Raw genomic sequence first — 55,436 nt, forward strand, 5'->3', positions numbered from 1 at the left:
CGTGACGGGGGGCACATGGCGGCGAATCCGGGCATTGCCCGCAGGTGTCTGAAACATGGGCAAATCTACATGAAGGCTCCACGGTCGCGCCACGTCGCGGCGGTAATGGGGCACGATGTCTCTTAACAACGCCAGCTCCAACGCCCGCATCCACGTCCTCGCCATCGGCGGGGCGCATCAGTTCGGCCATTTCCTGCCGGTGGCCTGCGAGCTGGAGCGGCGCCATCCGGGGCAGGTGCGCCTGTTCGTCTCGACCGAGGCGGAGGCCGCCGCCGCGGTCGACTTCGCCAGGGGCGGTCACTTGCCGCAAGTGGAAGTGATGCGCCTGCCCGCCGCTGCCGTGCTGCTGCCCGCAACGCTGCACAAGGCGGCGCGGCTGACGATCTGGGCGCAGCGCCTGCGCGATGCGGCGGTGATCCTGTGTGCAGAGCGCACGTCCACCATGCTCAAGCGCCTGCCCGGCGATTGCCCGCCGATCCTCCACATCCCTCACGGCGCGGGCGACCGCGCCGTGGGTTTCGAACCGCGCTTCCGCCTGTTCGACCACGTCATGCTGGCAGGCCGCAAGGACCGCGATCGCCTTGTCGAAGCGGGCTTCGTGACGGCGCAGGATTGCACCGTCACCGGCCCGGTCAAGCTGGCGACGGTGCTTGCCGGTGCGCTGGCAAAGCCTCCGCTGTTCGACAACGGGCGGCCGACGATCCTTTACAACCCGCACTTTTCCAAGAAGCTTTCCTCGATAGAGGCGTTCGGGCGGCGACTTGTGGCGGCGGTGGTGGCGGACGGGCGCTACAACCTTGTCGTTGCGCCGCACGTGCGGCTGGCGAAGCGCTGGAGCGCGGCAAAGCGGCGCGAATGGGAAGCGCTGGCAGTTGCGGGGCAGGTGATCGTCGACCTCGGTTCGCCGCGCTGCAACGACATGACCTATACGCTGGGCGCAGACCTTTATGTCGGTGACGTCAGCAGCCAGGTCTACGAATTCCTTGCCCGCCCGCGCCCTTGCCTGTTCGTCGATGCCAAGGGCGTCGCGTGGCAGGACAGCGAGGATTATGCGATGTGGCACTTTGGCGAAGTGATCGGCGCCGATGCCGACCCGGTGGCCGCGATCGAACGGGCCTTCGCCACGCACGGCGCCTATGTCCAGTGGCAGCGCGAACGCATGGCCTATACCATCGACGGCATCGCCTGGCTGGCGGACGGCACTCCCAGCTTCGGGGCACATTGCCCGGTGCGCGAAGCCGCCGACAAGGTGGAAGAGTTCGCGGGCCTGAAGCCAAGGGCGCTCGCGGCGGTAGCCTGATTTTTCCCCTGGGTTCGGGAAGTGTGAAAGGGTGGTGTGGACCTGCGTCCGGAATGTGAACATAATAAGAACATAGTTTCCGATTCGCAGGCTCGTCCCATGTCCCCCCCTCAGGCCCCCGCCTGTACGCAAGATCCGCCCCCAGACCGGCTTCCACGCCTTGCCCGCGCGCAGCTGCATGAAGTTCATGCGGGGGGGGAGGACTGGGCCTCGGCGCTGGCTTTCGCCTTCGGCACGGTAGAGGCGGAGCAGACGCGCCCCATCCTTCTGCTGCGCCCCCGCCGTAAAGGTGCAGCGCTGCTGCCGTGCGGGGAAGGGCTGCGCGTGCTTGGCGTGGACCCGGCGCGGCTGGTGATCGTCGATGCCCGCAACGATGCCGCCCTGCTGCGCGCGGGGCTGGACGCGGCGCGCAGCAGCGGCCCGGCGGCGGTGCTGATCGAAAGCTGGGGGACAATGCGCGAATACGACCTCGTCGCCAGCCGCCGCCTGATCCTTGCGGCGGAAGGATCGCGCATCCCGGTGGTGATCCTGCGCGGCGATGCCGAGCCGCGGCCCAGCGCCGCGCATACCCGCTGGACGGTTTCCAGCGCCCCCTCGACCCCGCTGGAGATGGGCGCGCCCGGAGCGACGACGCTGCTCGTCGAACTCGTCCGCAGGCGCGGCGGCCCGGCAGGGCAGCGCTGGCGGCTGGAATGGAATGAAGAACATGGCGGTTTCCGCGAACTCCCCCTCGATACCCGGTCCGTCAATGAAGAATGGGACGTCGAAGAGCGCGGGCCGCCGCTACCTGGCACTGTGGTTCCCCTTCCTGCCGTGCGAACGCGCGCGCCGCTCCGGCGTACTGCCTGAAGGAGAGGCCCCGCAGGCCCTTGTCGCGCGTGATGGACAGGCGCTGCGCCTTGCCGCCGTGGACGTGACCGCGATGCGGCAGGGCCTGTCCTGCGGCATGACCCTTGCCGACGCGCGCGCCCGCTGTCCGGACCTTGCCACCGCGCCTCACGATCCCGTCGCCGACGCCCGCGTTCTGGAGCAGCTGGCAGGCGCAATGATCGCCTTCACCCCGCTCGTCGCGCTGGATGCGCCCGATGGGCTGCTGCTTGACGTGACCGGCTGCGCGCACCTGTTTGGCGGAGAGGAAGCGCTGGTGCGCCGCGTGGTGAAGGACGTCGGCCCGACCACTCGCCATGCCCTTGCCCCCCATGCCGCCGCCGCCCGCGCGCTTGCAAGATTTGGCGCCCGGCTCGGCGGAAAGGGCGACGTGCGCGCCCTGCCGATCGCGGCGCTGGAACTGGACGAGGGTGCTCTATCGGGCCTGCGCCGCGCCGGGCTGGAGACGCTGGGCGACCTTGCCGCGCGGCCGATGGCGGGGCTGGCGGCGCGCTTCGGTGAACTGGCGGTCAGCCGCCTGCGCGCCATTCTGGGGGAGACCGGCAGCCCGGTCATCCCCGTCCGCCTGACCGATCCGATCCGGCTGGAGACGCGCTTTCCCGAACCGCTGGGCCGCACCGACGATGCGCTGGAAGTGGTGGAGGACATGCTGGCGCAGGCGGCCCGCACGATGGAGCAGCGCCAGCTGGGCGGGCGGCGTTGGGCGGTCACGCTTCACCGCAGCGACAACCAGCGGCGGCGGCTGGTGGTGGAGACGGGCCTTGCGGTGCGCGATCCCGCCGCCGTGATGCGCCTGCTGCGGGAACGGATCGATACCCTGTCCGACCCGCTCGACCCCGGTTTCGGCTTCGATGCGATCACGCTGGCGGTGCTCCACGCCGATCACCTGCCCTCGCGCCAGATCCTGCTGGAGAGCGGGAAGGAAGAGAACGCCGACGACGTTTCCGCCCTTGTCGACCAGCTCAGCGTGCGATTGGGCGAGGACAGCGTGCGCCGCCTGATCCCGCGCGACCGCCACTTGCCCGAAAAGGCACAGGCCCTCGTCCCCGCACTGCGCCTGCGCGGTGCGCCGTGGCCGAAGCCGCAGGGCATCCCGCCTCGCCCGCTGCTGCTGTTCGATCCGCCCCAGCCGGTCGAGGCGATCGCCGGTGTCCCCGACAGCCCGCCGCAACGCTTCCGCTGGAAGGGCCGCCTCCACGACGTCACGCTGGCCGAGGGGCCGGAGCGGATCGGCGCGGAATGGTGGCTGAAACGCGGCGGCCACATGCCCGGCGGTGCGGGAGAAACGCGCGACTATTACCGGATCGAGGACGCCGATGGCCGCCGCTACTGGATCTTCCGCCACGGCCTGTTCAGCGAAAAGCCCGACCCGCGCTGGTATCTGCACGGCCTGTTCCCATGACCACATTAGCGCCCTTCGCCGAACTGGTTACAGCCACCAATTTCAGCTTCCTGCGCGGGGCCTCGCCGGGGGAGGAGATGGTTGCGCGTGCGCTGGGGATGGGGATGACCGGCATCGGCATCGCCGATCGCAACACCGTGGCGGGCGTCGTCCGTGCGCACAGCGCATGGAAGGAGATGGGGCGGGCGAAAAGCGGGCTGCGCCTGATCGTCGGCGCGCGGCTGGTCTTTGCGGACGGCACGCCCGACGTGGTCGCCTATCCGATGACCCGCCACGGCTGGGGCCGCCTGACGCGCCTGCTCACCGTGGGCAACCGGCGTGCGCACAAGGGCGAATGCGAACTGCACCTTCCCGACCTTGTCGAGCACGCGCAGGATCTGGCGCTGATCGCCATGGATGGCGACGAAGCGCTGCTCGCCACCCTGCGCCCCTTGACGCCGAAACTCTGGCTTGCCGCCACGATGCCGCGCACGGGCCGTGATGCGCGGGTGCTGGCGCAGCGCATGGCGCTGGCCGCGCGCGCGGGCGTGCCGCTGATCGCCACCAACGACGTGCTCTATGCCACGCCGGAGGACCGCCCGATGCAGGACGTTCTCACCTGCATCCGCGAGGGGCTGACCGTCCAGACCGCCGGTCGCCGCCTTGCCGCCAATGCCGAACGCCACCTCAAGCCCCCGGCCGAAATGGCCCGCCTGTTCCGCGCCTGCCCCGATGCGCTGGCGGCGACGCAGGACGTGCTGGACTGCGTGCAATTCACCCTCGACGATCTCAAATACGAATACCCGCATGAGCCCGTGCCCGAAGGGTGGGAGCCGCAGGCCTGGCTGGAACACCTGGTCCTGGAGGGAGCGAAGGAGAAGTTCCCGGATGGCTTGACACCTGAGTATCAAACGGTGCTGGATCAAGAGTTCAGCCTGATCCGGTTGAAAGGCTATGCCTATTACTTCCTGACTGTCCACGACATCGTCCGGCACGCACGCAGCCTTGAACCACCGATCCTGTGTCAGGGTCGCGGCAGCGCGGCAAACTCGCTGGTCTGCTACTTTCTTGGTGTCACGCCCATCGACCCGGTCGACCAGAAGTTGCTGTTCTCGCGCTTCCTGTCTCCGGGACGTGACGAACCGCCGGACATCGACGTCGATTTCGAGCACGAGCGGCGCGAAGAGGTCATGCAGTACATCTACAACCGCTATGGTCGGGAGCGGGCGGGAATTGCTGCCACGGTCATCAGCTATCGCCAGCGCAGTGCCATCCGGGAAGTGGGCAAGGTGCTGGGCCTTAGCGAAGACGTCACCGCGCGCCTGTCCGGAACCGTATGGGGCAGTTGGGGTGGCGACGAATTGCCGGAGAACCGCCTGACCGAAGCGGGCTTCGATCCTGCCAATCCCGAAGTCGAGCGCATGCGCGACATGGTCGGGCAACTGCTCGGCTATCCCCGGCATTTGTCGCAGCATGTCGGCGGCTTCGTGCTCAGTGAGGGACGGCTCGACGAACTGGTGCCCATTCACAATGCAGCGATGCCCGATCGCACTTTCATAGAGTGGGACAAGAACGATCTCGAAACGCTGGAACTGATGAAAGTCGATGTTCTGGCGCTCGGCATGCTGACGGCGATCCGCAAGAGTTTCGACCTGCTGCGCCATCATCGACTGGAAAACCTGACGCTGGATACCGTTCCTAAGGAGGATGGGAACACTTATGCAATGCTGCGCCGGGGCGACAGCATCGGTACGTTTCAGGTGGAAAGCCGAGCCCAGATCGCGATGCTTCCGCGCATGAAACCCAAAAAATTGTACGATCTGGTCATTCAGGTTGCGATTGTGCGACCGGGGCCGATCCAGGGCGGAATGGTGCACCCCTATCTGCGCCGCCGCAACAGGGAGGAAGAGGTCGAGTATCCGGGGCCTGATGGAGAAATAAAGGACGTTCTTGAGAAGACCCTGGGGGTTCCGCTGTTTCAGGAGCAGGCGATGCGGCTGGCAATCGTCGCTGCCGGTTTCACGGACGAGCAGGCCGATCGGTTGCGTCGCTCGATGGGGACATTCAAGGCGACCGGCACCGTGGGTGATCACCAGCATGGACTGGTGGAAGGCATGGTCAAGCGCGGCTATCCGCGAGAATTCGCGGAGCGCTGCTTCGAACAGATCAAAGGGTTCGGCGAATACGGCTTCCCCGAGAGCCATGCGCAGGCGTTCGCGTGGCTCGCTTACGTTTCGTCATGGCTGAAATGCCATTATCCTGCGGCGTTTACCTGCGCGTTGCTGAATAGCCAGCCGATGGGATTCTATGCCCCCGCACAGCTTGTGGGTGATGCCAGGGATCATGGCGTCGAGTTACGGCCCATCGATATCGCGGCGAGCCAGTGGGACAACACGCTGGAAGGCGAACGCGTGCTGCGCCTTGGCCTCAGGCAGATCGGCGGGTTCAAGGAGGAATGGGCGAAGGCGCTGGAGGCGGCGCGCAAGGTCGCCCCCATCGTCAGTCTGGAGGATGCCGCGCGCCGGGCGGGCCTGCCTTCGCGCGCCTTGCGGTTGCTGGCGGACGCCGATGCGCTTGGCTCGCTGGGGCAGAACCGGCGGCAGGCGGGGTGGGAGGCGCGGCGGGTTCCGGCGGTGCAGCTGCCGCTGTTCGCCGCGCTCGACGCGCCCGAACTGGCGGCCGAGCCCGACGCCGCGCTTCCGGCGATGGCGCCGTCAGAGGAAGTCGTTGCCGATTACCAGACGCAGCGCCTGTCGCTGAAGGGGCATCCCATGCAGTTCCTGCGCGATCACTTCGAAGGGCAGGGCGCGCGGACCTGCGCGGGGGTGAATGCGGCGAAAGACGGGCAGAAAGTGCGGGTCGCAGGCGTGGTGCTGATCCGCCAGCGCCCCGGCAAGGGCAACGCGATCTTCATCACCATCGAGGATGAGACCGGCGTGGTCAACGCGCTGCTGTGGGCGCGCGATTTCGAAAAGCAGCGCCGCGCGGTGATGGCCGCGCGGCTGATGGTGATCGACGGTGAAGTGCAGCACAGCAAGGAAGGCGTCGTTCACCTGATGGTCGATCGCGTGACCGACGCCAGCGAGGAATTGTCCCGCCTTTCCGCGCCTCCTGCGCTAAGACCCGAACCGATGCCGGGCGACGCGGTGAGGCATCCGGTCTACGATCCCAACCGCCCCACCTCAGGCCACTCGACCCGCGGCCACCCCCGCAACGTGCGCATCCTGCCCCGCTCCCGCGATTTCCACTGACGGATTTCTCTCGTTGGTGGTGGGAGGCAGCTTGCGCCCCGTTGCAGCCACTTCGTCGCCATGGCAGTCACATCGCATGAAAATGGCAGCAGTCCTCCTCTTGTTATACTCTGCATTAGCGAACGCGCCCAGCGACAACGGAAGCCGGGCGACCGAGTTGTTGAGGGCGATTGCCGAAAAATGTGAAGTACCTAAGGAAAAGCTAGTTTGGGCGAACAAGAAAGCCCGTTGGGTTGATCCTCAAACGCTAACGCAGCGGCAAACCATGTGCTTGTTACACGAACTCAAACTTAGTGGGTTACCTGTCGATTTGGGCTTCGTTGGAAATGCTCGCTAAGTCCGCTAACCACCCACTCACGCCGAAATCCTTCCGGATCGCAAGCACCCCATTGAGGACATTGTAGTTCAGACTAGAACACAGCAAAATTGTAACGACGGAGTGGAGGACTCAGAGTGACACAGGGCCGATTCAAGATGGTGCTACTGCTTGTGGCTACCTTCAGCGTTGGCCTGTACGTAGGCTGGCGGCTGCACGGCCAAGCCGCAATCGACAAATGCCTAGACCTAGGCGGTCGATGGCGCCCTTACGGTATCTGTGACGGCATAAAAAAAAGCACCGTTTAGCTAGTGGGTAACCCTGGAAGCGGCCCAAGCGCTATCGCCCCGTTGCGGACGAGCCCGTTCGTGACCACGATAGCCGCAAGGGTCTGTGTCAGGCCGTCATAGTCGATTGGCTTTCCGACCAAGAATGATTGAGGCGAGGAAGTAGCCGCCAACAAGGACTCCTAGTGTGGCAAGGATGCGCCATGAGAGCCCGTGGCGAAAGAATTCAAGAGCCAAAATAAATGTGGACCCGGCGAGAGGGATGCCCATCTTCAAAATTTTCGAGTTCTCGATGGCCATACGACTTAGCCCCAGCGAAAGAATGAGGAACGCTAGCAATCCTGCGGTCCGCTTCCCACCCAAATCAGACATCTGAACCCCGCTCAGCATGAGCGGCGAGGGGGGAGGCAAAGGCGCTTACCCCCCCCCCCCGTCGCTGTGGCTTCAGTAGATGTCCCGCAGATAGTGGCCGCTTTCGGCCATCTGCTCCAGCAGCGCGTCGCCCAGCACCGCGCGCAGTGCTGCATCGACGGCGGGTGCCATGCCCAGCAGGCTGCCGCAGACAAGGATCGTCGCGCCGTCCCCTACGGCCGCGCGCAGGAACGAGGCGGATTGCGGGATCAGGTCCTGCACATAGCGCCCGCAATCGGGATCGCGCGACCAGGTGCGGTCCAGCTGTGCCAGCGTGCCGTCGGCCAGCCAGCCCTGCAGTTCTTCGTCAAGGAAGGCATCGGATGCGCGGCTGCGCTCGCCCAGCATCAGCCAGTGGCCGCCGACGCCGGCTGCCGCCGCCTGCCGCAGATGTCCGCGCAGCCCCGCAAGGCCGGTGCCGTTGCCGATCAGGATCAGCTTGCCGTGATCATCGGGAACGCGGAAGCCGGGGTTGCCATGAAGGCGCAGCGCGATCTCGGTTCCCAGCGGCGCATGTGCGGTCAGCCAGCCCGATCCGAGGCCCAGCGTGCCGTCATCGCGGCGGACCTGACGCACGATCAGTTCGATGCGCCCGTCGCCGGGGATCGATGCGATCGAGTATTCGCGGTGGGGCAGGGGACGCAGTGTGGCGACGATCTCTTCCGCCGATCCGCCGAGCGTTTCGGGCAGCACGGATTCGCCAAGGTGTGCGGCCAGAGTGCGGCTGTGTACCTCCTGAGTGCCGTTGAGTGCCGTTGAGTGCAGCAGCGCCGAAACCGCCGCGGGATCGTTGCAAGGGCGGATTTCCGCGATATCTCCGGCCTTCCAGTCGTGCGGCGCATCCTCCAGCGGCTCAAGCGCGATCAGGAACGCAGGGCCGCCCAGACTGCCCGGATTGAGCAGGCTGCGCGCCGCCAGCCGCCAGCGGGCGTAGCGCGCCGGGGCAAAGTCCGCGGCCATCGGATCGGCGCCCAGCGCGGTCAGCTGCTGCTGCCACTGGCGCTCGGCGTCGACATCCTCGCCATCGACCTCGATGGTATCGAACAGCCGCCGCCCACCGCCTGCATGAAGCCAGCGGTCGACTTCGTGGCCGAAGGCGCAGAACTGCGGATATTCGCGATCTCCCAGCGCCAGGACGGCGTAATCCAGATCTTCCACCGCCAGCGGGGAGGCCATTGTTTCCCTGGCGAAACGGCGGGCGCGATCGGGCGGTTCACCCTCTCCATACGTGCTCACGACGAAGAGCGCGCGGCGGGTTTCCGCCAGTACAGAGCCGTCGACCGAGGACAGCGGCAGCACTTTCGCGCCGCCCATGACCGCCGCCGTCTGCCGCGCCAGCCGCTCCGCCCCGCCGGTCTGGCTGGCATAGGCGACCAGCATGTCCCCGTTGCCCGTGTCCCCGCTTCCGGCCAGCCCCTCGACCTGTGCCAGCGCCCGCTTGCGGCGGCGGCGCGCGATGTAGAGCAGCAGTCCGGTGACGGTGAACAGTGGCATCGCCAGACTGGTCACGAAGATGACAAGGCGGCCGGGAAGGCCGAATATCGCGCCGCGATGAACCTCGAACATGCTCGTCGCGACGACCTTGCCCAGCGCGCGGTCGGCGTAGCGATCGGCTTTGCCCACCCGGCCATCGGCAAGGTCGATGTCGATGTTGTCGGTCATGCGATCATGCCGCGCCCCGGCCAAAAGCACGCGGAAGGTCGCTTTCGTGCCGGTTTCGGGCAAGCTTACCGACACCGAATCGAAGCGCCCCCCAGTCTCGCGCAGCAGCGTCTGCCAAGCGGCGGCAAGCGGCAGGGCGGGCTGCGGCGCGGCATCGTCCGGCTTCCCGCCATGATCACCCTCGCGCTCGGCAGAGCCGGTGAGCACCACCAGCGCGCCTTCGCGATACCATTCGTAGGACCACCATAGCCCGGTGAAGGCGCTCAGCAGGTAGGCGATCACCACCCAGCTGCCGATGATCACGTGCAGTTCGCGGTAGAGGTTGCGCCCGCTCTTGCGCCAGTCGAGCACCAGCCACGCCCGCCAGTCCAGCGCGCGGCGGGGCCAGCGCAAGTAGAGGCCGGAAAGAGCGAAGAAGATCAGCGCAATCGTGGAAAATCCGGTGATCTGCCGGCCCCAGCCTTTCGATCCGCCCGGCAGAGCCAGCCAGCGATGGATATCCTCCATCGTGCGGAAGAACCCGGCGCCCACCGGCTGGCCGAGCAGGCGGCCGCTACGCGGATCGACATAGCTGCGCTCTCCGCGTCGCTGGCCCGGTTCCGCCGTGAACTGCACCTGCCATGCGCGCGCGGGATCGGCTTCCACGGTCAGCCGTTCGACCCGCAGGCCGCCGCGTCCTGCCGAAGCGCGCGCGATCACGGCATCGGGGGAGAGCGCAGGGGCGGAACCGGGGGCAAGCGTGACGATGCCGGGGCTCAGCACGCGCATGATCTCGTGCTCGAAGCTCAACGATGCGCCGGTAAGGCCCATTGCGGCCAGCACGAGCCCGGCGGTGATGCCCAGAAACCAATGAATTTGAAACAGAATCGTCCGCGTCACTTCGGCCTTGCCCCCTATGCGGGGCCGCCTTTCGAAGCGCCCCCCGGAGAAAGCACGAGCCGATTGGCCTTGCGGGCTTTCACTTCCCTCTCACGGGGATTTCGGCTAATGCGACCAAATCGCAATAGCAAGTGTTTTCATGGAAGCGCGGGATTATCGTGCCTTCCACCGATCCCATGACGCGGGTCGTGCGGGCCGGGTGACAGCGGGCGTAGCCGCTGGTATCACAAGCCCTCATGGCTGGAACTGCTGATCATGACGAATGAAGACCCCGGCGATGGGGGCGGCCTCCACAAGAGGGGTGAAGCTGCGTCCGATACGCGTTCTGCGCCGATGCGGATCGGGGCAAGGCCGATTGTCTGGACTTGGTGGCTGTTGGCGGGGCTGTTCAGCCTGGCGCTTTGGGCCGGCATAGTATCGCTGGCGACATGAATGCTGCGCCTCCTAAGTGCTTGAATTGCACCTTTGTAATTTGAGATTAGGTGAAAATACGCAGATATACCTGCCCGCAGGGTATCGCTGCCGCCATGGGCCAGGCCCCGGCGCGCCGCGAGCCGCATGTCGGACCCTCAAACGGGTTCTTCGGGTAGCAAAAACAAAAGAAAAGTCGGATTGCACAAGCTCGGGACGATGTTCCCGAGCTTGTAAGCTAATCGCAGGCGGCCTGACGGTGCTGCTTTTTCAAGCCCTGCTTTTTCGAGCCCTGCCTTTCCGGACCTTGCCGAAGGCCGCAACGTCCGCGGTCAGTCCGGCTTCCAGCCAATCTCGGCGGCGGCTGCGGACTTGGGGATGTCGGTCAGTGCTTCGTTGACGGTGATCGTTTCGCCGGGGGCCAGGCGGTTCTTTGCGGGTACCACTTCCTTGGCGTAGACGATCGTTTCGCGCCGATCCCTGAGCACCACCAGCAATGACGGCACCTTGCGCGTTTCAGCCCCGATATTGGTGATGGTGCCGCTGACGCTGAAGAATTCGGTCCCGTCGGGCAGGGGTTTGCGATCCTGGCGGCCGCGCGGGAAATCCAGCTTGAGGTCCGGCTGGGCCTGGCTGAATGTTGCGCGCGGGATCGGCAGCCAGTCCGGCAGGCCGCCCACCGCGACCGCCACGGCAAGGCCAAGCGTGGCCACGGCGAAGACGATCGCGGCGAACGTGCCGATCCGCGACCAGTTGCGGCGCGGGCGGAACGGCGGCGAGAAATCGAAGCTCGACGGCCCTTCGTCGGCATAGGTCTTGTTGGCGGTATCGTCGTAATAGACCGGCCCGGAACGCCGGGACGGCGCGGGAGCCGGCATCGGATCGGCGCGGCGGGGTTCTGCTGCGGGTTCGGGCGCAGCTTCTGCCGCGCGCGGCACGACGACCGCAGGGCGCGGGGCCGGGCGCGGGGCAGGAGCCTGAGGAGCGGGGGCCTGAGGAGCAGGAGCTTGCGGGACAGCCGCCTGAGGAACAGGGGCCGCAGGCGCTTCGACCTGAGGCGGCGGCGCGGCCACATCTGCTTGAGCAGGGGCGGCGATCGCCCCTTCGGTCTCCAGTTCCGGTCCTTCCTGGAACCAGCTGTGGCGGCACTTCGCGCAGCGCACGGTCCGGCCTTCCACGCCGATGGCGCTGTCGGGAACAGCGTAGCGCGTGGAGCAGGCAGGACAGGCGATGATCATGATCGCATCCATAAGCACGCCTTGCTCGCGCGCGACAAGCACCCCGCCTGTGGGTTCACGCCATGACGCTCTTTTTTCCACATGCATGGATGGCTATAGGCATGAAAGTCGCCTGTTCGATCCCAGTTCGGCCCGGCTCCCGACAAGTTACCTTATGCAACACGATCCTTGGCGAGCATGACCAGCGACGGGGAAATCATTCACTTCGACAATGTCGGCCTGCGCTACGGCACCGATCGTGAGGTGCTGAGCGACCTGACGTTCACGCTCTATGCCGGCAGGTTCTATTTCCTGACGGGGGCAAGCGGCGCGGGGAAGACTTCGCTGCTCAAGCTGCTGTACCTTGCGCAGCGCCCATCACGCGGGGCCATCCGCATGTTCGGGACGGACGCGATCACCCTGCCGCGTGCGCGCCTGCCGGTGATGCGGCGACGGATCGGGGTGGTGTTCCAGGACTTCCGGCTGGTCGAGCATCTTTCCGCTTTCGACAACGTGGCTCTGCCGCTGCGGGTGGCGGGCCATGCGGAGAAGGATATCGCCGGGCCGGTGCGCGATATCCTTGAATGGGTGGGCCTTACCGACCGTATCGATGCCAGCCCCGCCACGCTTTCGGGCGGAGAGCAGCAGCGCGTGGCCATCGCCCGCGCCGTCATCGCCCGCCCCGCCATGCTGGTGGCGGACGAGCCGACCGGCAACGTCGACCCGGACATGGCGGCCAAGCTGATCCGCCTGTTCGAGATGCTCAACCGGCAGGGCACCACGGTTGTCGTCGCCACGCATGACCTCGACCTGCTGCGCAAGGTGCCCGAAAGCCTGATCATGCGGCTGGACAAGGGGCGGCTTTCCGATCCCACCGGCGCGCTGCGCTATCCGCCAAGGAAGCTGACGTGAGGGGCCCTTCCGTTTCTGCGTCTGTCATAGGCCGGTGGTTCAACGCCGGAAGCCGGGTCGAACTGATCCCGCAGGGGCGCATGTCGGGGCCGATGCCGTGGGTCATCGCGATCATGGTGGCGATGACCGCCATCGCGCTGGCGGCAGGACTGGCGCTGGGCAATGCCGTTTCGGCGGCGAAGGCGGAGATCGACGGCGGCGTCACCGTCCAGATCATCGAGCCGCGCGCCGACATGCGCGCGCAGCAGGCCACCCGTGCGGTGGAGGCGATCAAGACGATGCCGGGCGTCGCGGGTCTGCGGCAGGTTCCGCAGGCGGAACTGGATGCGCTGATCGAACCCTGGCTGGGAACCGGCATCGCCGCCGCCACGGGTTCGGCGATCCCGGTGCCCGCGCTGATCGACGTTCGGCTGAACGGGCCTGCCAGTGCGGCGCAGCTGGCCGCGATCGCAAGGCGGGTTACGCCGGTGGCGCCATCCGCACGCATCGATGCGCAGTCCAACTGGCTGAAGCCGGTGTTCGATGCGATGGTATCGCTGCAAGTGCTGGCGATGGTGATCGTGGCCCTGCTGGCCGGAGCGCTGGCAGCGGCGGTGCTGCTGGCGGCGCGCTCGGCGCTGGGGGCCAATCGCGACACCATCGAGATCGTGCACCTGCTGGGCGGCACCGATGCACAAGTGGCGCGCGTGTTCCAGCGTTCCATCGGCTATGACGCCGCAGGCGGCGGCGCGGTGGGGCTGCTGCTGGCGCTGGTGGTGATCCTTTCGCTGGGGCGGCGGTTCGATGGCCTGGGGGCCGGATTGGTGGACAACGGCGCGCTGGTGTGGAGCGATTGGCTGATCCTGGCGCTGGTGCCGGTGCTGGCGACACTGCTCGCCATGCTCACAGCCCGGCTCACCGTGCTGCACGCGCTGCGAAAGATGCTGTAACCGCAGCGAACTCCTAATATAGCTATCAACGTATGTTTCGCCGCTTCACCGCATCTGTCGTGCTGCTCTGGGCTTTCGGGTTCCTGTGGTTTGCCGTGGCGCTCCCCGGACCGCTGCCGGCGAGCGTGAAGACCGATGCGATCATCGTGCTGACCGGCAGCCAGGGCCGGATCGAACATGCGGTCAAGGTGCTGGAAGCCGGGAAGGCCCCGGACCTGCTCGTTTCCGGTGTCGATCGCGAAGTGCGCCCGCGCGAATTCGCGGTGCAGTTCCGCGTGCCGGCACGCCTGATGCGCTGCTGCGTGACGCTGGGCTACCGCGCCTACGATACGCGCTCCAACGCGGTGGAGGCGGCGCAGTGGGTGGCGGAGCATAACGCCAAGTCGGTGCGGCTGGTCACTGCGGACTGGCACATGCGCCGCGCCGCGCTGGAGATCGCGCGGGAATTTCCCGACGAAGTGCGCCTTGAACTGGACGGCGTGCCTTCGCACCCCAGCCTGAGCACGCTTTTCCTCGAATATCACAAGCTGCTGGCGCGTGCCGCGCTCAACCTCTGGGAAGCCCTGCGATGAAGTCCGAAAAGGTGAGCCCGCTGGACGTGGTGCGCTCGCTGCTGTTCTACCTGGTGTTCTATCCGGGCACCGTGGTCATGGTCATCGCCTGCTTCGTTGCATCGATGTTCGGCGACGAGGCGATGCGACGGACGGTGCGTGGATGGGCGCTGTTCCATCGCTGGTGCGCGCGCTGGCTGCTGGGCATCCGCCTTGTCATCGAAGGTGAACTGCCGGACGAGGGCGTGCTGGTGGCGATCAAGCATGAAAGCTTCTACGAGGCGATCGACCTGCCCGCGCAGATGCGGCGTCCCGCGCCGTTTCCCAAGGCGGAACTGGCCGAGATCCCCGGTTGGGGCTGGGCGGCGCGGCGCTATGGCACGGTCGTCGTCGAACGGGGAGAGGGCGCCAAGGCCCTGCGCGCCATGGTGTCGAGCGCGCGCGGGTTTGCGGCGCAGGGGCGTCCGCTGGCGATCTTCCCCGAAGGTACGCGCGTGCCGACCGGCGAACGACCGCCGCTGCAGTCGGGCTTCGCGGGGCTCTACAAGCTGCTGGCGCTGCCGGTCGTGCCGGTGGCGGTGAACAGCGGGCGGCTGTACCACCGCCGCTGGAAGAAGCCGGGCACGATCACCCTGCGCGTGGGCGAACGCATCGCCCCCGGCCTCCCGCGTGATGAGGTGGAGGCGCGCGTCCACGCCGCGATCAACGCGCTGAACGTCTAGGCCGCGCTCACTTCGACCGTCTGCGAAACCATCTCCACGTCGCCATAGCTGGTGAGGAACGAGACGTCCGCCGCGTCCCGACCGACGCCGATCTTGGCGACCCGGTCCGGCGTGGTCATCCCGGTTGCATCGACAAGGTGCCAGGCGCCGTCGAGGAACACTTCGGCGATGGCATGGAAGTCCTGCGGCTCCACGCCGATGCCATAGGCGCTGGCGAAGCGCGCCGGGATGGCGCTGGCGCGGACAAGCGCGATCATCAGGTGCGCATAGTCGCGGCAGACGCCCTTGCGGCTGTTGAACGTGTCGGCGGCGGTCGTGAAGGCGTCGCTTGAGCCGGGCTCGTATGTCAGCGTGCCCGCGATCCAGTCGCGGATGGCGCCGACCCGCGCGCCGCCCTGCAGCCCGGCGAATTCGCTCTCCACGAATTCGTGAAACGTGTCCGAGGTGCAGTAGCGCGAAGGCATCAGGTAATCGATCGTCTCGCCGGGCAGCAGGTGCGGCGGGACAGCGGCAAGCATATCTACCGGTGCCAGGAAGCGGTCGACCTCCACCCGTGCCTCATAGCGCACGGTCAGCGGCGCGGCGGTGCGCAGCCAGATACGCTCTCCGATGCAGGCCTGCGCGGGGACGCGGGCGAAATGGTCGAGCGGCGGCAGTTCGATGTGGGCATGCGCGACGTGCTGTTCCGGGATGATCGCCGCCTCGATCTGGAGCAGCACATCGACGGGGCCGGGCACGGCATATTCAAGCGTGGTCTGGATGGAAAGCTGCATGGCATCGGGCCTTCGAGCAGGAGTTTCGCCCGCTCAAAGCGCGAGACGGCAGGAAGCTCCAAAGCCGATGAGATTCCTCCCCGAATGTGTCTCGGGGAGGAATTTCTACCGCCCTTCGTGATCCCCGCGCCCGAAGTCCGGCCGGGCGTCGTCCTGCCCTTCCTCGATGATCGAGCGGCGGATGGCGCGGGTGCGGGCGAAGTGGTCGAACAACTGATCGCCGTCGCCGACGCGGATCGCGCGCTGAAGGGCGGTCAGGTCTTCGGTGAAGCGCTGAAGCATCGTCAGCACCGCGTCCTTGTTGGACAGGAACACGTCGCGCCACATCGTCGGATCGGAGGCGGCGATGCGGGTGAAGTCGCGGAAACCGCCCGCCGAATACTTGATGACTTCGCTTTGCGTCACGTCCTCAAGGTCGGACGCGGTGCCCACGATGGTGTAGGCGATCAGGTGCGGCAGGTGGCTGGTGACGGCAAGCACAAGGTCGTGATGCTCGGGCGTCATGATCTCGACGTTGGCGCCCAGCGCTTCCCAGAAGCCGACAAGCTGCGACAGCTTCACCATGTTCACCGTGGCGGGCGGGGTGACGATGCACCAGCGGTTGCGGAACAGGTGGGCGAAGCCCGCGTCGGGGCCGGAATTCTCGGTGCCCGCAACCGGGTGCGCGGGGATCACGACATGATCGGGCAGCGCGTCGCCCAACGCTTTGGCGATGGCCTGCTTGGAAGAGCCCACGTCGCTGACCAGCGCGCTGACGGGCAGGGCATCGCGGACCTGCTCTGCGGCGATGCCCATCGCGCCGGGCGGAACGCAGAAGATGACCAGATCGGCGTGGCGCACGGCTTCGCTGGCGGTGGCGCAGACCTGGTCGACAAGCCCGCGCTCTGCGGCGCGTGCGCGGTGTTCGGGTGAAAGGTCAAAGCCGGTGGTGCGCGCTTGCGGCAGCAATTCGCGCACGGCAAGGCCGATGGAGCCGCCCTGCAGGCCAAGCCCGATGATGGCAATGTTGGCAAAGCTCATTTCGCGGCTTCCGCCATCTCGCGCAGCGCTGCGGCGATCGCGTCCATGTCGGCGCTCTTGCCGATGGTGATGCGCAGGGCCTGCGGCAGTCCCTGACCGGGCAGCCAGCGCACGATATAGCCGCGATCCGCCAGGCCCTCGAACGCGGCTTCGGCGCTGAGGGCGCCTTCGAACAGGGTCAGCACGAAGTTCGCCTGGCTTGGCAGCGGGCGCAGGCCATGGTTGCCCAGAGCCTCCAGCTTGGCGACGAAGCGGTCGCGCTCATCGCGGTTGTGGACGCGGCTGGCCTCCACGAAGTCGGCATCGGCCAGCGCCGCCTCGGCCATCGCCTGTCCGGTGGAAGAGACGTTGAACGGGCCGCGAATGCGGTTGAGCGTGGCGACGATGCCCGGCGCGCCGGTGCCCCAGCCGATGCGCTCCCCGGCAAGGCCGAAGATCTTGGAGAAGGTGCGCGTCACCAGCACGTTGTCGTGCGCGGCAGCCAGCGCCAGCGCGCCGTCGTCATCCTCGGGCGCAACGTATTCGCCGTAGGCCTGATCGAGCACCAGCAGCACGTCCGAAGGCAGGGCCGCGTGCAGGCGCGCGATATCGCCCTTGGGCAGGTACGATCCGGTTGGGTTGTTGGGGTTGGCGACGAAGACTACGCGGGTCCTGTCGGTCACCAGCGCCAGCAGGGCATCGACGTCGGTGCCGTAATCGGCATCGGGCGCGACTACCGGGGTGGCGCCGCAGCGGCGCGCGGCGATATCGTAGACCGAAAAGCCGTAGCGCACATAGATCACCTCGTCGCCGAGGCCCGCGTAGCCCTGAGCGGCAAGGTTGAGCAGTTCGTCCGAGCCCGTGCCCATGACCACGCGCGCCGGATCGATGCCGTGGCGCGCGCCGATGGCGGTGCGCAAGGCGGTGCTGTCCGGGTCGGGGTAGAGCGCGGGCGCGGCGGCTTTCGCGGCCAGCGCGGCCTCGCTGGTGCCAAGCGGGTTCTCGTTGGCGGAAAGCTTGATGAGCGGGCGGCCGTCCTTGCCTTTCGACTTGCCCGGTACATAGGCGTGGATCGCCTCGATCCAGGGCTTGGGCGTCGGGGCGGCTTTGCTGCGGGTTTCGGTTTCGCTCATGACGGCCGGCCCCATAACGCACCATGGCGGCTAATGACAGAGTCCGATTGAGCCTCTATTGGGGCTCGGATCATGGCAACCGTGCTCAATCCCCCTATCGAGAACCGCCACCTCGACCTCGACATGCCGCTGCTGCTTGACGGCGGGCAGATGCTGCCCTGCGCACGCATAGCCTACGAGACGTGCGGCACGCTGAACGCGGCCAAGGACAACGCGATCCTGATCTGCCACGCGCTGACGGGCGATCAGCATGTCGTGTCGAACCACCCCAAGACCGGCAAGCCCGGCTGGTGGGTGCGCATGGTCGGCCCCGGCAAGCCTATCGACACCGACCGTTTCTTCGTGATCTGCGCCAATGTGATCGGATCGTGCATGGGCTCGACCGGCCCGGCCAGCAACGATCCCGAGGGGCAACCGTGGGGGATGCGCTTCCCGGTCATCACCATCCGCGACATGGTGCGGGGGCACATCGCGGTGCTGGATTCGCTGGGGATCGACAGTCTCCATGCGCTCGTCGGCGGATCGATGGGCGGGATGCAGGCGCTGAGCCTTGCCGCCAACTTCCCCGAACGCACCCGCGCGGTGCTGGTGCTGGCCTCGACCGCGCGGCATTCGGCGCAGAACATCGCGTTCCATGAAGTGGGCCGTCAGGCGATCATGGCCGACCCGGAATGGCGCGATGGCAATTACTATGAAGCCAAGGCATCCGGCGGCAAGGGGCCGGAAAAGGGCCTTTCCGTCGCCCGCATGGCCGCGCACATCACGTATCTTTCGGAAGCCGGCCTGACCGAGAAGTTCGGCCGCCGCCTGCAGAACCGCGAGGAGAAGACCTTCGGCTTCGACGCGGATTTCCAGATCGAATCGTACCTGCGCTATCAGGGGCTGTCGTTCACGGACCGCTTCGATGCGAACTCGTACCTCTACATCACCCGCGCGATGGACTATTTCGACCTTGCCGAAGAGCATGGCGGCATGCTGGCCAATGCCTTTGCAAAGTCGAAGGCGCGCTACTGCCTTGTCAGTTTCGATACCGACTGGCTCTATCCCACGGCGGAATCGCGCAACGTGGTCCACGCGCTCAACGCGGTGGGCCTGCCGGTGAGCTTCGTGGAACTGTCGGCACCCTTCGGGCACGATTCGTTCCTGCTCGACGTGCCCGCGCTTGATCGCGTGGTGCAGGGGTTCATCGGATGATCGAGCTTTGCGATGAAAAGAGCCGGCTGGACGTGGCCCGCGTGCATGGCTGGCTGGCCTCCAGCTACTGGACGCCGGGCATCGCGCGCGAACAGATCGAGCGGCAGATCGCCGGTTCGCACTGTATCGGGGCCTATCACCCCGAGCACGGGCAGGTCGGCTTTGCGCGGATGATCACGGATTACGCCAGCTTCGCCTGGCTTGCCGACGTATGGGTGGACGAACCGGCGCGCGGGGGCGGCCTTGGCCGCCGCATGGTGCAGTGGTTCCTCGACCACCCGGATTTCGCGACGGTGCGCCGCTTTGCGCTGACCACCGCGGATGCGCATGGGGTTTACGCCGCGCTCGGCTTCACCCCGCTGATGCGGCCCGAACGGCTGATGGAGCGGCTTTCGCCCCAGTTCGCCGCGCAGTTGCAGGTGGCATCATGAACGCGGCAATGAAAAGCGGCCTGCGCCCGGACCTTGCGATCATCGCCGAAAACGTCGCGGCGGGCTCCAGCGTGCTCGACGTGGGCTGCGGGGACGGCACCTTGATGCAGGCCCTGCGCGATGGTTCGGGCTGCGCCACGCGCGGGATGGAGATCGATGCGCTGAACGTGGGCGCCTGCGTGGCCAAGGGCCTCTCGGTGATCCAGGGCGATGCGGACACCGACCTTTCATTCTATCCCGACAACTCGGTGGACTACGCGATCCTGTCGCAGACGCTGCAGACGACGATGCGCCCGGATCAGGTGCTGGAAGAACTGCTGCGCATCGGCCGCAAGGCTTTCGTCAGCTTCCCGAACTTCGCGCACTGGCGGGTGCGCACTTCGCTGTTGTGGAACGGCCGGATGCCGGTGACGCGCCTGCTGCCGATCGCCTGGTATGAAACGCCCAACATCCACCACCTGACGGTGAACGACTTCCGCGCATTGCTGCAGGAACGCGGGATCACGGTGGAGGGGCGCTGGTTCCTTTCGGGCGATACCCAGTGCAGCGCGGCCGCGGCGAACTTCCGCGCCGAGCATGCGGTGTTCCTGCTTTCGCGCGCAGGCTGAGGGTTCACGACCTAGTTGGGGCGGGCCTTCAGCAGTGCCAGCCCGAAGCCGATGAAGAACACGCCGGTCACCCGGTTGAACGCCTGCTTGATGGCGGGGCGGCTCAGGTAGCGGGCCAGTCCCCGGCCGCCGAGCGCATAGGCGCAGTACCATGCCGTCTCGATGACGGTGAAGGTGCCGAACAGGATGGCGAACTGCGGGGCCTTGGGCAGCGCAGGATCGATGAACTGCGGGAAGAAGGCGGCTGCGAACAGGATCGCCTTGGGGTTGCTGATGGCGATCGCGAAGCCGCCCCGGAACACCGCTGCAGTGGAAGGGGCGGGCGGCAGTTCGTTCACGGTCGGGTCGAGCGGCGCCACGGGCGAGCGCCACGACTTGATCCCCAGGTACACCAGATAGGCAACGCCCGCATAACGCAGAACCTCGAACGAGCCGGGCAGGGCCAGCAGCAGCGTCGTCAGCCCGGCGGCGGAGGAGCCCATCAGCACGAAGATGGCGCAAAGGCACCCCGCCATCGCGATCGTGCTGCGCCGCGCGCCCATCTCGACGCTGCGCGACAGCACGTGGAGCATGTTGGGGCCGGGCGTGCCGGAAACCACGAAGACGGCGGCGACGAACAGCCACCAGGTATGAAGCGTCACGGTGCGCGGATCCTTGCACGGGCTTGAGTCGGGCGCGGCTTATGCCCGAGGTGCGATCAAGGCAACACCGGTGGCGCAGGCTGCAAGAAAATCGGCGCGCTTTCGCTTGACCGGCGCGCGCGGGGCTGCGAGGTGCGATTGCCTCTGCCGGGCGCCTCGCCGTGCCTGCAGCTGACAGACCGGCCACGGGCGCGCAGTCGCCCCCTTTGATGTCGAGCCGGTCGTCCATCCCGTGGAGACGATTCCCGAGCAGGCCGACGGCCGCGCATCCCGTTCGCATTCGGGCGCGCGTCCGGCGACCGTGACCCGAATCGACGAGTATGACATGACCCTGACGACCACCCCCGCCGCCCATGCGGTGCAGCTTATCGACGCCGTCTTCCCCGGCGATACCAACCACCACGGCACCCTGTTCGGTGGTGTCGCGCTGGCGCACATGGACAAGATCGCCTTCCTTGTCGCCGCCCGCCACGCCCGCGCGCCGTTCGTGACCGCCCGTTCGGAGCGCATCGACTTCGAGAACCCCGGCCACATCGGCGATCTGATCGAGGCGACCGGCCGGATCACCCGCGTCGGCACGCGTTCAGTCGATGTCGAGGTGGAACTGGTGGCCGAAAACCCGCTGACCGGCGAACGGCGCCTCTGCACGCGCGGGCTTTTCGTCCTTGTCGCGCCCAAGGGGCCGGAAACCCGGCTGCCGTTCCCGCCCATGCCCGAACCCGCACCCGCGCTGGAAACCGGGCGCCTGCACATGGTCGATATGGTGTTCCCGGCGCAGACCAACCACTACGGTTCGCTGTTCGGCGGCGATGCGCTCAAGATGATGGGCCGTGCGGCGTTCATCGCATCGAGCCGACACATGCGCCGCCCGATGATCATGGGCACGTCGGACCGCATCGATTTCAAGTCCCCGATCCGCGAGGGCGAGATGATCGAGCTGATTTCCGAAGTCGTCATGGCTGGCACCGATTCGGTGCTCATCCGCGTCGAACTCTGGGCCGAAGACCTGATGAACGGCGAGCGCCGCCATTCGGCGACCTCCACCTTCACGATGGTCGTGGTGGACCGGGCGGCCTGAACCGCCTGATCGGGCCTCAGCCCATGGTGAGCCCGGAATAGATGCCCAGCTTGTTGCCGTCGGGGTCGCGAAGGTAGGCCCCGAAAGCCCCGCGCGCCTGAGGCTTGGCTTCGGGCGCGCCTTCGTCGGTGCCGCCGCTGGCAAGGCCCGCTTCGTGCCATGCCCTGACCGTGGCCTCGTCCGGCGCGTCGAACAGGATCGTGCCGCCGTTGCCGTGCGTGCAGCTTTCCCCGTCGCGGGCGGGGCCGAGCAGGAAGCGCACGCCCCCCAGATCCCACATCACGATGGGGTACTGTTCGGGGGTGGAGCAGGGCGCAAGGCCCAGCGCGCCGAACGTCGCGTCATAGAAGGCGCGGGTCTTCGCAAGATCGTTCGATCCCAGACGGATGGACTTGAGCAGCACGGTTTCCTCTCCCTTTCCGGTTCGGTGCAAGACTGTCGGCGCGGGCGGCAGGGGTCAACGACAGGCAGGCACAGGCGCGCGACATATCGCGCAACGGATGGAGCGCGGACTTATCCACCTGATTCCCGCGTTCGTGAAATGGACGGGGGCGCGCCGTTTCGGCATTCCGAATCGCCATGTGGCACATCTATCAGTTCCCCCTCTGCCCCTTCAGTCGCAAGGTTCGGCTGCTCATGGCAGAGAAGGGCATCGCGTATGAACTTCAGACCGCGCGACCGTGGGAGGGCGAGGATCGCCTTTTCGCGATGAACCCCGCCGGGCGCACGCCGGTGATCCGTGAAACCGACAAGGGCCTTGTCCTGTCGGACAGCCGCGCGATCTGCGAATACTTCGAAGAAACGGTGGACCGGAACCCGCTGATCAGCGGCACCGCCCAGCAGCGCGCGGAAATCCGCCGCCTGATCGCGATGTTCGACGAGAACTTCTATAACGACGTATCCGGCCCGCTGCTGCTGGAACGGATGAAGAAGCGCCTGGTCTTCCGCCAGTCTCCCGATGCCAAGGCGCTGCGCGAATCGATGAAGCTGGCGCACGATTATCTCGACTACATCGATTACCTGATCGACAACCGCCCCTGGCTGTCGGGCGCAACGATGACGCTGGCGGACCTTGCGGCGGCGGCGCAGCTGTCGGTCGCGGACTATCTTGGCGGTCTCGACTGGTCGAGCCACGAACAGGCGCGCGGCTGGTATCTGGTGATGAAGTCGCGCCCATCGTTCCGGCCGCTGCTGTCTGAGCGCATGGAAGTGATCCAGCCGCCCAGCCACTACGCCGAAGTGGACGCCTGATAAACTCCGGTCCCCGCGAAGGTCGCAGGGACCGGGTTCACATTACTTGTCGAGCCGAACGGCGCGCTCTTCCTTGGGAACCTGACGCACGGGCACGGCGGCGAGCCACTGCTGGAACGCCTCGTTGTCGATCATGCCGCGCGTGATATCGGTGCCCTGCTTGAAGGTGGCGAAGCCGTCGCCGCCTTCGGCCAGGAAGTTGACCACGGTGACGCGGTACTTCGCGGCGGGGGCCAGCGGCTTGCCGTTCAGCGTCAGGGCCACCACGCGGCTGCCCGATGGGCGGCGCATGTCGTAGGAGAACATGAGGCCGGCCGAAGCCGCCAGCGCCTGCTTGTCTCCCGCGTCGTCAAGGCCGTCCTCGATCACGGCGCGGACTTGCGCGCCGGTCAGCGTCATCGTCACCAGTTCGTTGTTGAACGGCTGCGTGGCGTAGACCTGCCCGAAAGTGACGGTGCCGTCGGGCGCCGGGTCGATCGGGGCGCGGATGCCGAAGGGGTTGGTGAAGGCGATCTGCGCGCCCGCCGCCTTGCTGCCCGCCAGCTGCGAATCGGCGATCAGGTTGCCGAGGTCGCCGCCGGTAGCGCTTTCGCTGCTGCCCTTGGCGGCAGGGCCGGACATCTTGCCGACCGGACGCTGGATCAGCCCTGCGGCATCCTTCACATAGCCCGCGACATAGTCCGCCACGTCCGCGCGCGGCTGGAACTGCGGATAGGCGGTGGTGTTGGGCACGTCGCCCCGGCCGCTGGTATAGCCCGCCGACTGGACGATGACGTTGTGCGCCTTCTTGGCGATGACCTTGTGAGTGGCGGGATCGATGGTGAGCGTGATGTCGGTCACCAGCTTGCCGTAGACCCCCGCGCTGGTCAGCAGGATCGGGGAGCCATCGCCCGACTGGCCGTACTGGCACACGTACTGCCAGTGCGTGTGGCCCGAGACGACAAGGTCGACGCCGGGGTTCAGCCGGTCGAGGATGGGCTGGATGTCGCCTGCGAAACCGTCGCACGAATTGGGGTCTTTCGCGGTGGTCTTGCCGCCCTGATGGATCAGCACCACGACGGCGTCGGCGCCCTCTGCCTTGAGCACGGGGATCGCCTTGTTGATCGCATCGGCCTCGTCACCGAAGGTCAGGCCCTTGACCATGTCGGGCTGGACGAGCGTTGGGATCGACTTGAGCGAAAGGCCGACGAAGCCGATCGTCACCTTGCGGGCGCCTTCGCCGAAGGTCTTGAGGCCGGTGGCGGGGAACAGCGTCGTACCATCGTCCTTGTAGGTCGCGGCCGAGAGGTACTTGTAGCTGGCGCCCTTGAACTGTTCCAGCTGGCAGGGCTGGAGGCGCGTGTTCTTATCGCAGCCGCCGTTCTGCAGGCGCTGCAGCTCCTTCCAGCCGCGATCGAATTCGTGGTTGCCCACCGCGTTGAATTCAAGCCCGATGCGGTTCATCACGCCGACGGCCGGTTCATCAAGGTGGAGCGAGGACGCCAGCTGCGATGCGCTGGTCAGGTCGCCCGCCGCGACCACGACATTGTTGGGATGCGCGGCCTTCAGCGAATCGACCGCCGAGGCCAGCCATGCGCCGCCGCCTGCTGGCACGGGGATGGTCTTGCCGTCAGGTCCGGGCGCTTCGACCGCAGCCTTGGGCGGTTCCAGCGCGCCGTGGAAATCGTTGATGGCGATGATGCCCACTTCCACCGGGCTGACCGCCGCAACCGGCGCTCCCGGACGGGTGGCCTGCGGTGCGGCGCAGGCGGCAGTGAAGGCGACAAGTGCAATGGGGGCGAGTCGCGGCAGCGCGCGTAGACGGGGGGAAGTCATGGCGCGGCTCTATCGCAATGAAACGTTGCAGACCAAGGACCAATTTCGCCGACGGCCCGTGCTGCTTTTCAGCGCACCTGTTCTTCCAGCGCGTGCATGTCATCGTCCGAAAGGCCGAAATGGTGGCCGACCTCGTGGATCACCACATGCGTGACAAGGTCTTCAAGGTCCACGCCGGTCTCGCACCATTCGGCCAGCAGCGGCTGGCGATAAAGCATGATGCGCGGCGGCAGGTCGCCCGAAAGCCAGATCGATTCGCTGTCCATCGGGCGGCCATGGTAAAGACCCGTCAGTTCCCACGCGTCCTCGATGCCCATGTCGTGAAGCACCTCGGCATCCGCGAATTCCTCGATATGGACGGTGATGCCTTCAAGGTGCCGGGCGAAGGGCTGGGGGATGCGCGCGAAGGCAGCATGGGCCAGCGCCTCGAATTCGGCGGCGGACGGGGGAGGGCCGAATCTGCGGGTCATGCGCGGGTTGTGGCAGGTATTGGCGCGCGGCGTAAGTCATGGTGGCGGGAATGGCCCGCCGCATAGCGCCATCCACACCTTCGCCCCCCGCCTTCCTTGCGAAAGCGGCGCCATTCTGCGACCAAAACGCCCATGGTTCCGGCAATCTTCGGCCTCTCCGGCCTGACGCTCAGCGACGATGAACGCGCCTTCTTCCGCGATGCGGACCCGGCGGGCTACATCCTGTTCGGCCGCAACGTCGAAAGCCGCGCGCAAGTTCGTTCGCTGACTGACGAACTGCGCAGCATTCACGGGCGCGATCGCCTGTTCGTCTGCATCGATCAGGAAGGCGGCCGCGTCGCCCGGATGAAGCCCCCGACATGGAGCGCCTATCCGCCGGGCGAGGCGTTCGACCGGCTCTATCGCCTTGCCCCCGCCAGCGCGATCGAGGCGGCGCGGCTCAACGCGCAGGCGCTGGGGCTGGACCTTGCCGAAGCCGGGATCAGCGTGGACCTGCATCCCCCGCTCGACTTGCGCCACCCCGGCGCGCACGACATCACCGGCGACCGCGCACTTGGCGCGGACCCGATGCAGGTTGCGGCGCTGGGCCGCGCCATTCTTGACGGGCTGGGCCGTTCGGGCGTTGCGGGGTGCATCAAGCACATCCCCGGCCACGGCCGCGCCCTGGCCGACAGCCACAAGGAACTGCCCACCGTCACTGCTTCGGCCGAAGAGCTGGAACTTGATCTGGCGCCGTTCCGGGCGCTGTCCGCCACCCCCATCGGCATGACCGCGCACGTCCGCTACACCGCATGGGATGGGGAGAACGCGGGCACCCTTTCGCCCTTCGTCATCGAAGAAGTGATCCGCAAGGCCATCGGCTTCACGGGACTTCTGCTGACCGACGACCTCGACATGCAGGCGTTGTCGGGCAGCGTGCCGGAACTGGCGGCGCAGGCGATCGCGGCGGGCTGCAACATCGCGCTCAATTGCTGGGCCAAGATGGACGACATGACCGGCATCGCCACGGCCCTGCCGGTGATGAGCGGGGAAACCGCCGCCCGGCTTGAGCGCGCGCTGGCGGCGGCCGGGCCTCAGATCGTTTCGGCGGCCGAGGCCGGTCACGCGGACCTGCTCGCCCGGCGCGACGCCCTGCTGGCGCTGCGGGCGGCCTGACATGGCCAGCAATCCCGGCCTGTTCGACGACTGGGACGGCGAGGAGCACCAGAGCGGCGCTGGTGCCACCGGGGCGGACAAGCTGTACCTTGAGATCGAGGGCTGGGAAGGGCCGCTCGACCTGCTGCTCGACCTTGCGCGGCGGCAGAAGGTGGACTTGCTGCGGATATCGATCCTTGAACTGGTCGACGCCTACCTGACGTACATCGAGGAAGCCGAGGCGGTCAGGCTGGAACTGGCGGCCGATTACCTCGTGATGGCGGCCTGGCTGGCTTACCTCAAGTCCGCGCTGCTGCTGCCGCGGGACGAGCAGGAGGATCCCAGCCCCGAGGAAATGGCCCTGCGCCTGCAGATGCGCCTGCAGCGCCTTGGCGCCATGCGCGAGGCTGCGGCGCGGCTGATGGGGCGGGACCGGCTGGGGCGCGACGTGTTCCTGCGCGGCGCACCGGAGGGGCTGCGGGTCGATCGCAAGTCGCGCTGGCAGGTCGAATGGTTCGACCTTGTAAGAGCGTATGGCGATGTTAAGATCCGCTCCCAGCCGGTGGTCCACATGGTACGTGAGCGGATGGTGATGACGCTGGACACCGCGATCAGCCGCGTCGCCTCGATGCTGGGCGTGGCGATCGACTGGATGGAGCTGCGGGATTTCCTTCCCCCCGCGCACGGCAGCTGGGAAAGCCCGCAATTGCGCCGGTCCGCGCTGGCTTCCAGCTTCGTCGCGGCGCTGGAACTGGCCCGCACCGGCAAGGCCGAACTGGCGCAGGAAGAAACCTATGGCCCGCTGCGGCTAAGGGCACTCAAGGGCATCGCAAAGTGACACAGGACATCCCTGGCGCCCCCGACGACATGCTGCGCGCCGTCGAGGCGACGTTGTTCGCCTCCATCGAACCGCTGACGGCGGATCAGGTGGCGCTGCACCTCGGTTTCGGGGAGAAGGGCGGCGAAGTGCGCCCCGCGCTGGCCGATCTGCAGCGCCATTATCAGGGGCGCGGCATCCACCTTGTCGAGCGCGGCGGGCGCTGGCATTTCGAAACCGCGCCCGATCTTGCCCACCTGCTGCGCCGCGAGAAGGAAGACGTGCGCCGCCTGTCGCGCGCCGCCACCGAAGTGCTGGCGATCGTCGCTTACCACGAACCCGTAAGCCGCGCCGAGATCGAGGCCATTCGCGGCGTGCAGACCGCCAAGGGCACGCTCGACGTGCTGATGGAGGCGGGCTGGGTGCGCGTTGCCGGCCGCCGCGAAGTGCCGGGGCGGCCGGTGATCTATGCGACGACGCCTGCCTTCCTCGATCACTTCGGGCTGACGTCGCTGAAGGAACTTCCCGGCATCGACGAACTGCGCGCGGCGGGGCTGCTCGATCCGGTCGACGACGACATGATCGAAACCGCGCTGGGTGGCGGAAATGCTCGCGCTTCGGAGAAGTCGGATTCCGAAGATGACTGAGGTGCTACGGTCGAAGGACAGAACCATGACGGGCTGGCAACTTCGCGTCAAAGCGCCTACATGCGCCCCAGTACGGTAGGAATCGTGAGCGGTCGAAATCGACCGCCCGTTTTGGAGTTGAGGTTATGGGTAGCTTCTCGATCTGGCACTGGCTGATCGTTCTCGTGATCGTGCTCGTGCTGTTCGGACGCGGCCGCGTTTCGGAAATCATGGGTGACTTCGGCAAGGGCATCAAGAGCTTCAAGGACGGCATGAACGAGGAAGAGGCCAAGAAGGCCAAGGAAGCCTCGACCCCCGCCGCCCAGATTCCGTCGCAGAAGGCCGATCCCGCGCCGACCACGACGGACGTGAAGAACGAACAGCTCTGAGCGTTCGGAGCTGATCGGGGATGTTCGACGTCGGTGCATCCGAACTGTTGATGATCGTCATCGTGGCGGTCGTCGTCATCGGCCCCAAGGACATGCCTATGGCGCTGCGCACGGCCGGTCGCTGGATCGGCAAGATGCGCAAGATGTCGAACCACTTCCGGTCCGGCATCGACGCCATGGTGCGCGAAGCCGAACTGGAGGAGATGGAGCGCAAGTGGCGCGAGCAGAACGAGGCGATCATGAAGGCCAGCCCGCAGCTGCCTTCGCTGAACCCGACCGCCGAGGACATGCAGGCGCCCGGCGCATCACCGGCTTCCGAAGTGGCCGAGCCCGCCACCGAGGATGCATCGGTGAATGATGCATCGGTGAATGGCGCATCGGTGAAGCAGGCCGAAGAACCCCGGCAGGCCGAAATGCACCTGCCGCCCCCGCCACCCTGATCCCGGCCCGAGCACCCGCACCATGCAGCCCTTTCGCATTTCCGACATCGACGATACCCAGGCGCCGCTGCTCGATCACCTGATCGAACTGCGCGGCCGCCTGCTGCGGGCCTTTCTGGCCTTTGCCGTGGCGTTCGCGGTGTGCTTCTATTTCGCGGGCGATATCTTCTCGTTCCTCGTCCGTCCGCTGACGGGTGCATTTCCGCCCGGACAGGGCAAGCTGATCTACACCAAGCTGTACGAAGCGTTCTTCGTCGAAGTGAAGATCGCGATGTTCGCGGCCTTCTTCATCAGCTTTCCGGTGATCGCCAACCAGATCTGGCAGTTCGTGGCTCCCGGCCTTTACGCCAAGGAAAAGAAGGCGTTCCTGCCGTTCCTGATCGCAACGCCGGTGCTGTTCACCATGGGCGCCGCGCTCGCCTATTACGTGGTCATGCCTACCGCGTTCCACTTCTTCCTGACGTTCGAGGGGGAAAAGGGCGGCCTCAAGCTGGAAGCGCTGCCCGGCACAGGCGATTACCTTGCGCTGGTGATGCAGTTCATTCTGGCCTTCGGCATCAGCTTCCTGCTGCCGGTGCTGCTGATGCTGCTCAACCGCGCGGGCATGGTCACGCGCGCGCAGTGCGTTTCGGCACGGCGCTATGCGATCGTCGGCGTCTTCATCATCGCTGCCGTGGCGACCCCGCCGGACGTCGTATCGCAGTTGCTGCTGGCCGTCCCTCTGCTGCTGCTGTGGGAAGGCACGCTGGTCCTGATGTGGTTCACCGAACGCCGCGACGCCAAGGAACGCGCGGCCGAGGAAAAGGCCATCGAGGAAGAAGCCAAGGCCGCCGGACACGCCGCCGCGGAGTGAGGGGAGGAGCGCACTTCGGTTGCGCCTGTCCACGATATTCCGCTATATTGGGGCGAAAGGTGCCCTTATGAACAAGCCCATGACCCTCAATGTCCGCATCGGCGGTGCGCTGAGCGATTTTGTCGCGGCGAATGTGGGCGCGCATGGCTCTTACGAGAACGTCAGCGAATATGTCCGCGATCTGATCCGGCGGGACAAGGAACGGCTCGAAGCAGAGCAGTTTCAGCGCCTTGAAGCCGAATTGCACCGAGCTTTCGCTGCGCCTGAATCAAGTTACACTCCGCTGGATGCGGAATCGGTGATCGCGCGCAATCGTCGCAGCTGACATGGCCGGTTTCAGGGTTTCCGCGATCGCCGGACAGCGGCTTGACGAGATTTACGTCTATACGCGTGACACATGGGGCGATGCACAGGCGCAAGCCTATATACGCGGCCTTTTCTCTCGCTTCGACAGCATAGCACGGCACGACCAGCCGTGGCGCGCGATCCCTGGCGATTTCGGCGTGGATGGCTTTTACTGCCGCCACGAGCACCACTACGTCTATTGGCGGCTGCTTGGTGACGATATGGTGGGTATCGTCACCATTCTGCACGAACGAATGCACCTGATGGACCGGTTTCGCGAGGACAGCGGGGCCTGATCGGGCAGGCCCCGCTGTCCTACCGCCGCACCCCAGCCTTGCCGCCGTCCTGCGCCGCCGACCACGCCAGTCGCCCGCCGATCCACGTTTCCAGAACATGGGTGCCGCGCAGGGCCTGCGGGGCGGCGGTCATCGGGTCTTCGTCCACGAACAGGAAGTCCGCGCGCAGGCCCGGCGCGATGCGGCCCAGCCGGTCCTCCGCGAACAGGGAATATGCCGCGCCCGTGGTGTAGGCGCCCAGCGCCGCTTCGCGCGTCAGGATTTCCTGCGGCTGCCAGCCGCCCATCGGCTGACCGTCGGCGCCGGTGCGGCTGATCGCCACCGCCAGCCCTTCGAAGGGGTGTGCGGGCTCCACCGGCGTGTCGGAGCCGAAGGCCAGCTTGGCGCCGGTCGCCGCGATCGACTTCCACGCATAGGCGCCCGCGAGCCGTTGCGGGCCAAGGCGCGCTTCGGCCATCGTGCGGTCCGACGCTTCGTGCTGCGGCTGCATCGATGCGATCACGCCGTTGCGGGCGAAGCGCGGGATATCGGCGGGGTCGACGATCTGCGCATGTTCGATACGCCAGCGGCGATCGCCCTTGTAGGTCTGCGACAGTTCCTCGATCGAATCGAGCACGGTGGCGTTGGCCTCGTCGCCGATGGCGTGGACGGCCACCTGGAACCCGTCCATCGCGGCGCGGCTCATCAGGTTGCCAAGCTGGGTGCTGCTCATCTGCGGCAGCCCCTTCGTGCCTGCATCGTCCGCGTAAGGTGCCTTGAGCCATGCGCCCCGCGATCCCAGCGCCCCGTCGAGGTAAAGCTTGATGCCGTTCATCTTCAACCGGTCGTCGTCGATCCACGGCGTCGGGCCGGGGCCGCCGATCAGCTGCATCGCCTCGATCCCGCCCGCATAGGCGACGATCCGCATGCGCAACTGGTGCTTGTCGGAGGCGCGGCGGAAGGTCTGCCAGTCCTCGATCGAAGTGCCCATGTCGGCCACGGTGGTGACGCCCGCGGCCAGGAACTGCAGCTGCGCCTCGCCAAAGGCGGTGTCGGCATCTTCGGGGCGCGGTTTGGGGCGCTTCTTCTCGACCAGCGCGGTGGCGGCGTCGATCAGCACGCCCGCCGGGGCCTTCGATCCCGCCACGCGCAGCACTTCGCCGCCTGCCGGGTCGGCCGTTGTGGCGGTGACGCCCGCAGCGGACAGCGCGGCGGAGTTGGCCCATCCCGCGTGCCCGTCGATCCGCATGAGCCAGGCGGGCTTGCCGCCGGTCACCTTGTCGAGTTCGGCGGCGGTGGGCATGCGATCCAGCCCCCAGCTCGCCTGATTCCAGCCACCGCCCAGGATCCACGGCGCTTCGGGATGCGCGGCGGTCCACGCGGCGATGCGGGACAGGGCTTCGTCAAGCGACTTGGCCATCGACAGGTCCAGCGTCATCTTCGCAAAGCCGGTGGCCATCACGTGGCCATGCGCGTCGATCATGCCGGGCACGACGATGCGGCCCTTGCCGTCGACCTTGTAGGCCACCTTCTTGGGCCGCTTGTCGCCCTTGTGGAAGATCTGCGCGATCTTGCCTTCGGGGTCGATCAGGAAGCCTTCGAAGCGCTCCACTCCGCCCCTGCCGTCAGGCGTGACGCCCTCGACGTTGTCGACAAGCACCCCGTCCAGTGCCGGAGCGGCCAGCGCCGGAGATGCCAGCGCCGTACCCGAAAGCAGCGTGACCGCTGCCGCAATCCATGAATTCACGATTTACCCTTCTGGGGGAGCCGCTTGATGATGGCGCTGGTATCCAGTCGCCCGCCGCCCTGTGCCTGAATGTCCGAGAAGAACTGATCCACCAGCGCCGCCACCGGCAACGAGACGCCAAGCCCGCGGCCTTCTTCCAGGCTGAGGCCCAGATCCTTGCGCATCCAGTCGATCGCAAGACCGAAGTCGAACTCTCCGGCGTCCATGGTCTTCCAGCGGTTGTCCATCTGCCACGACTGCGCGGCCCCGCCCGAGATCGCCTCGTAGACCTTGTCCATGTCGAGGTGGGACGCCTGCGCGAAGCGTACCGCCTCTGCCAGCGCGGCGACGTTGCCGGCGATGCAGATCTGGTTGGCCATCTTGGCGATCTGGCCAGACCCTGCCTTGCCGACGTGGACGATGCGGCTGGAGTAGCTTTCCATGATCGGCCGCGCGGCTTCCAGCGCGTCGTCGCGCCCGCCGCACATCAGCGTCAGCGTGCCCTTTTCCGCGCCGATCTGCGAGCCGGTCATCGGGGCGTCGACGCAGTGGATCTTGAGATCGCGCGCCTCGACCGAGATCTGGCGGGCGATGCGCGCCGACACCGTGGTGTGATCGATGAAGGTGCCCCCGCGCTTGAGCATGCGGAACACCCCGTTGGGGCCGAGCACTACATCGGCAAGGTCGTCGTCGTTGCCGACGCAGGTGATCACCACGTCTGCGTCCTGCGCTGCGTGAGCCGGGTTGGCGGCGATGCGATGGGCAAGGCCGGGGTTGGCATCGCGCCACTTGCGTGCGCGTTCGGGCGTGCGGTTGTAGATCGTCAGTTCGTGCCCTGCCTCGGCGATGTGCCGCGCGATCGCGCCGCCCATCGTGCCGAGGCCGATCATCGACACCTTGCGCGGCGGCACTGCCGGGCGGGGCGGGACTGCCGGGGCGGCGGCGGCTTCGGTGGCGCTCTCTTCGGTCATGCGCCGTTCTTAGCGTCTTTTGCCCAAAAGCAAACCGCCATAGCTGTCGTTCCACACCGGTTCGGGGCGACTTTGCTTTCCATTCGGCGCGGTTTCCGGTAGGCGCGCGGGTCTATGGACCAGACTTTGCTCAACATCGCTCCCGCGGACGCCGTGGCTTCCGCCACCGACGCCCCGCTGACCGCAGCCGACGTTCGCGCGGCGGCGATGCGAATTTCGGGCAAGGTCGTGCGCACGCCCACGCTCTACAGTTCCACGCTGAGCGCGATCACCGGCGCCGACATCTGGCTCAAGTTCGAAAACCTGCAGTTCACCGCCGCCTACAAGGAACGCGGCGCGCTTAACGCGCTGATGCTGCTGACCGAAGAGCAGAAGGCGCGCGGCGTCATCGCGGCGTCTGCGGGCAACCATGCGCAGGGCCTCAGCTACCACGGCACGCGCCTTGGCGTGCCCGTCACCATCGTCATGCCCAAGACCACGCCGACCGTGAAGGTCATGCAGACCGAAAGCGTGGGCGGCAAGGTGGTGCTGGAAGGCGAAAGCTTCGACGAAGCCTTTGCCCATGCGCGCAAGCTTGAGGCCGAACTGGGCCTTACTTTCGTCCACCCCTTCGACGATCCGAACGTGGCGGCCGGGCAGGGCACCGTGGCGCTGGAAATGCTGGAGGACGTGCCCGAACTGGATACGCTGGTGCTGCCGGTCGGCGGCGGCGGCCTGTCCACCGGCATGGGCACCATCGCGCGCGATATCCGGCCCGATATCCGGCTGGTCGCGGTGGAGGCGCAGCTTTACCCTTCGATGTACAATCTGCTCAAGGGCACCAGCCTGCCGATCGGCGGCGATACGCTGGCCGAAGGCATCGCGGTGATCGCGCCGGGCCTGATGACATCCAGGGTGCTGCGCACGCTGGTGGACGAATTCCTGCTGGTCAGCGAACCGCAGATCGAAAGCGCGCTGGCGCTGCTGCTGCAGATCGAAAAGACGCTGGTCGAAGGCGCGGGCGCATCGGGGCTTGCGGCCGTGCTCAACAACCGCGAACTGTTCGCGGGCCGCAAGATCGGCCTTGTGCTGACGGGCGGCAACATCGACACGCGCCTGCTGGCCAACGTGCTGCTGCGCGATCTTGCCCGTTCCGGCCGCCTTGCGCGCCTCAAGATCGGGTTGCAGGACCGCGCCGGCGCGCTGTTCAAGGTTGCCAAGATCTTCCACGAACACAACGTCAACATCATCGAAGTCTTCCACCAGCGCATCTTCACGCACTTGCCCGCCAAGGGCCTCGTCACCGAGATCGAGTGCGAGGCGCGCGATCAGGCCCAGTTGCAGGCGCTGATCGCCGGGCTGCGCCGCGAAGGCTACGAAGTGAAGCTGGTCGAAACCGACTGACCCTTGCGGCGTTGTTCCCCGCAAGCCGCGTGAAGTGGCGTTTGCGGGTAACGATTACATCGGCCCGCCGCCCCGTTTTGGCACGGGTGCGGGCCGATAGCGCCAGTCCGGCGTTAATTCGCTGCCGGATGGTCGGTTTTTGTGGTTAAAGGACTCGCAAGACGCTGCGGCGCTATGCATATTTGGGACAGCAGGCGGACATGAAGGTCGGCAGCAAACGCTAGAGGAAGATCCAGTTAGGTGACGGCCCCCGTTCGATTCCCGCGCTTTTTCGTGACGAGCCCGGCGCCGTGCCCGTATCTTCCGGGCCGTAGCGAACGCAAGGTGTTCACCGAACTCAAGGGCCCGCACGCCGATTCGCTGAACGATGCGCTGGGCCGCATCGGCTTTCGCCGCAGCCAGACGGTTGCCTATCGCCCGTCCTGCATCGATTGCAACGCCTGCGTCTCGGTGCGCGTGGTCGCCGGGGAATTCCGCGCCTCACGCACGCAGAAGCGCACGCTGGATGCGCATTCGGACCTTGTCGCCACCGTCTGCCGCCCCTGGTCCACCAGCGAACAGTTCGAACTGCTGCAGCGCTATCTTGCGGCCCGCCACCCCGAAGGCGGGATGACGACGATGGACGAAGTCGATTTCGCCGACATGGTGGAACACACCCCCGTCACCAGCTACGTCATCGAATACCGCGAACCTTCGGCTGACGGCGTCGTCCCCGGCCGCCTCGTCGGCGCCTGCCTGACCGACCGCCAGTGCGATGGGCTGTCGATGATCTATTCGTTCTACGATCCCGAAAGCGAACGGCAGGGGCTGGGCAACTACATCATCCTCGATCACATCCGCCGCGCCACGGACATGGGCCTTGGCTACGTCTACCTTGGCTACTGGGTCGAAGGGTCGGCGCGCATGCAGTACAAGGTGCGCTATCGCCCGATGGAAAAGCTGGGTCGCGCAGGCTGGGAACGCATAGAACCCGCCGAACACGACCGCCTGATCGCCGCCGCCGTAGCCAACCCCCACCGCGACGACGGCGCCACCGGCCCCAAGGACGGCATGCCCTCCGTCACCAAGGGCTGATCAGCGCCGCACCGCCACGCTATGTCAGAGCGGTGTTGGAAGGTCTGATTTGGGTGGTTTGCGGTCCTGCGGCTTTTGGGCAGCAAGTGCACAAAGGCAGAAGGTAGCTTTATGCGCATTCCGCCGGATCGGCCCTTGAATAAGCAATATATTGACCATCGTTCGCGAGCATCTGAAAACTGTGAAGGTCAGTTTCATCAAAGACACCATATGTCTCTTGATTTACGACCTTATAGAAGTTTAGAAATTTTCCTGAGCCTCGTTTATCTATAGAGTATTGGTATCCAGAAGCTGACACGTCAGCAGATATAGGGCGTTCGGCAGTAAGCGCGATCCCTGTCTTATGGCGCTCTAAGTGGAAACCGATGATCGGAAAATTTTTCTGCTCGATTATCATGCCATTAGCTTCGAGCCGTATAGGAGGTGCGCTTTTCGAGGCGAAGCAACCATATGCTAAATGGTTGAGTGGATCAGGTTTTGGCTTTGGTCCGACGAAAAGCGCCGCTCCAATGAACACGGCCATTCCGATCAGTCCGATAAACTTGAGATGCCCTTCCAGTTTTGTTCCGGCGTCGTAAGGCATCATTGAACCTGTACTATGAAGGCTACGCCGGGAAGAGTCCGGCTTTGCGACCGCTTTGGAATCTCAAGCACCTGCTCGTCAACGACTAGGATGGGGCGTTTGCCGACAGTCCACTTTCCTACACATGGCGCATTCCAGTACATTGCGATCCATGCAACGCCCCCAGCATCCCCGTCACAAGGTTACACCACAAGGTTACACCTCAACCGCGCAAGGTGACACATCGACGGCTAAATGTGTCACCTTGCGGCCCTAAGGTGACACTTTCCGGCCCCAAGGTGACACCTTTTCCCTCTGGACCGTGTAAAGCGTGTAAACCTGTCACCTTGCGCATCGCGCGTCGGGCCCTGTTCCCCTTTGCCCGCACTTGGGCTATCCGCGCGCGTCATGAGCAAGACCGAAACCCTTTACGCCGCCTTTGCAGGCCACCTTTCCGCCGCGCTCGATGCGCTGGAAGCAGCGGGCACGCTGCCGGGCGGCCTCAAGCGAGGCGCGATCACGGTCGAGCCGCCGCGCGATCCCTCGCACGGCGATCTTTCCACCAACGCCGCGATGGTGCTGGCCAAGCCCGCCGGGATGAAGCCCCGCGATCTGGCAGAGGCGCTGGTGGCGGAACTGTCGAAGCTCGATTCGGTGACTTCGGCCGAGATCGCCGGGCCGGGCTTCATCAACCTGCGCCTCTCGTCCGCCACCTGGCTCACCGAACTGCGCGCGATTGCCGGTCTGGGCGCGGATTACGGCCGTTCAAGCATGGGCGGCGGGTCGACGGTGAACATCGAATACGTCTCGGCCAACCCTACGGGTCCGATGCATATGGGCCACTGCCGCGGCGCGGTTGTCGGCGATGCGCTGGCGACGCTGCTGGAATTCGCGGGCCACAAGGTCATCAAGGAATACTACGTCAACGATGCCGGCGCGCAGGTGCAGGTGCTCGCCCGCTCGGCCCACGTGCGTTACCGCGAAGCGCTGGGGCAGGACGTCGGCGCGATCCCGGAAGGGCTCTATCCGGGTGAGTACCTGATCCCAGTCGGCCAGCAGCTGGCGGCCGAGTTCGGTGACAGGTACGCCGCCGCGCCCGAATCGGAGTGGCTGGTGCTGTTCCGCGAAAAGGCGGTCGCCGCGATGCTGGTGATGATCAAGGAAGACCTTGGCCTGCTGGGCATCCACCACGACCTGTTCTCGTCCGAGGCGGAACTTCAGGCCAGCGGCAAGCCTGACGAGGCGGAAAGCTGGCTGCGCGCCAAGGGCCTCGTCTACGACGGCGTGCTCGAAGCGCCCAAGGGCAAGACGCCTGATGACTGGGAGCCGGTGGAACTGCCGCTGTTCAAGTCGACCGCGTTCGGCGACGATCAGGATCGCCCGATCAAGAAGTCGGACGGCACCTGGACCTACTTCGGCGCCGATCTTGCCTACCACTTCCAGAAGGCCCAGAGCGCCGACGCGCTGGTGGACATCTGGGGTGCGGATCACGCCGGCACCGTCAAGCGCATCAAGGCCGCCGTCGCTGCCATGACGGGCGCTGACGGTGAACCCACGCCGTTCGAGATCAAGCTGGTCCAGATGGTCCAGCTGCTGCGCGACGGCGAGCCGGTGAAGATGTCCAAGCGTTCGGGCAACTTCGTGACGCTGGCCGAAGTCGTGACGGAAGTGGGCAAGGACGTGGTGCGCTTCACCATGCTGACCCGCAAGCCCGAAGCGCAGATGGACTTCGATTTCGCCAAGGTGGTGGAAGCGAGCAAGGACAACCCCGTCTTCTACGTCCAGTACGCCAATGCCCGCGTCCACTCGACGCTGCGCAAGGGGCTGGCCGAAGGCGGCTTCACCCCCTCGGGCGATCACCTTGAGCTGCTGGGCGAAGAGGAACTGGAGCTGGTCAAGCTGGCCGCGCAGTTCCCCCGCATCGTCGAGGCTGCCGCAGCCGCGCGCGAACCGCACCGCATCGCCTTCTACCTTGGTGACGTGGCTGCAGCGTTCCACGGTTACTGGAACCTTGGCAACGATCGGGTGGAAAAGCGGTTTGTTAACGCGCAGGATGCAAACCTGACGGGCGCCCGTCTTTTCCTGGCGGCGCAGATCGGGCAACTTGTCCGCAACGGCCTGGCTCTGCTTGGGGTCGAGGCGGTGGAGGAAATGTGATCCATGGCAGGCGCTGACGACGGCTATTTCCCGAAACCGGAAAAGAAGAACCCGGTCTTCGGTAACGGCAGGCAGGGCACCCCCTACTTCGAGGAGGACGGCGCCGCGCGGTCAGCCTCGGCCGCGTTCGGCGGCCTGTCGCAACAGTCGCAGCAGCCGCACCAGCTCCAGCTGGAGGAGGACGTGCGCCTCCCCTGGCTTGAGGGCGATGACGACGGTTACGAGGAAGCGCGTTCGGGCATCGGCCAGGGCGTGATCCTGGGCGCGCTTGGGCTTGTCGCGCTGGCGGTGATCGGCGGCGGCGTGATCTGGGCGATCAAGAGCCGCCCGGATCAGCCGCTGGTGGCCGATGGCGGCGTGATCACCGCGCCCAAGGCTCCGTACAAGGTGAAGCCCGAGAATCCCGGTGGCGAAGTCGTCGAAGGGACGGGCGACACCAGCTTCGCCGTGGCAGAGGGGCAGTCCCGTCCGGTCCAGATCGACCGGCGCGATGATGCACCTGCTCCCGGTTTCAGCACACCCACGACCGAAGCGGCCCGGCCTGCGGCAGCAACGCCCGAGGCAAAGCCGCAGGAGGCCGCGCCGGTGGTTAGCGGCGTAGGCGTTCAGGTTGGCGCCTATGCCAACAAGGCGGCGGCCGAAGCCGGCTGGAACACGCTCAAGACCCAGTACGAGCCGCTGGCCGGGATGAGCCACCGCGTAGTGCAGGGCAAGGCCGATATCGGCACGGTCTACCGTCTTCAGGCCGTGCCGGGTGATGCCGCTGCGGCGCGGGCCTTGTGCGCGGGCATGAAGGGCGTCGGGATGAGCTGCCAGGTCAAGAACTGAAGGCCCGGCCGCCCCAAACCGGGCTGCGCCGGGCGGCGGGGTTCAGGCGCCTTCGGAGGCTTCAGGCGCCGGGTCTGCCGCTTCGGTGGGTTCGCCTGCCGGTGCGGCGGGGGCCAGCGGACTTGGCTGGTCAACGGTGCGGCCGTTGGAATCCTGCAACCGGTTGGGCTCCAGCATTGCGGTGGTTTCAAGCAGGTCGAGCGCCTTCTGCACGGCCTCGTAGCGGCGGGCGTCCGCAATCCAGGTATTCGCCGATTCGGCGCCGGGCAGGCGCTCCACTTCGCCGATGGCGGCGTCAATCCGCTTGGCGGTGAGCATCAGGCGGGCACGTTCGATGCGCGCGGCCGGATTGGCGAGCGCGGCCGAATCGCGGCGCACCACGAAGAGCGAAGTGATCTCGTGGCGGGTGCGCTCCCACAGGCTGCGGTTGGTATCTGTCACCGTCAGTTCGGGCGAAAGGGCTTCAAGCCGCGCGCTCAGCCCGTCGATGGTGACCGGGCTGGCGGCGAAGTCCACCACCGTTTGCACTGCGCGGGGCTGGGCGTTCATGAAGCGCAGGCGCAGCTGATCGGCCACGTAGCCAAGCGGCTCTCCCCGGTCGATCATGCGGCGCGCGGCGAAGGCGATAAGCAGCCCTTCGGCCCGTCCGGCGTTGCCGGCCGCCGCATCGGTCTGGAAATCGATGCGTGAAATCCGGTCCTCGATCATCGCAAGCCGACCTTCGACGGTGGCGATCTGCGACATCTGCGCGGCCGGCGGCGCTGAGGGTGCGGGGGCAGCGGCAGGCGCAGGCGCAGTGGCTTGCGATGTCGCCGAAGTCGCCGCTTCAAGCAGTGTAGGCAGATAGCCCCGCGTGGCCAGCCAGGCGACAAGCCCGGCACCGATCGCGAAGGCGACAAGCGCGATGAACAGCGTCATGCCCGCCGAACGGCGAGGCGCGGCGCCCCCGAAGTGCTCAGGGCCGGAATACGCTGAAGTGGCCGGCGGCGGGGTGTCCTGCATCAAGTCCTTGTCGTCGCGGTTAATGTCCGTAAGCGGCTTCTTGGCACATCTGTTGCGCCAAGGCCAGCAATGCGGCGTCGTCCGGGCGGCGGGCGCTGCGGACCGCTGCCCAGCCCGCGCCGGCGTGCGCAGCGACACGCGGGCCGATGGCGGCAAGGCGGATGGACCCGCGCGCGATGGCGGCTTCATCGCAGATCTGCGCGAAGCGGGCGGCAGCCTCGCCGGAATGGAGCAGGGCGATGACGGCGGCAGGCACCGGCTGAGGCGCAGGCGCCCGCAGGGCCTCGATCAGCCCCGCGGGGACGGGCAGCGCTTCGCTGGCGTAGACTTCGCGCGTGGTGATCGTGACACGCGCGGGCGGGTCGAGCATGGTCCGCTCCCGTCCGGCAAGGCGCAGCAGGCGGCTGTGGCCGGGCTGGAGCACGCCAAGCAGGTTCTGCAGGCCGCCATGACCTGTCGCGGCAACCTCCATCCCCGCAGCGCGCGCGGCGGCGGCCGTGGTTTCGCCCACGCAATAGGCCGGCAACCCGCGATAGCCTGCCAGCGCGGTCCCGCCATGACGCAGGGCATTGGCGCTGCCGAGCAGCAGGGCGTCGATGTCATTGCGGGCGACGGGCTGCCAGAGTGTAGGGCGCACCGCGAACAGTGGGAAGACCAGCGCCTTCAGCCCGCCTGCCTGCGCGGCTGCCAGCGTGGAGGCCGCGCCGGGTTCGGGGCGCAGAATGAGGATCACGGGCGGCTCACGGCCCCGCAAAGTGCACCGCGATGGCAGGCACCGCGCGGGCCAGCAGGTCGGCGGCAAGGCGGGCGGGGCCTTTCGCGTCATCGTCCGCAAAGCGGGCTTCGCCGCTGACATGCTCGGCGCCGTCGGGACTGTAGAGCGTGGCGCGCATGACAAGGTCGGCGCCTTCGTTGCGGGTCAGCACCGCGATCGGGCTGTGACAATTGCCGCCAAGCCCCGCCAGCAGCGCGCGTTCGGCCATGACCTGCGCGCGGCTGGGCGCATGGTCCACGGCGGAAACGAAGGCGCGGGTGGCCGCGTCGTCGGCGCGACATTCGATCATGATCGCGGCCTGCGCCGGGGCGGGCAGCCAGTCTTCTGCGTCGAGCGGGTGGCCCGTGCCCGTTTCGCCAAGGCGGTGGAGCCCGGCGGCGGCAAGGAAGGTAGCGTCGGCTTCCCCGGCTGCCAGCTTGGCAAGGCGGGTGGCAACGTTGCCGCGAAAGGTCACCACGGTGCAATCCGGGCGGGCGTGGAGCAATTGCGCGGCGCGGCGCGGGGCGCTGGTTCCGACGACGGCGCCTTGTGGCAGAGCGGCGATGCTTTCCGCGCCCACCAGGACATCGCGCACGTCCTCTCGCGGAAGGATCGCGCCGATCGTGAAGGCTGCGGGGCGGATCGTCTCGACGTCCTTGGCCGAATGCACCGCGAAGTCAATTTCGCCGGAAGCAAGCCAGGCGTCCAGTTCCTTGGTCCAAAGCGCCTTGCCGCCGATTTCGGCGAGCGCGCGGTCCTGTATGCGATCGCCGCTGGCGGTGACGGCAACGATCTCTATATGCGCGGGATCGATTCCGTGCGCCTGAGCAAGCCGGTCTCGCGCTTCATGGGCCTGCGCCATCGCCAGCGGCGAACGGCGTGTGCCCAATTTGTAACGCTCAGGGCGGAAGGTATCGAGTTGTTTATCGTGGGTCATCGGCGGCTTGTGCTACCGGGCATTGTCGTTCAGGGGAAGGCCGGATGAGCATAGTTCTCGGCATCGAATCCTCCTGCGACGAGACGGCGGCGGCGCTGGTCACCGACGGCAGGGTGATCCTCGCCCAACGCATCGCCTCTCAGGACGAGGCGCATCGCCCTTATGGCGGCGTCGTGCCGGAGATCGCCGCACGCGCCCATGCAGAGCGGATCGCCCCGCTGATCGAGGCGACGCTGGCCGATGCCGGGATGACGCTGGATCAGGTGGACGCGATCGCCGCCACCGCCGGGCCGGGGCTGATCGGCGGGGTCATGGTTGGCCTTGTTACCGCCAAGGCGCTGGCGATGGCCACCGACAAGCCGCTGATCGCGGTCAACCATCTGGAAGGCCACGCCCTGTCGCCGCGCCTTGCCGATGCCAGCCTTGAATATCCCTACCTGCTGCTGCTGGTATCGGGCGGGCATTGCCAGATTCTGCTGGTGGAAGGCGTGGGCCGGTTCCGCCGCATCGGCACCACTATCGACGATGCGCTGGGCGAGGCTTTCGACAAGTCCGCGAAGGTCCTCGGCCTTGGCTATCCCGGCGGTCCCGCGCTTGAGCGGCTGGCGCTGCAGGGCGACGCCAGGAAGGTGCCGCTGCCGCGCCCGCTCAAGGGTTCGGAGGAACCGCACTTCTCCTTCGCCGGGCTGAAGAGCGCGGTGTTGCGCGCCAAGCAGTCGGGCGAATATGCCGATGCCGACATCGCCGCATCGTTCCAGCAGGCCGCGATCGACTGCCTGATCGACCGTACCCGCCGCGCGCTTGCGAAGGCCGGCCCGGTGAACGCGCTGGTCGTCGCGGGCGGGGTTGCCGCGAACAAGGCGATCCGCGGCGCGTTGGAAACGCTGGCCGAAGCGCATTCGCTGCCGTTCATCGCACCGCCGCTGGCGCTGTGTACGGATAATGCGGCGATGATCGCCTGGGCCGGTGTGGAGCGGTTCGAGCGCGGACAGTCCGACCCCCTCGACGTGGCCGCGCGCCCGCGCTGGCCGCTCGACCCGGAGGCCGAGACGGTGCGCGGTGCGGGAGTGAAGGCATGAGCGCGAAGATCGGTGTGATTGGCGCGGGCGCATGGGGCACGGCCCTGGCGCAAGCGTTCGCTTCGGATGGCAGCGATGTCCTGCTCTGGGCGCGCGAGGCCGAACTGGTCGAGGAGATCAACCGCGACCGCCGCAACGGCCTTTACCTGCCCAGCGCCGCGCTGGCACCGACGATCCGCGCCTCCAGCGATCTTGCCGAATTTGCGGCGCTGCCCGCGCTGGTGGTGGTGGTGCCCGCGCAGTTCCTTGCTGCGGTCATCGCGGGCCTGCCTGACGGTTCGCGCGATCTGGTGCTCTGTGCCAAGGGTATCGAGGCCGGAACCGGCCGCCTGATGGCCGACGTTGCCGCCAGCGCCTGCGCGTCGGAGCGGCTGGCGGTGCTGTCCGGGCCCACGTTTGCGCACGAAGTTGCTGCCGGGCTGCCCACCGCCGTGACGCTGGCTTGTGGCGGCGGGCGCGCGCAGTGGGACCGGCTGGCGTCGCTGCTCGCCCGTCCGGCGCTGCGGCCCTATTATTCCGACGATGTCGTCGGTGCCGAGATCGGCGGCGCGGTGAAGAACGTGCTCGCCATCGCCTGCGGCGTGGTGGAAGGGCTGAACCTTGGCCAGAATGCCCGCGCGGCGTTGATCGCGCGCGGCTATGCCGAAATGCTGCGCTTTGGCCTTGCGCGCGGCGCCCGTGCAGAGACGCTGTCGGGTCTGTGCGGCCTCGGCGATCTGGTGCTGACCTGCTCTTCCACGTCCAGCCGCAACTTCTCGCTTGGCCTTGCGCTGGGCAAGGGGCTGACCGCCGCAGAGGCATTGTCGGGCAAGAACAGCGTGGCCGAAGGCGCGGCAACCGCGCCCGTGCTTGCCGATCTTGCCCGCCGTGATGGCATCCAGATGCCCATCGTCGAAGCGGTTGACCGGCTGCTGAAGGGTGAAGCCCCGGCTGGTGCTGTCGTCAACGATCTCCTGTCGCGCCCCCTGCGCGACGAGCAGGAGCCCCTTTCTTGACTGATCCTACCGCCGCCCCCCAGGGAGAGAAGGAGCGCGACGATATCGCCGCGCTTGCCAAGGGTGGGCGAACCAACCTGTTCGGCTTCTTCCTGCGCCTTGCCGCGCGCATCCCGTTCCTGTTCATAGCCGGGCGCGCCGCGTCCTACGGTCCCGCCGCGCTCGGCCGCTTCGCATCGGCGCTTGTGCTGATCGAACTGACCTCGATGCTTTGCACGATGGGCGAGAAGCGTGGCCTGGCGCAGCGCCTGTCCGATACCGAAGGGCAGGTGCGGCCCGCGAACGTCATCGCCGATGGCTCCATCCTGGCACTGATCGCCAGCTGCACCGCCGCGCTGCTCTTCTGGTTCGTGCCGGACGTGCTGTTCCCCGGCGGTCACTATACCCAGATCGATCGCCTGATGGTGATCGCGCTGCCGCCTTTCACGATGACCGAAATCTGGCTGGCCGCGCTCGCCTATCGCCTGCGGGTGAGCCCTACAGTGTGGTCGCGCGCGATCGTTGAGCCATGGACGATCTCGATCATGGCCGGTGCGATGATCTGGGTGGCACCCGAAAGCGGGCTGTCGATCGCCTATATCGCGTCGATCTATGCCGCAGCGATCACCGCGTTCATCCCATTCTTCCGCGAATATGGCCTGCCGCGCGGGTGGAAGCCCCGACCCGGCGCGATGCGCAAGCTGGCACTACGCTCGCTGCCGATCGCGCTGGCGGACGCCATCGAATGGGGCACGCGGCGCGTCGATATCTTCCTGCTCGGCTTCCTTGCCCCGGCCTCGGCCGTGGGCGTTTATTACGCCGCGCAGCAGGTGGCGAGCCTGCCGCAAAAGCTCAAGACAAGCTTCGAGCCGGTGCTTGGTCCGGTAATAACCCGCAACCTCAAGGAAAAGGACTATGCCGCGATCGCCCGGCAGGTCTGTCAGGTGGGTTTCTGGATCACCGCATCGCAGGCGGGCATCGCGCTGGCGCTGGGCATTCCGGGCAACGGGGTGATGGGCCTTGTCGGGCGTGAGTTCGTGGGCGGCACGGGCGCGCTGGCCTTCCTGCTTGCCGCCGAAGTCGTCGCGGCGACGGCGGTGGTGAGCGAAGCGGCGCTGATCTACGTGGCGCGCCTGCGCAACTTGTGGGTCTCTATCGGCACGATCGTGCTGCAGGCGGCGCTGACGCTGTTCGGCATCCTGCTGATGCAGCGGCTGGGCTTCAACCCTCTGTTCCAGGCAGCGGCGGCGGCCTGCGCGTTGATGCTGGCGCTGGGGCTGTCTTCCATCGTCAAGTCGGTGATGCTCTCGCGCATCCTGAAGGAGCCGATCAACAACTGGCGCTGGGCGCTGATATGGGCTGCGGTGCCTGCCGTGGTCATCGGCTTCCTTGCCCTGCGCTTCCTGCCCGAATGGGCGGCGCTGGCGTTCGGCATCCCGGCGATTCTGGGTTCGTACTTCCTCGTCATCTGGAAGAAGGCGTTCGGGCCGGAGGATCGCCGGCTGTTCCAGAAGGCAAAGAAGGTCGAGGCACCCATTCAGGGGCAACTGCCCGGCTGACATTAGCGCTTTCACTGTCTAGGCTTGCCTCATGAATCCCCGCCGCGCATCGATGATCGTCGCCGGAGCCGCGCTGTGCCTGGTCATGTCCTTCGCCGTCACCAAGGCGCGGGGGCTGGCTTTCGTCGATGGCCTTGACCGCCAGGCATCCGCTGCGCGCGATGCCGCAGGCGGCAAGGGCGTGACGCTGAACTTTCGCGACCGTTACGGCTGGCTTACCCGTCACCCGGTTCTTTCCGGCGGCAGGGATTTGACGCCCGCAACCCGCAAGCGTGTTGCCGCTGCCATCGCCGCCGTGCCGGGTATCGCCGGGGTGAGCTGGGCGCGCGACGGGGACGAGCGTAGCGCCTCGGCTCATTGTCAGGACGATGTGGAACGCATCCTCGAAACCCGCACCATCCGCTTTGGCGAGGCCAGCACAAGGCTTGAACCGTCAAGCGAACGCCTTTTGGGCGAAGTGGCGCGCGTCCTGCGGCCTTGCGTGGGCAGCATCATCGCGGTGACGGGGCATACCGATGCTTCGGGCAACCAGAAGGTGAACGTCGCGCTCTCGCAGGCGCGGGCCGAAGCGGTGCGTTCGGCGCTCATCGCGCGGGGTATCCCGGCCCGGAACCTGCGCGCCGCGGGGCTTGGTTCGGCGCGGCCGGTGGAGGGGCTGGACGCTCTGGATCCCGCGAACCGGCGCATCGAGTTCTCGGTGCTGTTCACCGCGCCGGTCAAACCCACGCCGATCGATACGCCTGGGCCGGAGTGACGGGTACAGGATGATGGTGCTCATAATGATGGCTTCGAGGGACTAGGAAAGGACGCTGCCTTGCCGCTATGGCTCGAAATGGCCGTCTCGGTGCTGCTATCCTACGGGATCGGCTTCGGCATCGGCGCGGTGATATGGAATCACAGGAAGGTGGACTGACGTGCTGGAAATGGTTCAGGCGAACTGGCTGGTGTTCATCATCGCGCTGCTCGTGGGCATCGTGGTGGCCTATTGGGTCTTCATCCACGGCTCCAGACCTGCGCGGCGTGAGCATCGCCCCGATGTGCTGGACGAGGGCGCGGCCCCCGCGCAGCGCAATCAGGCGCTGATAGACGATGCGCCCCCGGCCTCGCAGTACCACATCGATCCGCCCGCAATGGCAGGCACGATGGCGGGTATCGGCGAAGTCATCGCCGTCGCCGCGCAGGAAGAAGCGGACGAAGCCCGCGCGCATGATTCTGGAGCGCATGAGCCAGTGGTTCATGAGCCGCCCCAGACGATCGCGGCAGAGCCCGATCCCACCCCGGCTCCCTCAGCCCCGCCGATCGCGGAGGCCGCGCAGGGCAACGTTCCGGCGGACGACTTGCGCAAGATCAAGGGTCTTGGCCCCAAGATGGCCACCCTGCTCCATTCGCTGGGGGTGACCACTTACGCACAGATAGCGGCGTGGAGCGAAGCGGACCTTGACGAACTGGACGGAAAGCTGGGCGCTTTCGCAGGCCGCCCGCGCCGCGACAGCTGGGTGGAACAGGCGCGGCTTCTGGCCGGCGGTGATACCGGTGCTTACGAGGCGCAGTTCGGCAAGCTTTAACGGCTGCCCATTTCGATCACGGCGCGAGCGATCGACACCAGTTCGGCCTCCCGGTTGACCCCGGCCTTCTGGAAGATCGTGCGCAGCTGGCTTGATACCGTCTGGGCGCTGACGCTGCGCAGCAGGGCGATTTCCTGACGCGAATGGCCCTGCGCGAGCAGCGCGACGATTTCGCCCTCTGCCCGCGTCAGTTGCAGCGCGGATGACAGGCGCGCGCCTTGCCCTCCGGTGAAGCCCAGCGGAGCCTTTAGCGTGACGATCGCGCTGGGCGCGAAGCCGAAGTTCCAGTCCTGCCGGGGCAGGGCGCATATCTCTATCAGCATCGGCCCTTGCGGTGATTGCAGCCACAGTTCGGACGGCATGGCTTGCCGACTGGCCAGTGCCAGGCCGATCCGCATCTGCAGCGCACGGTCAAGGTCCGGGCGCGCGGCCCTGATGCTGCCGGCGCGGATATGCAGGGTGTCGGGCGCCAGCAGTTGCTCGGCTGCCTCGGTGACCGAACGTACCCGCCCCCCCGCGTCGAGCAGGATCGCCGCCGTGCGCATCGCGTCGAGCGAGCCGCGCAGCAGTTCGGCGCCCTGATGCTCCATCGCCCCCTGCAGTCGGATGGCGGCCATCACGTGCGGGGCGGCCGCCAGCAGTGCGCTGCGCTGGCCCTCTGTCGTGCGCCCGTCGCTTGCGGAATGGAGCGCCGCCAGTCCGAAGAACGCATCGGGGTTGTCCGCCAGTACCAGCTGTGCGCCATGTTCGGCGTCCCAGCGCTGGACGTGGTCGATGTAGATGTCGTTGCCCGCCGCGGCGCGGACTTCGTCGTAGTGATGTTCCCAGACAAGTTCGCCCGGACGGCGGGATGCGGCAACGCGGTAGTTCACGTCCGGCCGGTGGCCGCCGATCGCCAGAAAGTCTTCGACGTAGCCTTCCTGGATGTCGGTGACCCAGTTGAACAGCGTGTGGCTTTCACCCATCGCGATAAGCTGCGCGCGGGCTGATCCCGTGGCACCGGCAAGCGCCTTGAGCGCGGTGTCCCAGCCCGATTGTTCAAACGGTGCGCGCGAAAACAGCGCCGCCAGATCGTCGATTCGAATGGTGCTGCCCCCCGACTGCCCCGGCGCTCAATGTGAACGCGCCGTCAACTTTAAGCAAGCCCATGTAAATCGAGGCGGATTGAGGGGCGGATACCATGATCGTGGTATGAAACGAATCGCGACTTCGGGCATTTGCGGATGGCGACCCGAAGGATCGGTAAACCGATGCGATCCTTTATGACTTGCCCGGAATCCTGCTTGCGGGATTCCGGGCTTTCTTCTTCTACGCCGATATGTGGGCGCGGCTTTTCATCAGCGGCTGGATGCGGGTGCCGAAGTTCTCCACCCCTTCCACGAAGTCGTCGAACGTCAGCAGTACGCCGCCGGTTCCCGGAACCTGCGCCATTTCATCCAGCATCCGCGCCACGCTTTCATAGCTGCCGACGAGGGTGCCCATGTTGATGTTCACCGCGCCCTCCGGAGCGGCCAGCTGGCGCACGTTGGTGTCGGTGTTGATAGTGTCCTTCGCACCCTGATCGGCCAGCCATCCGATCGCGTCGATATCGACGCCATCGTTGTAGAGCTGCCACCTGCCTTGCGCTTCCTCATCGGTTTCGGCGGCGATGATCATGACGAGAACGAACACCTGCACGTCGCGCCCGGTTTCGGCGGTGAATTTCGCCAGCCGTTCGTTGTTGAAGGCGAACGCAGTGGGCGTGTTGACGCCCTTGCCCAGGCAGAAGGCATAGTCCGCCCACTTCGCCGAGAACGCCAGCCCCGCGTCGGATGAGCCTGCGCAGATGATCTTCATGTCGCCCTGCGGGGTCGGCCGCACGAGGCAGTCGTCCATCGTGTAATGTTCGCCCTTGAAGTCAGAGCGGCCCGTTTCCCACAGCTCGCGCAGGATGCGGGCGTATTCGTCCAGTACCTGATAGCGGTTGCGGAAATGCTCCTCGCCCGGCCACAGGCCCATTTGCGTGTATTCGGGCGGCTGCCAGCCGGTGATGAGGTTGAGCCCGAAGCGGCCGTGGCTGATCGAATCGATCGTGTTGCACATCCGCGCGGCGAAGGCGGGCGGGATGATCAGCGTGGGGCAGGTGGCGAAGATTTTGATTTTTTCAGTCACCGCCGCAAGGCCGGACATCAGCGTGAAGCTTTCCAGCCCGTATTCCCAGAACTCGCTTTTCCCGCCGAACCCGCGCAGCTTGATCATCGAGAGCAGAAAGTCGAGCCCGTGCCTTTCGGCCCGGATCGCGATCTCCTTGTTGAGATCGAAGCTGGGCATGTACTGCGGCGAAGTCGTGCTGATCAGCCAGCCGTTGTTGTTGATGGGCACGAAGACGCCGACTTGCATGGACTAGCTCCCGAGGAAATCGAGGACGAGGCGGTTGAAACGATCGGGATCGGTGACGTTGCAGGCATGGCCGCCCCAGTCGAAGGTGGCGGCTTCGGCGTCGGGGATGGGCTCTGCAAGGTCGAGGCAGGCGGCGTATGGCGCAAGGAAATCGTCGCGGGTGGCGATGACGAGGGTTTTGCCAAGCCGCGCCAATCGCTCGGCCGAGGGGGCATAGGCGCTGACGGCGGCGATGCGCTTTTCCATCGTCTGCGCTCCGGGAAAGCCCGCGATGTGGTGCGCCAGCTCGGCTTCCAGCTGCGCATCGTTGGCGGCGATCCAGTCGGGCGGGTACAGGAACAGCGGCTGCGCGCGCAGGAACGGCTCGGTCCCCGCATGACGAAGCAGGGCAAGGCGCGCCTCGAAGCAGCGGCGGGTATGCGGGGACACGGTGCGCCAGCCGTTGATCACCACCAGCCTGTCGATCCGGCCAGATGCAAGAGCCGTTTCGATCCCGATCATCCCCCCCAGCGCATGGCCGATGAAGTGCGCCCGCGCGATCCCGGTCGCGTCCATCAGCGCGATGACGTCCTGCGCCATGTCCGCGATCGAGGTCGTTTCGGGCAGCGCGCGGTCGCTGCGGCCGGTGCCGCGCTGGTCGTAAGTCAGGACGCGGTGATCCTGCGCAAGTGCGGCAAGGTTGGGCTGCCAGTAAGCGCCGCTGCCGCCAAGCCCGCTCGACAGGATCAGCGGGGGCGCGCCTTCGGGGCCGTGGAGTTCATAGTGGAGGCCGGCCGCCTCAGCCAAGATGCGCGACCGACGCGATCTCGACCAGGCAGTCCGGCTTCACAAGGTCGGCCCTGATGCAGTAGCGCGCGGGCTTGTCGCCGGGGAAATACTCGGCATACACGGCGTTGAACGCGGCGTAGTCGGCCATGTCCTTGAGGAAGATGTGGTTCATGGCGACGTCGGCCATGGTGCCGCCCGCAGCCTCTACGGTGATCCGGATCGCTTCCAGCACGTGCCGGGTCTGCCCCGCCGCATCACCCACGTGCAGCACCGTGCCGCCTTCGCCCAGCGCCAGCATCCCCGAAACGTAAAGCACGTTGCCCGCTTTCGCCCCGGCCGAGTAAGGCGCGATCGGGGTGGGGAATTCGGGCGGGTTTACGGCCTGGAAGGGCATCGTCACTGATCCTTCTGATTCTCGGGGGGCGGCAGCTGGCTTACGGCGGTGCGGAAATCGGCGACCGTGCTGACCCAGCCGAAGAACTTCTCGACGTTGTAGACGGTGGCCTCCCTGATGAAATCGGGGCCGAGGTGATGCGTCGCATCCTCCAGCAGCACGCCGAAATATTCGAGGTGGAAGCCGTCGCGCAGGGTCGATTCGACGCAGACGTTGGTGGCGATGCCGGTGAACACCAGCGTGCGGATGCCGCGTGCGCGCAGCACGGAATCGAGCTGAGAATTGAAGAAGGCCGAATAGCGCGGCTTGTGGACCCGCAGGTCGCCCTCCTTGGGCGTCAGCGCATCGACCAGTTCATAATCCCAGCCCCCACGCGCAAGGAACTTGCCGGAAAGTTCGGGCCGTTTGCGCATGGTCTTGAGCGCGTTGGACTTGTGGAAGTTTGGCGAGAGCGGGGTGCCGGCCTCCGCGTAGTCCGCATCCCAGCCGTTTTGCAGGAACACCACCGTCATTCCCGCCGCGCGGGCGGTGTCCAGCACCTCTGCGATGCGCCCGATGGCGGCGGCGGCAGGCGCGACATCGAAGCCCGCCTCATCCACATATCCGCCTTTGGAGGCATAGGCGTTCTGCATGTCGACCACAATCACGGCTGTGGTTGCCGGATCGAGCCGGATCGCCTCGGGTCGCGCAGGAAGCACTGCAGAGGCGTTGGAACCGGGGGACGGGTCGACGATGATCTCGCTCACCCGGACACTATCGGTCACAGGTCCGGGGTGGTCAAGGCCGGGGTGGTCAAGCTGGCAGGTTCAGAAGGCGCGGGCACCTGCGGAGGGGCGCGGCTCCTGCGGCCGGACGCCCAGCAACCGTTCAAGCGCAGCCGCGAAACCGGCGTTGCGCTGGCGATTGGTGGACTGGATGCGATCGACGTCAAGGCCGCTGCCGCCGGTAAGCAGCACGCCGAACTCACCCTTGCCGACCCAGCGCACCTGCGCCTGCAGATCGGCCTGTCCGGGCAGCGACACGCGCAGCATCTCGCCCATGCTGGGGAGCATCGTGCGCGATGCGATGCACATGCCGCCGGGTGACACGTTGCGCACGATCACGTCCTCTCCGGCGCGGCCGTCGCCGCCGATGACGGCCTTGATCAGCGTGCGCACGCGCGGCGCGCGCTGTTGCTGCTGTGCGCTGTCCCCAGCCGCCGCTTCCGAAGCAATGGACGCCCGCCGTGCCAGTGCCTTGAGCCAGTCGGGCCGCTCGCTGGTCGCGAAATCGTCGATGTCCGCCATGAGATCGGCTACCCTTTTCGAATCCGTTCCCCCCCGCCGCAACATGCTGCCGTGCCTGAACGGGGGCAGGGCGAACCGGAGGCGCCGCGATGGGGGGTGAAAGAGTGCGCCATCCGGTTCGCCTGCCATTGTGCAGCGACGTGGTTCCTGGATGGTTAACAATTCCCTTACGTAACTTGCCTTGTGAAAACGATTGAATCCGTGACCATGGGTGGGTCAGGTGCCGTTATGGTACCTTTGAGTATCGCTGGGTGCATGGCTGGTGCACCGTTTTCCCGTTGCAAAATATGCATTCCATGCTCGCGCCTCTTGTCGCGATGCAATAAAACCTGACATGACAGGTCAGCATGCTCCGCCAGTACGAACTCGTCGAACGCGTCAAGGAATACGCGCCGGAGGCCGATGAGGCCCTCCTGAACCGTGCCTACGTCTATACCGTGCAGAAGCACGGCACCCAGAAACGCGCCAGTGGCGACCCTTACTTCAGCCACCCGGTTGAAGTCGCGGGCCTCATGACCGAGCTGAAGCTCGATCAGCAGACGATCATCACTGCGCTGCTTCACGATACAGTGGAAGATACCCTCGCCACTATCGATGAGATCGAGAAGCTGTTCGGCCCGGACGTGGCGCGGCTGGTCGACGGGGTCACCAAGCTCTCCAAGATCGAAGTGATGACCGAGAGCGAACGCGCGGCGGAAAACCTGCGCAAGTTTCTGCTCGCGATGAGCGAGGACTTGCGCGTCCTGCTCGTCAAGCTGGCTGATCGCCTGCACAACATGCGCACCCTCCACTACATCAAGAAGGAGGAGAAGCGCCGCCGCATCGCCCGCGAAACCATGGATATCTACGCTCCGCTGGCCGAACGCGTGGGTATGTATGAATACATGCGCGAAATGCAGTTGCTGGCGTTTGAGCAGTTGGAGCCCGAAGGCTACGCAACGATCACCGGCCGCCTTGCGCAGATCCGCAGCGAAGAGGGCGGGCAGGTCGACGAACTGGCGCTTTCGATCAAGCAGGTGCTGGCCGAGGCGGGGCTGAACGTCGAAGTCTCCGGCCGGGAGAAGCACCCCTATTCGATCTGGCGCAAGATGGCCGAACGCCATGTGAACTTCGAACAGATCACCGATATCATGGCCTTCCGCGTCCTGACGGACAATGTGGACGACTGCTACCGCGCGCTGGGTGTGCTGCACCAGTCCTGGCAGATGATCCCCGGCCGCTTCAAGGACTACATCTCGACGCCAAAGTCGAACGGCTATCAGTCCCTGCATACCGCGTTGATATTCCAGCGTTCCATGCGCATCGAAGTGCAGATCCGCACGCGTGAGATGCACCGCCTCAACGAATTCGGCCTTGCCGCCCACTGGGCCTACAAGCAGGGTGGGTCGCGGCCGGACGGGCAGGTCGGCTGGCTGCGCGACCTGATCGAGATCGTCGATGCCAGCCACGACGCCGAGGAACTGCTCGAAAACACCAAGATGGCGATCTATCAGGATCGCATCTTCGCTTTCACGCCCAAGGGTGCGCTGTTCCAGCTGCCCAAGGGATCGACGGCGGTGGACTTCGCTTATGCCGTCCACACCAATCTGGGCAATGCCGCTGTCGGCGTGAAGATCAACGGACGCCATGTGCCGATGCGCACGCAACTGGCCAACGGCGACGTGGTGGAAATCATCAAGAGCACCACGTCCGAGCCGCAGCTTTCGTGGCTGGGCTTCGTCGTCACCGGCAAGGCCCGCGCCGCCATCCGCCGCGCCGTGCGTGCCAAGGAACGCGCGGAAGTGGCCGAAATCGGCTCCAAGCTCTACGACGAGATCGCAGGCCGCCTGCCGCAGAAGGTGGGCAAGAAAGCGCTCACCCACGCGATCGAACGGCTGGACCTGCGGGACGAGGAAGACCTGATGTTCGCGATCGGCTCAGGCCGGTTGTCGGACCGTCAGGTCATGGAGGCGCTGGTTCCGGGCAGCACCGCGGAATTGCCCGACGATCAGGAGTGGACCCGCACCGAACGTGCGATTTCGATCCGCGGGCTCACCGCCGGCGTTGGGTTCGAACTGGCGGAATGCTGCCATCCCGTCCCCGGCGACCGTATCGTCGGCCTGCGCCGTCCCGACCACAAGGTGGAAGTCCACGCGATCGACTGCATGACCCTGGCGAGCGGGGTCGATGCCGACTGGCTCGACCTGTCATGGGGTGAACGAACCACCGGCGCGGTCGGACGCCTGCGGCTGATCCTCTACAACCGCCCCGGCACGCTGGCCGAAGTAACGCAGATCCTTGCCAGCAACCGCGCCAACGTCACCAACCTTCAGATGACCCAGCGCGATGAGCCCTTCGGCACTTACGAGGTGGACCTTGAAGTGTCCGACCTTGCGCACCTGACCCGCATCGTCGGCGCCCTGCGCGCCAGCGACGCGGTGGCCGACGCCGAACGGATCTAGTTCCTCCCCGAGCTTGCTTGGGGAGGGCCGCTCAGAACGTCAGCGAAACGTCGACGTCATCGCCTTCGCCGATACCCTCGGCCTTGCGCACGGCGGCCTTGACCGGCAGCAGCCAGCCGCCGTCAGACTTGCTGGGGAACACGGAAGTCGCAAAGTCGGTCCCGCCGATCCGCGCCTTGACCTTGAGCGATCCGAACCCGCGCGCCGAGCCTTCCAGCTTGCGCATGATCGCGGTGCCCGAAAGCGCCTCTCCTGCCGCGCCGTCGATGGTGAGGAAGTGCCAGGTGCCGTTGTTCGCCCCGCCGGTCCAGCGCCACAGGCGGCCGGTGTGGTGCAGATGCTCGCTATACGTGCTCATCGCTTTGCCACTCGGATCGGCACCGGCGTGTTGCAGATATCCACGCCGCCCGCGGGCTGGATGTAGAAGCTGTCCTTCCGGTTTGCCCGCTTGTTGACATAGGCTGCGAAGCTGGCGCTTTCGGTGGAGAGGTATTCGTAAGCGGGCAGGTTCGCCACGTCGCTACCCATCCGCACCGAGACGATCGGTGTGCGCTCTCCCGGCGTTTCGTAGAAGCCCAGCGTGCCCGTTCCGCGCGGCAGCGAGGACAAGTGCTCCATCCCCGCGATGATCCGCCCGACGAGCGCGATGTTGCGGTCCAGCTGGCGCGGCGCCTGTCCGATCACGGTATAAAGCTCCGCCCCGGTGCCGGTATCGGGCGAAAGATTTCGGCCAACGCCGACCATGCCGTAGCAGTGGACGGGCCAGCCGGTGCGCCCGTCGGTAGCGAGGGGCCAGCCCTGATCGAACACGGTAAGGCCGCCACGCAGATAGGAATCCGGATTGGTCGGAATGCTCGCGGTTCGGCTGGCCTCTTCCTGGCTGCGTTGCATGAATTTCGAAAGTAGGCGCTCGTCGAGCCGCGCAACGTAGTCCTGCTCGGTCGGCTTGGCTAATCCGCCGGGCAACGCCCTGGCCTTCCCCGGCGTCTCGCCATCGGGATCGCCCCATTGCACGACGTAATTGTCCTGAACCCGCACTACCGCGATCCCGTCGAACCAGTGCGCGGCGACCAGCTTGCGGATATTGCCGACCCAACCTTGCGAGAACGGTGCGGGCATCAGCTGGATCACCACCCGCCGCGCGCTGCCTTTGGCATCGGGCGTCAAATCCATGACCATCAGGTCGCCCGGCGCGATACGCTGCCAGT

56 protein-coding genes (1 of these 56 running past the window's edge) are annotated in these 55,436 nt (G+C 66.3%); 32 read left to right on the forward strand and 24 right to left on the reverse strand.

The features are described 5' to 3' along the window. The first annotated feature begins 115 nt into the window (after positions 1–115). The 4 genes from A8V01_RS13685 to A8V01_RS13700 all read left to right on the forward strand — a co-directional run bounded on the left by A8V01_RS13685 (position 116) and on the right by A8V01_RS13700 (position 6,820). Positions 116–1,300 carry a glycosyl transferase gene (locus A8V01_RS13685; RefSeq protein ID WP_103096399.1) on the forward strand — a complete coding sequence of 395 codons (1,185 nt, stop codon included), beginning with the start codon at positions 116–118 and terminating at the stop codon, positions 1,298–1,300. A gap of 99 nt (positions 1,301–1,399) precedes the next feature. After that, positions 1,400–2,149, forward strand: coding sequence for an ImuA family protein (locus A8V01_RS13690; RefSeq protein ID WP_103096400.1), 750 nt, complete (start codon positions 1,400–1,402; stop codon positions 2,147–2,149). Next, positions 2,049–3,590 carry a Y-family DNA polymerase gene (locus tag A8V01_RS13695; protein ID WP_170065930.1) on the forward strand — a complete coding sequence of 514 codons (1,542 nt, stop codon included), beginning with the start codon at positions 2,049–2,051 and terminating at the stop codon, positions 3,588–3,590. The genes A8V01_RS13690 and A8V01_RS13695 overlap by 101 nt, the downstream gene beginning before the upstream one ends. Next, positions 3,587–6,820, forward strand: a complete 3,234-nt coding sequence (locus A8V01_RS13700) for an error-prone DNA polymerase (protein ID WP_103096401.1) — start codon at positions 3,587–3,589, stop codon at positions 6,818–6,820. The genes A8V01_RS13695 and A8V01_RS13700 overlap by 4 nt, the downstream gene beginning before the upstream one ends. Positions 6,821–7,540: 720 nt before the next feature. Here the strand turns inward: A8V01_RS13700 and A8V01_RS13705 are convergent. Both A8V01_RS13705 and A8V01_RS13710 read right to left on the reverse strand, forming a co-directional pair. After that, a complete protein-coding gene (locus A8V01_RS13705) occupies positions 7,541–7,723 on the reverse strand; it encodes a hypothetical protein (RefSeq protein WP_146037259.1) in 183 nt (60 codons plus the stop codon). A 144-nt stretch (positions 7,724–7,867) separates the two neighbouring features. Beyond that, positions 7,868–10,375: a PepSY domain-containing protein gene (locus tag A8V01_RS13710; RefSeq protein ID WP_103096403.1), complete on the reverse strand. Its 2,508-nt coding sequence runs from the start codon at positions 10,373–10,375 to the stop codon at positions 7,868–7,870. A gap of 255 nt (positions 10,376–10,630) precedes the next feature. Between A8V01_RS13710 and A8V01_RS28625 the strand changes: the two genes are divergently transcribed. Beyond that, on the forward strand, positions 10,631–10,807 hold the full coding sequence (locus A8V01_RS28625; protein WP_170065931.1) for a hypothetical protein: 177 nt from the start codon (positions 10,631–10,633) through the stop codon (positions 10,805–10,807). 311 nt (positions 10,808–11,118) lie between these two features. On the opposite strand, the gene A8V01_RS13715 is transcribed toward A8V01_RS28625, so the two are convergent. Continuing rightward, the gene (locus tag A8V01_RS13715) at positions 11,119–12,024 is read right to left on the reverse strand and encodes an MJ0042-type zinc finger domain-containing protein (protein WP_103096457.1); all 906 of its coding nucleotides are present in this window, start codon (positions 12,022–12,024) and stop codon (positions 11,119–11,121) included. 177 nt (positions 12,025–12,201) lie between these two features. On the opposite strand from A8V01_RS13715, the gene ftsE reads away from it, so the two are divergent. The 4 genes from ftsE to A8V01_RS13735 all read left to right on the forward strand — a co-directional run bounded on the left by ftsE (position 12,202) and on the right by A8V01_RS13735 (position 15,117). Further along, positions 12,202–12,915, forward strand: a complete 714-nt coding sequence (gene ftsE / locus A8V01_RS13720; protein WP_103096404.1) for a cell division ATP-binding protein FtsE — start codon at positions 12,202–12,204, stop codon at positions 12,913–12,915. 80 nt (positions 12,916–12,995) lie between these two features. Next, positions 12,996–13,844, forward strand: a complete 849-nt coding sequence (locus A8V01_RS13725) for a cell division protein FtsX (RefSeq protein ID WP_245892546.1) — start codon at positions 12,996–12,998, stop codon at positions 13,842–13,844. A 32-nt stretch (positions 13,845–13,876) separates the two neighbouring features. Continuing rightward, positions 13,877–14,416 (forward strand): YdcF family protein, encoded by a 540-nt coding sequence (locus tag A8V01_RS13730; protein WP_103096405.1) that lies wholly within the window; start codon positions 13,877–13,879, stop codon positions 14,414–14,416. After that, complete coding sequence (locus A8V01_RS13735) at positions 14,413–15,117, forward strand: lysophospholipid acyltransferase family protein (protein WP_103096406.1); 705 nt, start codon at positions 14,413–14,415, stop codon at positions 15,115–15,117. Before A8V01_RS13730 ends, A8V01_RS13735 begins: the two co-directional genes overlap by 4 nt. Here A8V01_RS13735 and A8V01_RS13740 read toward each other — a convergent pair. The 3 genes from A8V01_RS13740 to hisC all read right to left on the reverse strand — a co-directional run bounded on the left by A8V01_RS13740 (position 15,114) and on the right by hisC (position 18,022). Further along, positions 15,114–15,890, reverse strand: coding sequence for a transglutaminase-like domain-containing protein (locus A8V01_RS13740; RefSeq protein WP_103096407.1), 777 nt, complete (start codon positions 15,888–15,890; stop codon positions 15,114–15,116). The genes A8V01_RS13735 and A8V01_RS13740 overlap by 4 nt on opposite strands. Before the next feature lie 105 nt (positions 15,891–15,995). Continuing rightward, positions 15,996–16,910 (reverse strand): prephenate/arogenate dehydrogenase family protein, encoded by a 915-nt coding sequence (locus A8V01_RS13745; RefSeq protein ID WP_103096408.1) that lies wholly within the window; start codon positions 16,908–16,910, stop codon positions 15,996–15,998. Continuing rightward, positions 16,907–18,022 carry a histidinol-phosphate transaminase gene (hisC, locus tag A8V01_RS13750; protein WP_103096459.1) on the reverse strand — a complete coding sequence of 372 codons (1,116 nt, stop codon included), beginning with the start codon at positions 18,020–18,022 and terminating at the stop codon, positions 16,907–16,909. Before hisC ends, A8V01_RS13745 begins: the two co-directional genes overlap by 4 nt. 72 nt (positions 18,023–18,094) lie before the next feature. Here hisC and metX point away from each other — a divergent pair, with 72 nt between their 5' ends. The 3 genes from metX to metW are packed head-to-tail and all read left to right on the forward strand — an operon-like array spanning position 18,095 to position 20,255. After that, positions 18,095–19,216 carry a homoserine O-acetyltransferase MetX gene (gene metX, locus A8V01_RS13755; protein WP_103096409.1) on the forward strand — a complete coding sequence of 374 codons (1,122 nt, stop codon included), beginning with the start codon at positions 18,095–18,097 and terminating at the stop codon, positions 19,214–19,216. Beyond that, positions 19,213–19,647 (forward strand): GNAT family N-acetyltransferase, encoded by a 435-nt coding sequence (locus A8V01_RS13760; protein WP_103096410.1) that lies wholly within the window; start codon positions 19,213–19,215, stop codon positions 19,645–19,647. Before metX ends, A8V01_RS13760 begins: the two co-directional genes overlap by 4 nt. Beyond that, a complete protein-coding gene (metW, locus tag A8V01_RS13765; RefSeq protein WP_103096411.1) occupies positions 19,644–20,255 on the forward strand; it encodes a methionine biosynthesis protein MetW in 612 nt (203 codons plus the stop codon). Before A8V01_RS13760 ends, metW begins: the two co-directional genes overlap by 4 nt. An 11-nt stretch (positions 20,256–20,266) precedes the next feature. On the opposite strand, the gene A8V01_RS13770 is transcribed toward metW, so the two are convergent. Then, positions 20,267–20,896 carry a LysE family translocator gene (locus A8V01_RS13770; protein WP_103096412.1) on the reverse strand — a complete coding sequence of 210 codons (630 nt, stop codon included), beginning with the start codon at positions 20,894–20,896 and terminating at the stop codon, positions 20,267–20,269. A 232-nt stretch (positions 20,897–21,128) separates the two neighbouring features. Between A8V01_RS13770 and A8V01_RS13775 the strand changes: the two genes are divergently transcribed. Further along, the gene (locus A8V01_RS13775; protein WP_245892535.1) at positions 21,129–21,974 is read left to right on the forward strand and encodes an acyl-CoA thioesterase; all 846 of its coding nucleotides are present in this window, start codon (positions 21,129–21,131) and stop codon (positions 21,972–21,974) included. A gap of 16 nt (positions 21,975–21,990) precedes the next feature. On the opposite strand, the gene A8V01_RS13780 is transcribed toward A8V01_RS13775, so the two are convergent. Beyond that, entirely contained in the window at positions 21,991–22,377 is a 387-nt protein-coding gene (locus tag A8V01_RS13780; RefSeq protein ID WP_103096413.1) for a VOC family protein, read from the reverse strand. Positions 22,378–22,553: 176 nt separating this feature from the next. On the opposite strand from A8V01_RS13780, the gene A8V01_RS13785 reads away from it, so the two are divergent. Then, complete coding sequence (locus tag A8V01_RS13785) at positions 22,554–23,225, forward strand: glutathione S-transferase family protein (protein ID WP_103096414.1); 672 nt, start codon at positions 22,554–22,556, stop codon at positions 23,223–23,225. 42 nt (positions 23,226–23,267) lie between these two features. Here the strand turns inward: A8V01_RS13785 and A8V01_RS13790 are convergent, their stop codons facing one another. Together A8V01_RS13790 and A8V01_RS13795 are read right to left on the reverse strand one after the other, a co-directional pair. Beyond that, positions 23,268–25,040 carry a bifunctional metallophosphatase/5'-nucleotidase gene (locus A8V01_RS13790; protein WP_245892537.1) on the reverse strand — a complete coding sequence of 591 codons (1,773 nt, stop codon included), beginning with the start codon at positions 25,038–25,040 and terminating at the stop codon, positions 23,268–23,270. 68 nt (positions 25,041–25,108) lie between these two features. Beyond that, entirely contained in the window at positions 25,109–25,510 is a 402-nt protein-coding gene (locus A8V01_RS13795; protein WP_103096415.1) for a metallopeptidase family protein, read from the reverse strand. 132 nt (positions 25,511–25,642) lie between these two features. Here A8V01_RS13795 and nagZ point away from each other — a divergent pair, with 132 nt between their 5' ends. The 8 genes from nagZ (at position 25,643) to A8V01_RS13835 (ending at position 30,410) form a co-directional block, all read left to right on the forward strand. Then, positions 25,643–26,665, forward strand: a complete 1,023-nt coding sequence (gene nagZ / locus A8V01_RS13800) for a beta-N-acetylhexosaminidase (RefSeq protein ID WP_103096416.1) — start codon at positions 25,643–25,645, stop codon at positions 26,663–26,665. A 1-nt stretch (position 26,666) separates the two neighbouring features. Next, on the forward strand, positions 26,667–27,482 hold the full coding sequence (locus A8V01_RS13805) for a segregation and condensation protein A (protein WP_103096417.1): 816 nt from the start codon (positions 26,667–26,669) through the stop codon (positions 27,480–27,482). Between the two features lie 29 nt (positions 27,483–27,511). Next, positions 27,512–28,108 (forward strand): SMC-Scp complex subunit ScpB, encoded by a 597-nt coding sequence (gene scpB / locus A8V01_RS13810; RefSeq protein ID WP_103096462.1) that lies wholly within the window; start codon positions 27,512–27,514, stop codon positions 28,106–28,108. 125 nt (positions 28,109–28,233) lie between these two features. Further along, positions 28,234–28,476, forward strand: coding sequence for a twin-arginine translocase TatA/TatE family subunit (locus tag A8V01_RS13815; RefSeq protein WP_103096418.1), 243 nt, complete (start codon positions 28,234–28,236; stop codon positions 28,474–28,476). Positions 28,477–28,496: 20 nt separating this feature from the next. Continuing rightward, complete coding sequence (gene tatB, locus A8V01_RS13820; RefSeq protein ID WP_103096419.1) at positions 28,497–28,916, forward strand: Sec-independent protein translocase protein TatB; 420 nt, start codon at positions 28,497–28,499, stop codon at positions 28,914–28,916. Between the two features lie 22 nt (positions 28,917–28,938). Beyond that, positions 28,939–29,769, forward strand: coding sequence for a twin-arginine translocase subunit TatC (tatC, locus tag A8V01_RS13825; protein WP_103096420.1), 831 nt, complete (start codon positions 28,939–28,941; stop codon positions 29,767–29,769). Positions 29,770–29,848: 79 nt separating this feature from the next. Continuing rightward, a complete protein-coding gene (locus tag A8V01_RS13830; protein ID WP_211295016.1) occupies positions 29,849–30,094 on the forward strand; it encodes a ribbon-helix-helix domain-containing protein in 246 nt (81 codons plus the stop codon). Between the two features lies 1 nt (position 30,095). Then, complete coding sequence (locus A8V01_RS13835) at positions 30,096–30,410, forward strand: type II toxin-antitoxin system RelE/ParE family toxin (RefSeq protein WP_103096422.1); 315 nt, start codon at positions 30,096–30,098, stop codon at positions 30,408–30,410. Positions 30,411–30,429: 19 nt separating this feature from the next. On the opposite strand, the gene A8V01_RS13840 is transcribed toward A8V01_RS13835, so the two are convergent. After that, positions 30,430–32,136 (reverse strand): amidohydrolase, encoded by a 1,707-nt coding sequence (locus A8V01_RS13840; protein ID WP_245892539.1) that lies wholly within the window; start codon positions 32,134–32,136, stop codon positions 30,430–30,432. Continuing rightward, on the reverse strand, positions 32,133–33,005 hold the full coding sequence (locus A8V01_RS13845) for an NAD(P)-dependent oxidoreductase (RefSeq protein WP_103096464.1): 873 nt from the start codon (positions 33,003–33,005) through the stop codon (positions 32,133–32,135). The genes A8V01_RS13840 and A8V01_RS13845 overlap by 4 nt, the downstream gene beginning before the upstream one ends. Before the next feature lie 195 nt (positions 33,006–33,200). On the opposite strand from A8V01_RS13845, the gene A8V01_RS13850 reads away from it, so the two are divergent. Beyond that, positions 33,201–34,469, forward strand: a complete 1,269-nt coding sequence (locus A8V01_RS13850; protein ID WP_103096423.1) for a threonine ammonia-lyase — start codon at positions 33,201–33,203, stop codon at positions 34,467–34,469. A gap of 240 nt (positions 34,470–34,709) precedes the next feature. Further along, positions 34,710–35,543 carry an arginyltransferase gene (locus A8V01_RS13855; protein ID WP_103096424.1) on the forward strand — a complete coding sequence of 278 codons (834 nt, stop codon included), beginning with the start codon at positions 34,710–34,712 and terminating at the stop codon, positions 35,541–35,543. Positions 35,544–35,652: 109 nt separating this feature from the next. Here A8V01_RS13855 and A8V01_RS28195 read toward each other — a convergent pair whose 3' ends face one another. After that, positions 35,653–36,129, reverse strand: a complete 477-nt coding sequence (locus tag A8V01_RS28195) for a hypothetical protein (protein WP_170065932.1) — start codon at positions 36,127–36,129, stop codon at positions 35,653–35,655. 384 nt (positions 36,130–36,513) lie between these two features. Here A8V01_RS28195 and argS point away from each other — a divergent pair, with 384 nt between their 5' ends. Together argS and A8V01_RS13865 are read left to right on the forward strand one after the other, a co-directional pair. Then, positions 36,514–38,262 carry an arginine--tRNA ligase gene (argS, locus tag A8V01_RS13860; protein ID WP_103096425.1) on the forward strand — a complete coding sequence of 583 codons (1,749 nt, stop codon included), beginning with the start codon at positions 36,514–36,516 and terminating at the stop codon, positions 38,260–38,262. 3 nt (positions 38,263–38,265) lie between these two features. Beyond that, positions 38,266–39,090 carry an SPOR domain-containing protein gene (locus tag A8V01_RS13865; RefSeq protein ID WP_103096426.1) on the forward strand — a complete coding sequence of 275 codons (825 nt, stop codon included), beginning with the start codon at positions 38,266–38,268 and terminating at the stop codon, positions 39,088–39,090. Positions 39,091–39,132: 42 nt separating this feature from the next. Here A8V01_RS13865 and A8V01_RS13870 read toward each other — a convergent pair whose 3' ends face one another. The 3 genes from A8V01_RS13870 to hemC are packed head-to-tail and all read right to left on the reverse strand — an operon-like array spanning position 39,133 to position 41,783. Then, a complete protein-coding gene (locus A8V01_RS13870; protein ID WP_342747387.1) occupies positions 39,133–40,092 on the reverse strand; it encodes a hypothetical protein in 960 nt (319 codons plus the stop codon). Between the two features lie 19 nt (positions 40,093–40,111). Beyond that, positions 40,112–40,825 carry a uroporphyrinogen-III synthase gene (locus tag A8V01_RS13875; protein ID WP_245892540.1) on the reverse strand — a complete coding sequence of 238 codons (714 nt, stop codon included), beginning with the start codon at positions 40,823–40,825 and terminating at the stop codon, positions 40,112–40,114. A gap of 7 nt (positions 40,826–40,832) precedes the next feature. After that, positions 40,833–41,783 carry a hydroxymethylbilane synthase gene (gene hemC, locus A8V01_RS13880; protein WP_103096428.1) on the reverse strand — a complete coding sequence of 317 codons (951 nt, stop codon included), beginning with the start codon at positions 41,781–41,783 and terminating at the stop codon, positions 40,833–40,835. 44 nt (positions 41,784–41,827) lie between these two features. Between hemC and tsaD the strand changes: the two genes are divergently transcribed. The 5 genes from tsaD (at position 41,828) to A8V01_RS13905 (ending at position 46,960) form a co-directional block, all read left to right on the forward strand. Then, positions 41,828–42,862: a tRNA (adenosine(37)-N6)-threonylcarbamoyltransferase complex transferase subunit TsaD gene (gene tsaD, locus A8V01_RS13885; RefSeq protein WP_103096429.1), complete on the forward strand. Its 1,035-nt coding sequence runs from the start codon at positions 41,828–41,830 to the stop codon at positions 42,860–42,862. Continuing rightward, a complete protein-coding gene (locus tag A8V01_RS13890) occupies positions 42,859–43,857 on the forward strand; it encodes an NAD(P)H-dependent glycerol-3-phosphate dehydrogenase (RefSeq protein ID WP_103096430.1) in 999 nt (332 codons plus the stop codon). The genes tsaD and A8V01_RS13890 overlap by 4 nt, the downstream gene beginning before the upstream one ends. Continuing rightward, a complete protein-coding gene (locus A8V01_RS13895; protein ID WP_103096431.1) occupies positions 43,854–45,395 on the forward strand; it encodes a lipopolysaccharide biosynthesis protein in 1,542 nt (513 codons plus the stop codon). The genes A8V01_RS13890 and A8V01_RS13895 overlap by 4 nt, the downstream gene beginning before the upstream one ends. Before the next feature lie 31 nt (positions 45,396–45,426). Next, positions 45,427–46,149 (forward strand): OmpA family protein, encoded by a 723-nt coding sequence (locus A8V01_RS13900; protein WP_103096432.1) that lies wholly within the window; start codon positions 45,427–45,429, stop codon positions 46,147–46,149. Between the two features lie 169 nt (positions 46,150–46,318). Next, a complete protein-coding gene (locus A8V01_RS13905; RefSeq protein WP_103096466.1) occupies positions 46,319–46,960 on the forward strand; it encodes a helix-hairpin-helix domain-containing protein in 642 nt (213 codons plus the stop codon). Here the strand turns inward: A8V01_RS13905 and A8V01_RS13910 are convergent. The 6 genes from A8V01_RS13910 to A8V01_RS13935 form a co-directional block, all read right to left on the reverse strand. After that, positions 46,957–47,925, reverse strand: coding sequence for a helix-turn-helix transcriptional regulator (locus tag A8V01_RS13910; protein WP_103096433.1), 969 nt, complete (start codon positions 47,923–47,925; stop codon positions 46,957–46,959). The genes A8V01_RS13905 and A8V01_RS13910 overlap by 4 nt on opposite strands. A 343-nt stretch (positions 47,926–48,268) precedes the next feature. Beyond that, positions 48,269–49,339, reverse strand: a complete 1,071-nt coding sequence (gene rutA, locus A8V01_RS13915) for a pyrimidine utilization protein A (protein WP_103096434.1) — start codon at positions 49,337–49,339, stop codon at positions 48,269–48,271. A gap of 3 nt (positions 49,340–49,342) precedes the next feature. Beyond that, on the reverse strand, positions 49,343–50,125 hold the full coding sequence (gene rutD, locus A8V01_RS13920) for a pyrimidine utilization protein D (protein ID WP_103096435.1): 783 nt from the start codon (positions 50,123–50,125) through the stop codon (positions 49,343–49,345). Continuing rightward, positions 50,118–50,501 carry a pyrimidine utilization protein C gene (rutC, locus tag A8V01_RS13925; RefSeq protein ID WP_103096436.1) on the reverse strand — a complete coding sequence of 128 codons (384 nt, stop codon included), beginning with the start codon at positions 50,499–50,501 and terminating at the stop codon, positions 50,118–50,120. The genes rutD and rutC overlap by 8 nt, the downstream gene beginning before the upstream one ends. 2 nt (positions 50,502–50,503) lie before the next feature. After that, positions 50,504–51,247: a pyrimidine utilization protein B gene (gene rutB, locus A8V01_RS13930; protein ID WP_103096437.1), complete on the reverse strand. Its 744-nt coding sequence runs from the start codon at positions 51,245–51,247 to the stop codon at positions 50,504–50,506. A gap of 60 nt (positions 51,248–51,307) precedes the next feature. Beyond that, positions 51,308–51,787, reverse strand: a complete 480-nt coding sequence (locus tag A8V01_RS13935) for a PilZ domain-containing protein (protein WP_170065933.1) — start codon at positions 51,785–51,787, stop codon at positions 51,308–51,310. Between the two features lie 347 nt (positions 51,788–52,134). Between A8V01_RS13935 and A8V01_RS13940 the strand changes: the two genes are divergently transcribed. After that, positions 52,135–54,228, forward strand: coding sequence for a RelA/SpoT family protein (locus A8V01_RS13940; protein WP_103096439.1), 2,094 nt, complete (start codon positions 52,135–52,137; stop codon positions 54,226–54,228). A 31-nt stretch (positions 54,229–54,259) separates the two neighbouring features. Here the strand turns inward: A8V01_RS13940 and A8V01_RS13945 are convergent, their stop codons facing one another. Both A8V01_RS13945 and A8V01_RS13950 read right to left on the reverse strand, forming a co-directional pair. Beyond that, entirely contained in the window at positions 54,260–54,586 is a 327-nt protein-coding gene (locus tag A8V01_RS13945) for a DUF1905 domain-containing protein (protein WP_103096440.1), read from the reverse strand. Continuing rightward, positions 54,583–55,436 carry the 3' portion of a peptidylprolyl isomerase gene (locus A8V01_RS13950; RefSeq protein ID WP_103096441.1) on the reverse strand. It continues 124 nt past the right edge of the window, so only the last 854 of its 978 coding nucleotides appear in the window; its start codon lies off the right edge, out of view; it ends in the stop codon at positions 54,583–54,585. The genes A8V01_RS13945 and A8V01_RS13950 overlap by 4 nt, the downstream gene beginning before the upstream one ends.

This window comes from Novosphingobium guangzhouense (assembly GCF_002896965.1).
Lineage (GTDB): Bacteria > Pseudomonadota > Alphaproteobacteria > Sphingomonadales > Sphingomonadaceae > Novosphingobium > Novosphingobium guangzhouense.

Coding starts and splice junctions, on each gene's coding strand:
- A8V01_RS13685 (WP_103096399.1), top strand. CDS start 116: ATGTCTCTTAACAACGCCAGCTCCAACGCCCGCATCCACGTCCTCGCC.
- A8V01_RS13690 (WP_103096400.1), top strand. CDS start 1,400: ATGTCCCCCCCTCAGGCCCCCGCCTGTACGCAAGATCCGCCCCCAGAC.
- A8V01_RS13695 (WP_170065930.1), top strand. CDS start 2,049: ATGAAGAATGGGACGTCGAAGAGCGCGGGCCGCCGCTACCTGGCACTG.
- A8V01_RS13700 (WP_103096401.1), top strand. CDS start 3,587: ATGACCACATTAGCGCCCTTCGCCGAACTGGTTACAGCCACCAATTTC.
- A8V01_RS13705 (WP_146037259.1), bottom strand. CDS start 7,723: ATGGCCATCGAGAACTCGAAAATTTTGAAGATGGGCATCCCTCTCGCC.
- A8V01_RS28625 (WP_170065931.1), top strand. CDS start 10,631: ATGACGAATGAAGACCCCGGCGATGGGGGCGGCCTCCACAAGAGGGGT.
- A8V01_RS13715 (WP_103096457.1), bottom strand. CDS start 12,024: ATGATCATCGCCTGTCCTGCCTGCTCCACGCGCTACGCTGTTCCCGAC.
- ftsE (WP_103096404.1), top strand. CDS start 12,202: ATGACCAGCGACGGGGAAATCATTCACTTCGACAATGTCGGCCTGCGC.
- A8V01_RS13725 (WP_245892546.1), top strand. CDS start 12,996: ATGTCGGGGCCGATGCCGTGGGTCATCGCGATCATGGTGGCGATGACC.
- A8V01_RS13730 (WP_103096405.1), top strand. CDS start 13,877: ATGTTTCGCCGCTTCACCGCATCTGTCGTGCTGCTCTGGGCTTTCGGG.
- A8V01_RS13735 (WP_103096406.1), top strand. CDS start 14,413: ATGAAGTCCGAAAAGGTGAGCCCGCTGGACGTGGTGCGCTCGCTGCTG.
- A8V01_RS13740 (WP_103096407.1), bottom strand. CDS start 15,890: ATGCAGCTTTCCATCCAGACCACGCTTGAATATGCCGTGCCCGGCCCC.
- A8V01_RS13745 (WP_103096408.1), bottom strand. CDS start 16,910: ATGAGCTTTGCCAACATTGCCATCATCGGGCTTGGCCTGCAGGGCGGC.
- hisC (WP_103096459.1), bottom strand. CDS start 18,022: ATGAGCGAAACCGAAACCCGCAGCAAAGCCGCCCCGACGCCCAAGCCC.
- metX (WP_103096409.1), top strand. CDS start 18,095: ATGGCAACCGTGCTCAATCCCCCTATCGAGAACCGCCACCTCGACCTC.
- A8V01_RS13760 (WP_103096410.1), top strand. CDS start 19,213: ATGATCGAGCTTTGCGATGAAAAGAGCCGGCTGGACGTGGCCCGCGTG.
- metW (WP_103096411.1), top strand. CDS start 19,644: ATGAACGCGGCAATGAAAAGCGGCCTGCGCCCGGACCTTGCGATCATC.
- A8V01_RS13785 (WP_103096414.1), top strand. CDS start 22,554: ATGTGGCACATCTATCAGTTCCCCCTCTGCCCCTTCAGTCGCAAGGTT.
- A8V01_RS13790 (WP_245892537.1), bottom strand. CDS start 25,040: ATGACTTCCCCCCGTCTACGCGCGCTGCCGCGACTCGCCCCCATTGCA.
- A8V01_RS13795 (WP_103096415.1), bottom strand. CDS start 25,510: ATGACCCGCAGATTCGGCCCTCCCCCGTCCGCCGCCGAATTCGAGGCG.
- nagZ (WP_103096416.1), top strand. CDS start 25,643: ATGGTTCCGGCAATCTTCGGCCTCTCCGGCCTGACGCTCAGCGACGAT.
- A8V01_RS13805 (WP_103096417.1), top strand. CDS start 26,667: ATGGCCAGCAATCCCGGCCTGTTCGACGACTGGGACGGCGAGGAGCAC.
- scpB (WP_103096462.1), top strand. CDS start 27,512: ATGCTGCGCGCCGTCGAGGCGACGTTGTTCGCCTCCATCGAACCGCTG.
- A8V01_RS13815 (WP_103096418.1), top strand. CDS start 28,234: ATGGGTAGCTTCTCGATCTGGCACTGGCTGATCGTTCTCGTGATCGTG.
- tatB (WP_103096419.1), top strand. CDS start 28,497: ATGTTCGACGTCGGTGCATCCGAACTGTTGATGATCGTCATCGTGGCG.
- tatC (WP_103096420.1), top strand. CDS start 28,939: ATGCAGCCCTTTCGCATTTCCGACATCGACGATACCCAGGCGCCGCTG.
- A8V01_RS13830 (WP_211295016.1), top strand. CDS start 29,849: ATGACCCTCAATGTCCGCATCGGCGGTGCGCTGAGCGATTTTGTCGCG.
- A8V01_RS13835 (WP_103096422.1), top strand. CDS start 30,096: ATGGCCGGTTTCAGGGTTTCCGCGATCGCCGGACAGCGGCTTGACGAG.
- A8V01_RS13845 (WP_103096464.1), bottom strand. CDS start 33,005: ATGATCGGCCTCGGCACGATGGGCGGCGCGATCGCGCGGCACATCGCC.
- A8V01_RS13850 (WP_103096423.1), top strand. CDS start 33,201: ATGGACCAGACTTTGCTCAACATCGCTCCCGCGGACGCCGTGGCTTCC.
- A8V01_RS28195 (WP_170065932.1), bottom strand. CDS start 36,129: ATGATGCCTTACGACGCCGGAACAAAACTGGAAGGGCATCTCAAGTTT.
- argS (WP_103096425.1), top strand. CDS start 36,514: ATGAGCAAGACCGAAACCCTTTACGCCGCCTTTGCAGGCCACCTTTCC.
- A8V01_RS13865 (WP_103096426.1), top strand. CDS start 38,266: ATGGCAGGCGCTGACGACGGCTATTTCCCGAAACCGGAAAAGAAGAAC.
- A8V01_RS13870 (WP_342747387.1), bottom strand. CDS start 40,092: ATGCAGGACACCCCGCCGCCGGCCACTTCAGCGTATTCCGGCCCTGAG.
- hemC (WP_103096428.1), bottom strand. CDS start 41,783: ATGACCCACGATAAACAACTCGATACCTTCCGCCCTGAGCGTTACAAA.
- tsaD (WP_103096429.1), top strand. CDS start 41,828: ATGAGCATAGTTCTCGGCATCGAATCCTCCTGCGACGAGACGGCGGCG.
- A8V01_RS13890 (WP_103096430.1), top strand. CDS start 42,859: ATGAGCGCGAAGATCGGTGTGATTGGCGCGGGCGCATGGGGCACGGCC.
- A8V01_RS13900 (WP_103096432.1), top strand. CDS start 45,427: ATGAATCCCCGCCGCGCATCGATGATCGTCGCCGGAGCCGCGCTGTGC.
- A8V01_RS13905 (WP_103096466.1), top strand. CDS start 46,319: ATGGTTCAGGCGAACTGGCTGGTGTTCATCATCGCGCTGCTCGTGGGC.
- A8V01_RS13910 (WP_103096433.1), bottom strand. CDS start 47,925: ATGGGTGAAAGCCACACGCTGTTCAACTGGGTCACCGACATCCAGGAA.
- rutA (WP_103096434.1), bottom strand. CDS start 49,339: ATGCAAGTCGGCGTCTTCGTGCCCATCAACAACAACGGCTGGCTGATC.
- rutC (WP_103096436.1), bottom strand. CDS start 50,501: ATGCCCTTCCAGGCCGTAAACCCGCCCGAATTCCCCACCCCGATCGCG.
- A8V01_RS13935 (WP_170065933.1), bottom strand. CDS start 51,787: ATGGCGGACATCGACGATTTCGCGACCAGCGAGCGGCCCGACTGGCTC.
- A8V01_RS13940 (WP_103096439.1), top strand. CDS start 52,135: ATGCTCCGCCAGTACGAACTCGTCGAACGCGTCAAGGAATACGCGCCG.
- A8V01_RS13945 (WP_103096440.1), bottom strand. CDS start 54,586: ATGAGCACGTATAGCGAGCATCTGCACCACACCGGCCGCCTGTGGCGC.